Annotated in this window: 56 protein-coding genes and 1 pseudogene (2 of these 57 only partly in view); 29 read left to right on the forward strand and 28 right to left on the reverse strand. The window is 64.8% G+C overall.

The features are described from left to right. Window positions 1-1,297 carry the start of a DNA-directed RNA polymerase subunit beta gene (gene rpoB / locus C7I55_RS25785; RefSeq protein WP_106515931.1) on the reverse strand. Its footprint begins 2,858 nt before the window's first position, so 1,297 of the gene's 4,155 nt are visible here — the first part of the coding sequence; it begins with the start codon at window positions 1,295-1,297; its stop codon lies beyond the left edge, outside the window. Window positions 1,298-1,605: 308 nt separating this feature from the next. Further along, complete coding sequence (locus tag C7I55_RS25790) at window positions 1,606-2,745, reverse strand: DUF5681 domain-containing protein (protein ID WP_106515932.1); 1,140 nt, start codon at window positions 2,743-2,745, stop codon at window positions 1,606-1,608. Window positions 2,746-3,260: 515 nt separating this feature from the next. Between C7I55_RS25790 and C7I55_RS28370 the strand changes: the two genes are divergently transcribed. Continuing rightward, window positions 3,261-3,593 (forward strand): hypothetical protein, encoded by a 333-nt coding sequence (locus C7I55_RS28370; RefSeq protein WP_158266597.1) that lies wholly within the window; start codon window positions 3,261-3,263, stop codon window positions 3,591-3,593. 883 nt (window positions 3,594-4,476) lie between these two features. Here the strand turns inward: C7I55_RS28370 and C7I55_RS25805 are convergent. Continuing rightward, window positions 4,477-5,913: pseudogene (locus C7I55_RS25805) on the reverse strand (IS1182 family transposase). A 59-nt stretch (window positions 5,914-5,972) separates the two neighbouring features. Here C7I55_RS25805 and C7I55_RS25810 point away from each other — a divergent pair. After that, a complete protein-coding gene (locus tag C7I55_RS25810; RefSeq protein WP_233222418.1) occupies window positions 5,973-6,515 on the forward strand; it encodes a lyase in 543 nt (180 codons plus the stop codon). 135 nt (window positions 6,516-6,650) lie between these two features. Here C7I55_RS25810 and C7I55_RS25815 read toward each other — a convergent pair whose 3' ends face one another. Both C7I55_RS25815 and C7I55_RS25820 read right to left on the reverse strand, forming a co-directional pair. Next, window positions 6,651-6,962, reverse strand: coding sequence for a hypothetical protein (locus tag C7I55_RS25815; RefSeq protein ID WP_106515936.1), 312 nt, complete (start codon window positions 6,960-6,962; stop codon window positions 6,651-6,653). 248 nt (window positions 6,963-7,210) lie between these two features. Next, window positions 7,211-8,623 (reverse strand): serine hydrolase domain-containing protein, encoded by a 1,413-nt coding sequence (locus tag C7I55_RS25820; protein ID WP_158266598.1) that lies wholly within the window; start codon window positions 8,621-8,623, stop codon window positions 7,211-7,213. A 1,043-nt stretch (window positions 8,624-9,666) separates the two neighbouring features. Between C7I55_RS25820 and C7I55_RS25830 the strand changes: the two genes are divergently transcribed. From C7I55_RS25830 to C7I55_RS27885, 4 genes are all read left to right on the forward strand, one after another. Then, window positions 9,667-10,401, forward strand: coding sequence for a hypothetical protein (locus C7I55_RS25830; RefSeq protein WP_146151142.1), 735 nt, complete (start codon window positions 9,667-9,669; stop codon window positions 10,399-10,401). 1,255 nt (window positions 10,402-11,656) lie between these two features. After that, window positions 11,657-13,033 carry a transposase gene (locus C7I55_RS25840; protein ID WP_106515940.1) on the forward strand — a complete coding sequence of 459 codons (1,377 nt, stop codon included), beginning with the start codon at window positions 11,657-11,659 and terminating at the stop codon, window positions 13,031-13,033. Between the two features lie 749 nt (window positions 13,034-13,782). Beyond that, window positions 13,783-14,223, forward strand: a complete 441-nt coding sequence (locus C7I55_RS27880) for a hypothetical protein (RefSeq protein WP_146151143.1) — start codon at window positions 13,783-13,785, stop codon at window positions 14,221-14,223. 177 nt (window positions 14,224-14,400) lie between these two features. Continuing rightward, window positions 14,401-14,904: a hypothetical protein gene (locus C7I55_RS27885; RefSeq protein WP_146151144.1), complete on the forward strand. Its 504-nt coding sequence runs from the start codon at window positions 14,401-14,403 to the stop codon at window positions 14,902-14,904. A gap of 209 nt (window positions 14,905-15,113) precedes the next feature. Here C7I55_RS27885 and C7I55_RS29520 read toward each other — a convergent pair whose 3' ends face one another. The 4 genes from C7I55_RS29520 to C7I55_RS25875 form a co-directional block, all read right to left on the reverse strand. Continuing rightward, complete coding sequence (locus C7I55_RS29520; protein WP_106515942.1) at window positions 15,114-15,434, reverse strand: energy transducer TonB; 321 nt, start codon at window positions 15,432-15,434, stop codon at window positions 15,114-15,116. A 948-nt stretch (window positions 15,435-16,382) separates the two neighbouring features. Next, entirely contained in the window at window positions 16,383-16,892 is a 510-nt protein-coding gene (locus C7I55_RS25865) for a nuclear transport factor 2 family protein (protein WP_106515945.1), read from the reverse strand. Between the two features lie 53 nt (window positions 16,893-16,945). Beyond that, complete coding sequence (locus tag C7I55_RS25870) at window positions 16,946-17,749, reverse strand: SDR family oxidoreductase (RefSeq protein WP_106515946.1); 804 nt, start codon at window positions 17,747-17,749, stop codon at window positions 16,946-16,948. 45 nt (window positions 17,750-17,794) lie between these two features. After that, entirely contained in the window at window positions 17,795-18,211 is a 417-nt protein-coding gene (locus C7I55_RS25875; protein WP_106515947.1) for a GlcG/HbpS family heme-binding protein, read from the reverse strand. Window positions 18,212-18,319: 108 nt separating this feature from the next. Between C7I55_RS25875 and C7I55_RS25880 the strand changes: the two genes are divergently transcribed. Both C7I55_RS25880 and C7I55_RS25885 read left to right on the forward strand, forming a co-directional pair. Beyond that, entirely contained in the window at window positions 18,320-19,207 is an 888-nt protein-coding gene (locus C7I55_RS25880) for a LysR family transcriptional regulator (RefSeq protein WP_106515948.1), read from the forward strand. Between the two features lie 423 nt (window positions 19,208-19,630). Then, window positions 19,631-19,915 carry a hypothetical protein gene (locus tag C7I55_RS25885; protein WP_146151146.1) on the forward strand — a complete coding sequence of 95 codons (285 nt, stop codon included), beginning with the start codon at window positions 19,631-19,633 and terminating at the stop codon, window positions 19,913-19,915. A 742-nt stretch (window positions 19,916-20,657) separates the two neighbouring features. On the opposite strand, the gene C7I55_RS25895 is transcribed toward C7I55_RS25885, so the two are convergent. The 5 genes from C7I55_RS25895 to C7I55_RS25915 all read right to left on the reverse strand — a co-directional run bounded on the left by C7I55_RS25895 (window position 20,658) and on the right by C7I55_RS25915 (window position 25,062). After that, window positions 20,658-21,596, reverse strand: coding sequence for a hypothetical protein (locus C7I55_RS25895; RefSeq protein ID WP_158266599.1), 939 nt, complete (start codon window positions 21,594-21,596; stop codon window positions 20,658-20,660). Between the two features lie 324 nt (window positions 21,597-21,920). After that, window positions 21,921-22,439, reverse strand: coding sequence for a signal peptidase II (gene lspA / locus C7I55_RS25900; RefSeq protein WP_158266600.1), 519 nt, complete (start codon window positions 22,437-22,439; stop codon window positions 21,921-21,923). Window positions 22,440-23,226: 787 nt separating this feature from the next. Continuing rightward, window positions 23,227-23,790, reverse strand: a complete 564-nt coding sequence (locus C7I55_RS29525) for a DUF6968 family protein (protein ID WP_408640638.1) — start codon at window positions 23,788-23,790, stop codon at window positions 23,227-23,229. A 640-nt stretch (window positions 23,791-24,430) separates the two neighbouring features. After that, window positions 24,431-24,817: a type II toxin-antitoxin system VapC family toxin gene (locus tag C7I55_RS25910; protein ID WP_106515954.1), complete on the reverse strand. Its 387-nt coding sequence runs from the start codon at window positions 24,815-24,817 to the stop codon at window positions 24,431-24,433. Next, window positions 24,814-25,062, reverse strand: a complete 249-nt coding sequence (locus tag C7I55_RS25915) for an AbrB/MazE/SpoVT family DNA-binding domain-containing protein (RefSeq protein WP_233222419.1) — start codon at window positions 25,060-25,062, stop codon at window positions 24,814-24,816. Before C7I55_RS25915 ends, C7I55_RS25910 begins: the two co-directional genes overlap by 4 nt. Before the next feature lie 271 nt (window positions 25,063-25,333). Between C7I55_RS25915 and C7I55_RS25920 the strand changes: the two genes are divergently transcribed. Beyond that, window positions 25,334-25,933 carry a hypothetical protein gene (locus tag C7I55_RS25920; RefSeq protein WP_106515956.1) on the forward strand — a complete coding sequence of 200 codons (600 nt, stop codon included), beginning with the start codon at window positions 25,334-25,336 and terminating at the stop codon, window positions 25,931-25,933. A 596-nt stretch (window positions 25,934-26,529) separates the two neighbouring features. Here the strand turns inward: C7I55_RS25920 and C7I55_RS25925 are convergent. The 3 genes from C7I55_RS25925 to C7I55_RS28375 form a co-directional block, all read right to left on the reverse strand. Then, window positions 26,530-26,841, reverse strand: a complete 312-nt coding sequence (locus tag C7I55_RS25925; protein WP_106515957.1) for a hypothetical protein — start codon at window positions 26,839-26,841, stop codon at window positions 26,530-26,532. 368 nt (window positions 26,842-27,209) lie between these two features. Continuing rightward, window positions 27,210-27,437: a hypothetical protein gene (locus tag C7I55_RS25935; protein ID WP_106515959.1), complete on the reverse strand. Its 228-nt coding sequence runs from the start codon at window positions 27,435-27,437 to the stop codon at window positions 27,210-27,212. Between the two features lie 22 nt (window positions 27,438-27,459). Further along, the gene (locus C7I55_RS28375; protein WP_158266601.1) at window positions 27,460-27,633 is read right to left on the reverse strand and encodes a hypothetical protein; all 174 of its coding nucleotides are present in this window, start codon (window positions 27,631-27,633) and stop codon (window positions 27,460-27,462) included. Between the two features lie 319 nt (window positions 27,634-27,952). On the opposite strand from C7I55_RS28375, the gene C7I55_RS25940 reads away from it, so the two are divergent. Beyond that, window positions 27,953-28,429: a hypothetical protein gene (locus C7I55_RS25940; protein ID WP_146151149.1), complete on the forward strand. Its 477-nt coding sequence runs from the start codon at window positions 27,953-27,955 to the stop codon at window positions 28,427-28,429. 172 nt (window positions 28,430-28,601) lie between these two features. On the opposite strand, the gene C7I55_RS25945 is transcribed toward C7I55_RS25940, so the two are convergent. Both C7I55_RS25945 and C7I55_RS25950 read right to left on the reverse strand, forming a co-directional pair. After that, the gene (locus C7I55_RS25945; RefSeq protein ID WP_233222420.1) at window positions 28,602-29,003 is read right to left on the reverse strand and encodes a hypothetical protein; all 402 of its coding nucleotides are present in this window, start codon (window positions 29,001-29,003) and stop codon (window positions 28,602-28,604) included. 166 nt (window positions 29,004-29,169) lie between these two features. Further along, entirely contained in the window at window positions 29,170-30,120 is a 951-nt protein-coding gene (locus C7I55_RS25950) for a bifunctional helix-turn-helix transcriptional regulator/GNAT family N-acetyltransferase (RefSeq protein ID WP_106515962.1), read from the reverse strand. A 65-nt stretch (window positions 30,121-30,185) separates the two neighbouring features. On the opposite strand from C7I55_RS25950, the gene C7I55_RS25955 reads away from it, so the two are divergent. Together C7I55_RS25955 and C7I55_RS25960 are read left to right on the forward strand one after the other, a co-directional pair. Further along, a complete protein-coding gene (locus tag C7I55_RS25955) occupies window positions 30,186-30,497 on the forward strand; it encodes an antibiotic biosynthesis monooxygenase family protein (protein ID WP_106515963.1) in 312 nt (103 codons plus the stop codon). A gap of 177 nt (window positions 30,498-30,674) precedes the next feature. Continuing rightward, on the forward strand, window positions 30,675-30,905 hold the full coding sequence (locus C7I55_RS25960; RefSeq protein ID WP_199193083.1) for a hypothetical protein: 231 nt from the start codon (window positions 30,675-30,677) through the stop codon (window positions 30,903-30,905). A gap of 268 nt (window positions 30,906-31,173) precedes the next feature. On the opposite strand, the gene C7I55_RS25965 is transcribed toward C7I55_RS25960, so the two are convergent. From C7I55_RS25965 to C7I55_RS25980, 4 genes are all read right to left on the reverse strand, one after another. Continuing rightward, entirely contained in the window at window positions 31,174-31,635 is a 462-nt protein-coding gene (locus tag C7I55_RS25965; RefSeq protein ID WP_106515964.1) for a hypothetical protein, read from the reverse strand. 139 nt (window positions 31,636-31,774) lie between these two features. After that, window positions 31,775-32,062: a hypothetical protein gene (locus C7I55_RS25970; RefSeq protein WP_106515965.1), complete on the reverse strand. Its 288-nt coding sequence runs from the start codon at window positions 32,060-32,062 to the stop codon at window positions 31,775-31,777. A gap of 213 nt (window positions 32,063-32,275) precedes the next feature. Beyond that, window positions 32,276-32,989, reverse strand: a complete 714-nt coding sequence (locus tag C7I55_RS25975; RefSeq protein WP_106515966.1) for an SIMPL domain-containing protein — start codon at window positions 32,987-32,989, stop codon at window positions 32,276-32,278. Between the two features lie 14 nt (window positions 32,990-33,003). Further along, window positions 33,004-33,762 carry a TonB-dependent receptor gene (locus tag C7I55_RS25980; RefSeq protein WP_106515967.1) on the reverse strand — a complete coding sequence of 253 codons (759 nt, stop codon included), beginning with the start codon at window positions 33,760-33,762 and terminating at the stop codon, window positions 33,004-33,006. Window positions 33,763-34,096: 334 nt separating this feature from the next. Between C7I55_RS25980 and C7I55_RS25985 the strand changes: the two genes are divergently transcribed. Further along, entirely contained in the window at window positions 34,097-34,525 is a 429-nt protein-coding gene (locus C7I55_RS25985; RefSeq protein ID WP_106516019.1) for a hypothetical protein, read from the forward strand. A gap of 234 nt (window positions 34,526-34,759) precedes the next feature. Beyond that, the gene (locus C7I55_RS25990; protein WP_158266602.1) at window positions 34,760-35,707 is read left to right on the forward strand and encodes a DMT family transporter; all 948 of its coding nucleotides are present in this window, start codon (window positions 34,760-34,762) and stop codon (window positions 35,705-35,707) included. A 60-nt stretch (window positions 35,708-35,767) separates the two neighbouring features. Here C7I55_RS25990 and C7I55_RS25995 read toward each other — a convergent pair whose 3' ends face one another. Beyond that, window positions 35,768-36,106, reverse strand: a complete 339-nt coding sequence (locus C7I55_RS25995) for a hypothetical protein (protein ID WP_106515969.1) — start codon at window positions 36,104-36,106, stop codon at window positions 35,768-35,770. 221 nt (window positions 36,107-36,327) lie between these two features. Here C7I55_RS25995 and C7I55_RS29085 point away from each other — a divergent pair, with 221 nt between their 5' ends. The 3 genes from C7I55_RS29085 to C7I55_RS26005 all read left to right on the forward strand — a co-directional run bounded on the left by C7I55_RS29085 (window position 36,328) and on the right by C7I55_RS26005 (window position 37,889). Continuing rightward, on the forward strand, window positions 36,328-36,471 hold the full coding sequence (locus C7I55_RS29085) for a hypothetical protein (RefSeq protein ID WP_233222421.1): 144 nt from the start codon (window positions 36,328-36,330) through the stop codon (window positions 36,469-36,471). A 72-nt stretch (window positions 36,472-36,543) separates the two neighbouring features. Next, the gene (locus tag C7I55_RS29090) at window positions 36,544-36,918 is read left to right on the forward strand and encodes an isochorismatase family protein (protein WP_233222422.1); all 375 of its coding nucleotides are present in this window, start codon (window positions 36,544-36,546) and stop codon (window positions 36,916-36,918) included. After that, window positions 36,915-37,889, forward strand: coding sequence for a radical SAM protein (locus C7I55_RS26005; protein WP_106515970.1), 975 nt, complete (start codon window positions 36,915-36,917; stop codon window positions 37,887-37,889). Before C7I55_RS29090 ends, C7I55_RS26005 begins: the two co-directional genes overlap by 4 nt. A 21-nt stretch (window positions 37,890-37,910) precedes the next feature. Here the strand turns inward: C7I55_RS26005 and C7I55_RS28600 are convergent, their stop codons facing one another. Both C7I55_RS28600 and C7I55_RS26020 read right to left on the reverse strand, forming a co-directional pair. Next, window positions 37,911-39,254 carry a hypothetical protein gene (locus tag C7I55_RS28600; protein WP_199193085.1) on the reverse strand — a complete coding sequence of 448 codons (1,344 nt, stop codon included), beginning with the start codon at window positions 39,252-39,254 and terminating at the stop codon, window positions 37,911-37,913. A 575-nt stretch (window positions 39,255-39,829) separates the two neighbouring features. Continuing rightward, window positions 39,830-41,155 (reverse strand): Gfo/Idh/MocA family protein, encoded by a 1,326-nt coding sequence (locus C7I55_RS26020; protein WP_106515972.1) that lies wholly within the window; start codon window positions 41,153-41,155, stop codon window positions 39,830-39,832. Between the two features lie 227 nt (window positions 41,156-41,382). Between C7I55_RS26020 and C7I55_RS28380 the strand changes: the two genes are divergently transcribed. The 5 genes from C7I55_RS28380 to C7I55_RS26040 all read left to right on the forward strand — a co-directional run bounded on the left by C7I55_RS28380 (window position 41,383) and on the right by C7I55_RS26040 (window position 43,719). Then, a complete protein-coding gene (locus C7I55_RS28380) occupies window positions 41,383-41,529 on the forward strand; it encodes a hypothetical protein (protein ID WP_158266603.1) in 147 nt (48 codons plus the stop codon). Between the two features lie 303 nt (window positions 41,530-41,832). Then, window positions 41,833-42,180, forward strand: a complete 348-nt coding sequence (locus C7I55_RS26025) for an ArsR/SmtB family transcription factor (protein ID WP_106516020.1) — start codon at window positions 41,833-41,835, stop codon at window positions 42,178-42,180. 2 nt (window positions 42,181-42,182) lie between these two features. Next, complete coding sequence (locus C7I55_RS26030) at window positions 42,183-42,689, forward strand: SRPBCC family protein (protein ID WP_106515973.1); 507 nt, start codon at window positions 42,183-42,185, stop codon at window positions 42,687-42,689. Beyond that, window positions 42,689-43,354, forward strand: a complete 666-nt coding sequence (locus tag C7I55_RS26035) for a dihydrofolate reductase family protein (protein WP_106515974.1) — start codon at window positions 42,689-42,691, stop codon at window positions 43,352-43,354. Before C7I55_RS26030 ends, C7I55_RS26035 begins: the two co-directional genes overlap by 1 nt. A 185-nt stretch (window positions 43,355-43,539) precedes the next feature. After that, window positions 43,540-43,719, forward strand: coding sequence for a hypothetical protein (locus C7I55_RS26040; RefSeq protein WP_106515975.1), 180 nt, complete (start codon window positions 43,540-43,542; stop codon window positions 43,717-43,719). 93 nt (window positions 43,720-43,812) lie between these two features. On the opposite strand, the gene C7I55_RS26045 is transcribed toward C7I55_RS26040, so the two are convergent. Then, a complete protein-coding gene (locus C7I55_RS26045; RefSeq protein ID WP_106515976.1) occupies window positions 43,813-44,925 on the reverse strand; it encodes a Gfo/Idh/MocA family protein in 1,113 nt (370 codons plus the stop codon). Between the two features lie 144 nt (window positions 44,926-45,069). Here C7I55_RS26045 and C7I55_RS26050 point away from each other — a divergent pair, with 144 nt between their 5' ends. The 5 genes from C7I55_RS26050 (at window position 45,070) to C7I55_RS26065 (ending at window position 47,623) form a co-directional block, all read left to right on the forward strand. Next, on the forward strand, window positions 45,070-45,333 hold the full coding sequence (locus tag C7I55_RS26050; RefSeq protein WP_146151150.1) for a hypothetical protein: 264 nt from the start codon (window positions 45,070-45,072) through the stop codon (window positions 45,331-45,333). A gap of 224 nt (window positions 45,334-45,557) precedes the next feature. Beyond that, on the forward strand, window positions 45,558-45,734 hold the full coding sequence (locus C7I55_RS28385; protein WP_158266604.1) for a hypothetical protein: 177 nt from the start codon (window positions 45,558-45,560) through the stop codon (window positions 45,732-45,734). Window positions 45,735-45,890: 156 nt separating this feature from the next. Then, the gene (locus C7I55_RS26055) at window positions 45,891-46,115 is read left to right on the forward strand and encodes a type II toxin-antitoxin system ParD family antitoxin (protein WP_106515978.1); all 225 of its coding nucleotides are present in this window, start codon (window positions 45,891-45,893) and stop codon (window positions 46,113-46,115) included. A gap of 382 nt (window positions 46,116-46,497) precedes the next feature. Continuing rightward, window positions 46,498-47,286 (forward strand): TSUP family transporter, encoded by a 789-nt coding sequence (locus C7I55_RS26060; RefSeq protein ID WP_106515979.1) that lies wholly within the window; start codon window positions 46,498-46,500, stop codon window positions 47,284-47,286. A gap of 154 nt (window positions 47,287-47,440) precedes the next feature. Then, window positions 47,441-47,623 carry a hypothetical protein gene (locus C7I55_RS26065; RefSeq protein ID WP_146151151.1) on the forward strand — a complete coding sequence of 61 codons (183 nt, stop codon included), beginning with the start codon at window positions 47,441-47,443 and terminating at the stop codon, window positions 47,621-47,623. On the opposite strand, the gene C7I55_RS26070 is transcribed toward C7I55_RS26065, so the two are convergent. After that, the gene (locus C7I55_RS26070; RefSeq protein ID WP_106515981.1) at window positions 47,620-48,345 is read right to left on the reverse strand and encodes a DUF72 domain-containing protein; all 726 of its coding nucleotides are present in this window, start codon (window positions 48,343-48,345) and stop codon (window positions 47,620-47,622) included. The genes C7I55_RS26065 and C7I55_RS26070 overlap by 4 nt on opposite strands. Window positions 48,346-48,718: 373 nt before the next feature. Here C7I55_RS26070 and C7I55_RS26075 point away from each other — a divergent pair, with 373 nt between their 5' ends. Both C7I55_RS26075 and C7I55_RS26080 read left to right on the forward strand, forming a co-directional pair. Then, window positions 48,719-53,251: a Calx-beta domain-containing protein gene (locus C7I55_RS26075; protein WP_106515982.1), complete on the forward strand. Its 4,533-nt coding sequence runs from the start codon at window positions 48,719-48,721 to the stop codon at window positions 53,249-53,251. Window positions 53,252-53,510: 259 nt separating this feature from the next. Continuing rightward, window positions 53,511-54,385, forward strand: partial view of a M20/M25/M40 family metallo-hydrolase gene (locus C7I55_RS26080; RefSeq protein ID WP_199193087.1) — the 5' portion only. 538 nt of this gene lie beyond the right edge of the window; only the first 875 of its 1,413 coding nucleotides appear in the window; its start codon is at window positions 53,511-53,513; its stop codon lies off the right edge, out of view.

Genomic DNA, 54,385 nt, shown 5'->3' on the forward strand with positions numbered 1-54,385 from the left:
TCGTAACCGTGTCCTCGACCTGGAGGTCGAGACGCATGTTGAGCTTGACGCGGCCGACGGCGGAGAGATCATAGCGCTCCGGATCGAAGAACAGGCCGGCGAACAGGGCGTCGGCAGTCTCGCGCGTCGGCGGCTCGCCGGGGCGCATGACGCGGTAGATGTCGGCGAGGGCCTGATCGCGGTCCTCGGCCTTGTCGGCCTTCAGCGTGTTGCGCATCCACGCGCCGGTGTTGACGTGATCGATGTCGAGCAATTCGATGCGATCGATGCCGGCGGCGTCGAGGCGCTCGAGATTTTCTGGCGACACTTCGTCACCGGCCTCGATGTAGATCTCGCCCGTATTCTCGTTGATCAGATCGAACGCCGAATAGCGCCCGAAAATCTCTTCGGTCGGGATGACGAGCTGGGTCAGGCCTTCCTTGGCCGCCTTGTTGGCGGCGCGCGGCGTGATCTTGGTGCCGGCGGCGAAGGCGATCTCGCCGGTCTCGCCGTTGACGATGTCGAAGGTCGGCTTCTGACCGCGCCAGGTTTCGGCGACGTAGGGGATCTGCCAGCCATTCTTGCCGCGGACGAAGGTCACGCGCTCGTAGAAGGTGTTGAGGATCTCCTCGCTCGACATGTCGAGCGCGTGCAGCAAAGCCGTCACCGGCAGCTTGCGCTTGCGGTCGATGCGGACGTTGACGATGTCCTTGGCGTCGAATTCGAAATCGAGCCACGAGCCGCGATACGGAATGACGCGGGCGGCGAAGAGATACTTGCCCGACGCGTGGGTCTTGCCGCGGTCGTGATCGAACAGCACGCCCGGCGAGCGGTGCATCTGGCTGACGATGACTCGCTCGGTGCCGTTGACGATGAACGTGCCGTTGTGCGTCATCAGCGGCATGTCGCCCATGTAGACGTCCTGCTCCTTGATATCGAGCACGGAGCGGGTCTCGGTATCGGGATCGACCTCGAACACGATCAGGCGAAGGGTGACTCGCATCGGGGCGGCGTAGGTCATGCCGCGCTGGCGGCATTCCTCGATGTCGTACTTCGGATCCTCGAGCTCGTAATTGACGAAATCGAGCTCGGCGGTGCCGGCGAAGTCGCGGATCGGGAACACCGAGCGCAGGGTCTTCTCCAGGCCCGAGACATAGGCATCCTGCGGCCGCGAGCGCAGGAACTGCTCGTAGCTGTCGCGCTGAACCTCGATGAGGTTCGGCATTTCGGAGACTTCGTGGATGTTTCCGAAGATCTTGCGGATTCGCTTGGAGGCCGTCGAGCGGGTGTCGGGGGCCTTGGGAGCGGTGGTCGCCATGGAGGTTTTTCTCGCCTTCGCCGTCAGAATTGGGCGCGCCTGAAGACGCAAAAAGCCGCGAGTCCCTCTGACCGGAGACCGCAGCTTCAGCGTCCTGAATTCCCCATCGGCTCAATGCGTTGAACACACTGCGCGACGGCGTGTCCTGTTCCGATGCCTATGGGGTGTGACGGCTATTTAGGGACGGGGACCGGGGATGTAAAGGCCTGGTTACGGGGTTTTACGGAAGAGGCGCGGCGGCGCGGCGCAGAGGGGGCGGGGCCAGGCGGGTGGCTAAATTGGGGGCGGAACGGGCGAGGGGCGACGCGTCAGGCTGCGCCTTGAGGAGCGGGCGGCCGGTGCAGCGTGGCGAGTCGCGCCCGGTCGGCGAGGCTCTTCGGACCCGAGGTGCCGGAGTCCGCGGCGAATGTGGTCGCGCCGGCGCCGGCCGGTGCGGGCGGACGCAAGGCGGCGCGGCGCAAAGGCCGGGCGCTTGCGCAGGTTCGCGGCGGGAGCAGAAACAGGGACCGCACATCCTGGGCGGTGAGATCGCGGGCGGGCGTTGCGGTCGGGAGGGTCTCCATCGGGGTTTCCGCGGTTCCGCCCCCGGGCTCCGGGGCCTCGGCCGACTGCGCGAACGCCAGGCTTTGGCGGAGTCCTTCGCACATCTCGCGGTACAGGCTCTCCGTGCCGACGCCGGGCTGCCTCAGGTGCGCGGCCGCAAGGGGATTGGCGCGGCAGCCCGTCGCCGGAGCGGCGCTCTCCGTCGAGGGAGGGGAACCGGGGGCTGTGAGGGGAGGGGAAGCAGGCTCTGCACCGGCGGGAGCAGGTGGACGACCCGCGGTGCTCTCGTCGAGCGCAGGCTGCTCTGCTTCGGTCAAAAGAACAGGTGAAATACAGGCGGGTCGCGGCGCGGCGGCGTGCGCGTCGAGGGACGGGTGCGGGATAGGGGCGGCAGGCGCGTCCTCGGCCTGTGTCGGCGGCGTGCCGGCGCCGACCGTAGCTTCGGGGATCGCAGCTTCGGCCTTTGCCCGGCGCGCTTCGGCGTCGGTCCGGAGGGCCTCGGCCCTGGCCTCGGCCTGGATCAGTTTGGTTTGGGTCGCGAGCAGCGCCATCAGCTTGCGTGCCTCGCCCGGCGGGATGTCGCCGCCCCCGGCGCCGGAGACCAAGGCGGCGCCGGCCGCAACGGCGTCGGCAATCGTGGTGATCTCGGGCAGTTCGAAGTTCATCGTGCCTTCGCGTGCCGGCGGGAACAGACGGGTGAAGCAGATGCGCATCGCGGCCCAATCACCATCGATCGCGCGGCTGACCACCATCCGCGCGATCGACGCGGCCTCACCGGCATCGACGAGATCACGCAGCACCGAAGCGCGGTTGCGCGAGCCGCGCGGGCGGCCGGCCATGTTGCCGCTGTAGCCGGGCAGGAACTGGCCGGCCTCGGAGCGGATGGGGGTGTCCGGATCGTGCATCTCGATCTCCTTTCGGGAACGCCGCGGCGGGGGGGCGTAGCGGCTTACATGTGCTGACGTAACGGCGTGTTCCTGATTTGTTCGCTATCATCTTGGACCGTGAGCCGCAAGGAAAAGTTGCGAAATCCGCAAATTACGGGCGATTGCGGGCAGCGGATGCCGGCCGGCGCGCGTGCAGCGCGCACCCTGAAGCGAGTGCAAGGTCATGGGCGTGCCCACAAGACGGCCGCGCCCGAGGCGGGCGGCAACTCCTCACGGTGTACGATCGCGTGCTCGAGCGGCTCGATCGATCCGGAGGCGGGGCGGCGCATTGCCCGGCCTGCTGAATGTCGCCTCATGCACTTCAACGCGGACGTTGGGAGATCCGCCTGGCTTGGTCTGGTTCGGGGATGCAAAGCGGACATAGCCGTGCGGCACGGCGAATGTCTGCTAACGAGTGCGGAATATCGTTCCGCAATGCGTCAGCTTGCCGTATGTGAATGAGCAAGCGGGGCTGGTCAGCGAACCTACCGCAGGTGACCACCCGTGACCCCAAATTCTTTGTTCAAGTCGAGCAGGAGATGCCCGAATACGGCTTTGGCGCCCAGATCGACGACCAGCCCGAGAAGCGCGTTGAAGCGACTCGTCCCGATAAGCACCTGGTCGTATCGACCCAAAGCGTCACGATAGACATGGTGTACGTCGTTCAGGTGTGGGACGCCAAGTTCATCGAGGTCAATGCTGTCGACGTAGGGCCAGATGTCCACAGCGGCATCGGCAATGCCGGTCACGTTCGCCATGGGTTCGGCGAAACACTGTTTGAACTCGCGATCGGTAAGCCGGCGGGGCGTGGTCATGATCCAGCCTAGCCAGTCCGAAGCGACATCTGCAATGGCTCGGACCTTCAGTAGCCGCCTGCGCCTGGGTGCCGGAGAGCATCATCGGGACCAGTGCCGAACCGGACGTTCGTCAGTGTAGCGTCCGATCGTGGCTGGGAACAGCCGGGTGGGGTGGACAGCGGTCGTAGCGGTGAGCGCGTCAGTTGCCGACAGCCGACATTGCCTGCCGCAGTTGTCTGGCCCATACTTCCCGAGTGAACCCGCGCCCAAATCATAGCGTCGGCCTTGGCGGAGACGGCGACGAGATTGCTGCCATAGGGGAGGTGGAGGCCGAGTTCGGGGTTACACTCGACTACGCCGACGCGCATAATTGGACCACGGCAGGGGATGTGTATGCAGCGCTGCGCCGGGCACTCCCTCCTAAGGAGGCAGACAAGTTGGATCTCTGGGATCGCTTCGCCGATGCGCTCTGCAGGGAAACGGGAGTGCAGCCCTCTTCGCTGACCCCTGAGAGCGAACTGCTTTGCGAAGACGGCGTCTGGATGCATGTCGCGAACGGCTCAGCTATCCTCTGGTCGACCGTTGCGGCCGCTGCGCTCGTCGCTGTTGGATGGCTGTTGCTAGGGTAAGATGAGTATCTGCTTGCTGGTCCCTCCTGCCGTTCCCCTCCGCTCTCAATGTCGCCTATGGGTCGGAACCGGTCCAACATCTAGATCGCCCGCGGGCCGGCGCCGAACGTCAGGCTGCCGCGCGAAACCCGACATTCGCGAAAGCGCCGGGCAATCGCCGCGGGAATGCCAGGGCAGGGTGGAACACGGTCATAGCCGGTATGGCGTGAGTTGGTGGAGGCTGTGTGAAAACGCCGGGGGGCTGATTTCGGCGGAGATGATGTGAGCGCGGGCGGTGACGCTTGTCAGCGTCCGACTGCGGCCAGCGCTGCCGGCATGCCCAGGATCGCGATCACGCGCTTGATGTTGTAGGCGAGGACGCACAGGCTCATCTCGGTTCCTACGTTTTTGAGCCCCCTGGTTCGGAAGTGGGTGGCCCCCATCCACTGTTTCAGGGTGCCGAACGTGTGTTCAACGGTTTGCCGCCTGATCCGCATGGCATCGGGCATCTTGTCGATGCGCTGCTGCATCGCATCGAGCACGTACTCGTGCTCCCATCTCCTGATCCGGCGCTCTTTGCCGGTGGTACACCTGGCTTTCAGCGGACAGGCGGCGCACGAGCTTGCCTAATAGACGTGCAGCGTCTTGCCGGCTTCGACGCTGTCGAAGCGGTAGGTCAGCGTCTCGCCGGCCGGGCAGCGATAGATATTGGCATCGGCGTCGTAGATGAAGTCCTGCTTCCCGTAGCGACCTTGCGCCTTTGCGCCTGAGGTGAGCGGTTTGGGTATGATCGGCGTTGCACCCAGGGCCTCGCAGGCGCGCACCTCCTCGCCGCCATAATAGCCACGGTCTGCGAGCACGGTCAGCTGTTCGCCGTCCATCTCCGCTTTGGCCTTACGGCCCATGTTGGCGAGCTGCGAACGATCGTGACCCAGGTTGGTCACCTCGTGAGCGACGATCAGGTGATGCTGCGTGTCGACCGCGGCTTGCACATTGTAGCCGACCATGCCGGTGCCCTTGCCGTTGGTGGCCATTGCACGTGCGTCCGGATCGGTCAGCGAGATCTGCCCGTCAGGCGCATCGGCGAGCGCCTCCTCCATGTCGTGCAGCGCCTGCATCTGCTCGCGTAGCCGGCCGAGGCGCTCGTTCAGCCGTACCGAACGCAGCGCCGCGGTCTCGTCGTCCTGGCGATCGGCGGTGTCGAGCTGCGCGAGGTAGCGCGCGACGCTCGCTTCGACCTGTTCGATCCGGCGCCGGACCGCGTTGGACGTGAAGTTCTTGTCGCGCGTGTTCACCGCCTTGAACCGCGATCCATCCACGGCAACGACGCCGCCGGCGAGAAGGCCCATCTGTCGGCACAGCAGCACGAACCGGCGGCATGTCGCCTTGATCGCATCACCATTGTCGCGCCGGAAATCCGCAATCGTCTTGAAGTCTGGAGCCAGCTTGCCGATCAGCCACATCGCCTCGACATTGCGTCCGGCTTCACGCTCGAGCCGTCGGCTCGACAGAACCTGGTTGAGATAGCCGTACAGATACAGCTTCAGCATGGTCGCCGGATGATAAGCGGGTCTGCCCGTCGCCGCAGGGCGCGCACCGGTGAAGCCTAAAGCAAGTAGATCGAGTTCGTCGATGAAGGCATCGACCAGCCTGACCGGATTATCCGCACCGACATAATCGTCCAAACACTCCGGCAGAAATGCCCTCTGCCGCCGGTCCTGCCCCTCGACGAAACGCCCCATCCGGCCCTCCCTCGCATCGACCGAATCCTATCACATCAGCACGTTTTCACACAGCCTCGGTGGTTTTCAGGCACTCTATGCCATGGCACTGTTGGCGCATGGGCGAGCGATATGAACCTACTTCCGACTTTCTCAAGGCGATCATTGCCGAGGAGGTTCCGCTTTTCGGCGACGAATACGGTGAAAGGAACTTGCGGCGGCTGATCGCAATGACACGGGACGCCGACCTTTCGAATCGTGACTGGGCGACGATGCTCCTCTCGCACGAAGAGATCGATACGCCAGACGTGCGAGCGGCTCTCCTGGCCGCGGCGCGCGATCAGGACGATGCTGTCAGGGCAGAGGCGATGCTGGGCCTCGCGCGACGAGACAAGGTGCTTGCGCTTCCACTGATCCGCGAGGCGCTCGCCGGAGATTTCGCTTGCATGGCAGTGTTCGAAGCCGCTGAGCTCGTCGCCGATCCGTCATTAATCGAGGCGCTGGCTCAATGGACGGAGCCGTCGGAGAACGCGTTTCTCGACCAGCTTGCCCGTGAAGCCTTGGCTGCCTGCGGAGTTGGCAGCCCGGTAACGTCCAAACCCGATCAGCGGGATGTCCGATAAGGGTCGGATCCCGCCTGCCGTCCCGGTTTTGCCGGGTGCCGGCGCCAACGTCAGGCTGCGGCGGGGGGGCTGAAATTGGCTGCTGCCGCATCCAACGCCGGAGAGGAATGCTGACTCGGAGTGGGCTCGTGCCCCTCAGGTGTTTCGGCTTTGCCAAAACCAAGCGAGCGCCCCGCGCCCTGTCTCATCGAGGAACGGGAATTCTGCTCGAATGAAGCTCATTACCCAATCGTCATTGGCCTCTGCGGTCTGCGCGTCCAACTTCGGCCTAATGTGATCCACCTCGGATATCAGCGCTTCGAGTGAAGGGCGCAGTCGCCACGCTTCTTCCCCGCCAAAATGATCGGCAACCCGGGTCAAGTCGGGTTCGGGTTCCGCGAGAAAACCGTAGCCAAGATAAAGCGGAATCGCTTCGTTCAAGATCTCTGGGGCGTCAGCGCGGGTCATAGTCAGCCTCTCTCGGCGCGATCTTGGTCACCAATGGAAATGTCGTCTATGAGTCGGATCCCGCCTACCGTACCGATCTCGCCGCGTCCCGGCGCCAACGTCAGGCTGGCGCGCGGAAGCGGACATCGGCGGTCGCCAGCTCCATCGACGCCTGGAACAGCCGGGTGGGGTGGAAAGGCGACATTCGAGAGATACGGTCGCTTGGCCGGCGGCGGCTTGGCGGGCGTGTGCGTTCGCGCCTGACAAGCTCAATTCGGCGGAAGCCGGTGCGTGGCGAACAGCGTGATGCTTTCAGCGGCGCCGGGATCGCGATTGGCGAGCACGATCATCGTCACTCCGCTGTTCAGGAAGTGCTGCAGTGAACCGCTCATCCCCGGCGCACCGCCTCCATGCCCGATGAACCGCCCCGCATCAGGCAGGGTTCCGCCGAAGTCGAACGGGGCGAGCTGCCCGTCGGCCGTTTTCACGCCGCCGTCGATCAGCTTCTGAAGCGTCGCGCCGCGCAGCAGCCGGTGGGACGTGAGGCCCCCGACGAACCGGTGGAAGTCGCCCACCGTGGCATAGCCGCCGCCGGCCGCGGTGCCGTTGAGGGGAAGCGTATCCTCGGCGCTTTTCAGCCGCGCGCCCGAACCCGTGTAGGTGACGGCGCGGCGCGGGAGGCGCTCGCTCTCCGGGCGGTTTCCGGTGGACGTCATGCCGACGGGCTTGAAGATGTACCGCTGGATGTAATCATCATATTCGAGGCCCGATACCTGCTCGACGATGCGGCCGAGGAGGATGAAGCCGTAATTGCTATAGGATTGGCGGCTTCCAGGCGCGAATTCCGGAGGGCGGCTGCCATAGAGGTCGACATAGTCACTGGTGCTGCGCAGCGATGCCTTGCGGCGGTCGAAATCCGGTCCGAATATGTCGCCCGTCCCTCCCGTATGGGTGAGAAGGTGGGCGACCGTCACCTTGGTCGCGATATCCTGGTTCGGGTAGTTGAGGATGTAGCGTCCGATCGGCGCCTCAAGGTCGATCTTTCCCTTTTCGACCAGTTGCATGATCGCGACTGCGGTGAACATCTTCCCCATCGAACCGAAGCGAAATTGTGTCTCGAGCGTGTTCGGCTTGCGACGGTCCCGATCCGCCAGGCCGTAGGCCTTCCGGAACAGCACGCGCCCCCTTTGCGCCACCAGAACTGCGCCCGAGAACTGGTCGCTCGCGGCCCGGGTTGCGGCTCGAGCCTCGACCGCCCGGATCAAAGCAGGCAATTGCAGCTTCGCCGGCCGAGCCACGCCGGGCGGCACCTCGTCGGTTGGCCAGTGGGAAAGCAATTCCGGCCTGGCGCCCTCGATCGCTCCGGGCTTGAACCGGATAACCGCGTAGGTGTCGAAGCGGGGATCGAACATCCACAACTCCACTGCGTCAGCGGCGGCGGATTTGATCCCGCACAGCGTGAAACCGCGAAAGAAGTCCCGCAAGTCCAGCCGTCGGTCGGGCGGATCGGCAAGTACGGGCCCGCGCTCCTCGATGAAGCGGAGATAGGCTGCATCATCCGCCGAATTGATCTGATCGAACCAATTCTTCGCCGAACGCACCACCGCCGCCGTAGCCGGCGACTGCCGGGGATCCGCCAGCGTCACCCGGCCGCAAAGATCGGCCGCCGGTGGCGACGCCATCGCGGCAGTCCCCATCGACACCCAGATGAGAGCCGACGCTAAACGCACCCCCTTTTTCATCCTGCATCCTCCGTGCCCAAAGCTGAACGAATAGCGGCTTCCGAGCAAGACGTGATCACGCTGGGAAGCTCAAGCCGGATGGGATCCACCCGAACGGCTAGGGCTCGGAACGTCCGAACCGGGTCGAAGCACGTCCTAGGTCCCCACATGGCGCACGCCGGCGGCGAATGGCAGGGTGCCGCGCGGAAGCGGACCTTCACCGCGGCGCTGCCCGATCGTTCGGGGAACAGCCGGGAGGGTGGAAGTCGGACATCGCTGAATGTAAGCCCACCCAATGTCGATCTCTGCTCAATTCACGGCCTTACGCGCCGTCACAGCCGGGTTCGGGCTTGGCGTAGTCCTCGAGCTCGCTGGGTTGATAATCGCAATTGCATCATCCGGCGCGGGCCACGGCAACTATGTCGCCGCACGGGCACTGTTCCCCGCGCCAATGCTTCTGACGCTCGTCGAAGGAGGTCAGATTGGGCCGTTCTCTCTAGCTCTCGGATTGCTCCAGTTCCCACTCTACGGAGCGCTCCTGGTTTGGAGCGCATCTGAGCGGAAGACACTGTTCCCGATCGCAGTTGCGCTCGCACACCTCGCCGCGGCGCTGGTTTGCTTCTCGGGGGTCCTGTCTAACTTCTCTTGAGTTCGATATCATTTCGGACAGGTCACGCGAGGAACGTCCCCTATGGGGCGGAGCACGTCCTAGGTCCCCAAATGGCGCGCGCTGGCGGCGAAGGTCAGGGTTCCGCGCGGAAGCGGACCTCTCCACGGTCGCCTGGCGGTCGCGCTGGGAACAGCCGGGCAGGGTGGAGAGCGGACTTTCGCTGGCTCGTCGCATGTCGGCCGTTTAGTATCGAGATATGACTTCGAATGGCACCACCCTTGGAACTTTGGCGTGTATGCTGGCTGTAGTCGGCGTCCCGGCGACGGAGGCAACGGCAAGCCCGCGTCAGGAAGCGCCTTTGCCGGGCGGAGTCCGCCCAAGCACGCGCGAGAAGATGTCCGGCCTCTACGCCGAGTCCCGCTACGGCCTCACCGATGTGATTGCTGCGGTCGAGCAGCTTGAGGCAGAATGTACCGCGCGCGGTGTTTCTGCCCACGTGGACGGCCGCGATCTCCTGTGGAAGGGCGTGCAGCGGCTTTACCGCAGCCCCACGAGCGTTGCGAATTATTATGAGCGACCTACTTTTAGGTCGGACCGGACACGCTGCACAGGGCACGTCAGCCTTGTCCGACAGGCGACAATCTTGCCGGCGACAGCCGAAAATCTCGAGAAGATGGGGTGGTCTTACGAGCGTCCGACATGCCCGACCGGCCGCCGCTCGCTCACGAGGTGCAATGAAAGCAGCTTCGCCGATGTGCAGGCGATATGCGTCGATTTTGGCGACGGATTCGTCGGCTGGATCTCGTGCTACTCGGTTCAGGACGATCTGAGCCGCAACCTGAGGCTCGGCGGCAGCAACTACACCGACGATGGCAGCGGACCCAACAACAGCTGGGGCTTCGACGTCGTGCTGCCCGACGTGCTGATAGATCCTGCGGTTTTCGACGTGGCCAACAGCGTTACTGCGGTCGCACCGGGACCGAAGCAGGCGGGCGAACCGAGTGCTAAGGGGTGGCCGAGCCGGATCGAGAGGCCCTACCGTATCGATCCGGCGCACGCCCACGTCGAACGTCAGACTGCTTCGCGAGACCGGACGTTGGCTGTCGCGCCGGTCAATCGCGCCAGCTAGGGCAGGGGAGGGTGGAAAACGGTCATAGCCGGTATGACGTGAGTTTGGTGGAACGCAGACTCACCGCCAAATGAGTGCCCGCCAGCGGAGAAAGGGAGGAGTAGCATCGCCTTCTACGAAGGTCCGCATCGCCACCTCGGCTTCGGTGTCGGCGAAGTGATCGCCCGGCCAACGTCTGAAGAAGGTATGAAGCACCGATCCCATAATGACGGGGTCCGACGGAGCCGACTTCGCTCGCACCGCAACGCAATCTCGGCGACGGTCCTCTCGAGCGAGGCTAATTGTCCAACCACGCTTACAGCGCTCTGCTACCAGCTTTCGCTGATCCACCCGGACGAGGAGTACCTCACCATCGTTGCTGCCACGGCAAGTCATTATCGCGGCACGAATGGTGTGTGGATTGGCCGGTAGCAACCCCGCCCACAACCCAGTTGAGATGGTAGGTGGCTCGACATCCTCGCTGGACAAGTCCGGTAGCTGTCGCAATTTCAAGGCATCTCCCATAGCAAGCTCGAAGCCAACCTCACCTGCCCATCGGAAGTCCGCAAGTGGGCGCTTGCTGCCATTAGCAGACAGGGCCCGAGGGGCAGCCACGGGTCGCAGGCGGCTGTAGGAGCCTGCGCAATCGCGCCGACGCGCGATGGTCGGCCTATCGCGCGCAATCGGACATTCGCCGCCGCGGCCTGCGATCGCGGCGGGAACAGCCGGGGAGGGTGGAAATGCGACATTCAGGTTGATAGCCTCGTTTCCATGAAGCTCGCTCGGAAGCTGATCCTGCATTCTCCCGGGTCCGACGAGGCGTTGCTCGACGTCTTCGTGGAGCAGTGCCTACGAGATGGGGTGTCCTTGCTTGCGATCGTAGGTCCCGGCTCGGCTCGGCTTGAGGACATAGTGGACGAAATCGTCGTCGGTGACGGATCTGAGCCCGATCGATTTCTATGCACGACGTCGCACCCGGATGAGCCGTTCGAAGACGTGCTGAACATGGCGCAGGTCTGGGACGCGAGCTCGGCGAGCCGGTACAGGAAATCCGGCTGTAGCTTACGGCAGCTTAGGGGGCGCAGCCGGATGTAGGAGCCGGCGCAACTTCGGCGGCGCGCGATCGTCGGCCTATCGCACGCAATCGGACGTTGGCCGCGGCGGCCGCCGATCGCACCGGCAACAGCTGAATCGGGTCGATAGTGTTGAAAAACTCTCGTTGCACTGGTGACTGGGCTCTGATTCACTCCGCCTGAGCAAGGCGGGAGGCGAGCCGATGATGGGTGAGCGGACGGTGATGCAGGAGGCGCTGTTTTACGGGTTCAGCCTGGAGCGGCACGTTCCCGACGACCACCTGCTGAGGCGCATCGACCGGTTCGTCGACCTGTCGAGCATTCGCGAGCATCTGCGAGCCTATTACAGTGAGACGGGTCGGCCCTCGGTGGATCCGGAGTTGATGATCCGCATGCTGATCATCGGCTATACGCACGGGATCCGCTCCGAACGCCGGCTGTGCGAGGAGGTGCACCTCAACCTTGCTTATCGCTGGTTTTGCCGTCTCGACCTCGCTGCCGCGGTGCCGGATCATTCGACATTCTCGAAGAACCGGCATGGTCGCTTTCGTGACAGCGATCTGCTGCGGCGCTTGTTTGAGGCGACGGTCGAGCGCTGCATAGCCGAGGGTCTGGTCGGCGGCGAGGGCTTCGCGGTCGACGCCAGCCTGATCAAGGCCGATGCCAACCGGCAGCGGGGCGTCCCTGGCAGTGAGGGGCTTCCCGCGGACGCGACGAGCCATGCGGTGCAGGAATATCTGGCGGTGCTCGACGATGCCGCGTTCGGCGCGGCGACGCCGGTCGCGCCGAAGTTCATCTCGATTGCCGATCCCGCCTCGCGCTGGACTGCAGCCGAGGGCGGCTTTGCCTATTTCGCCTACTCGACCAACTATCTGATCGACCTCAAGCATGCGGTGATCATGGATGTCGAGGCGACCACGTCGATCCGCCAGGCCGAGGTGACGGCGCAGCGGCGGATGATCGAACGAACCCAGGATCGCTTCGCGATATGGCCGCAGAAACTGGTGGCGGACACCGGCTATGGTTCGGCCGAGAACCTGGCATGGCTGGTTCACGAGCGCGGCATCGAGCCGCACATTCCGGTCTTCGACCATTCGGCACGTGTCGACGACACCTTTGAACGCGCCGACTTCCGCTATGATCACAGGCATGACCGCTACGTCTGCCCTGGCGGCAAGGAGCTCCGACAATATTGGCAAGAGGGCCGCGCCGCCAAAGCCAAGCCGCCGTTGGACGGGCTCTACAAATATCGTGCCCGCAAAGCCGACTGCGACGGATGTGCGCTCAAAACGCGCTGCTGCCCAAAGGAGCCGATGCGCAAAGTGCTGCGATCGGTACACGAAGGCGCACGGGACATGGCGCGCGACATCGCCAAGACCGATGCCTACCTGGTCTCCCGCTGCGAGCGGAAGAAGGTCGAAATGCTGTTCGCCCACCTCAAGCGCATCCTGAAGCTCGATCGCCTGCGCCTCAGGGGACCAAACGGCGCCAAAGACGAGTTCCACCTCGCCGCCACCGCCCAGAACCTCCGCAAACTTGCCAAGCTGATCCCCGCCGGGGCTCCTGCGATGGCAGGATGAGGGCGGCTGCCCCTCATTATCTGAACGTCCGCTCTTATTAGAAGCAGACGTTTTTCAACACTATCGGTGGAAAGGCGACGTTCCCTCTGCCAACATGGCGCCATGAGTTTGCTACGGTTCCTTTTGGATATGCCCTGGGCGCACCCGAATACCTCGGTGGCAGCAATGGGGCACCCGCTCCGCCGTCGCGATCTGGCGCCACCGGACATTCGTGGGCGGGGCATTCGATCGCGCCGGCAACAGCTGACTCGGGTGGTTCCCGGACGTTAAGCGCGCGCGCTGACGCGGCGCCACCAAGGCCTGACGACGCGATTGAACGCGGCAAGTGAGACCCACGACGAGCAGGCCAAAGCGATTGTGATGCCCACTCCCAAGAGGGACTCGAAAAACATCGCGTAGTAAGCCGACATTGCGGTTAACGCCCAGAACGCTACCACCAGGAGCGCGCTCACCGATAGAACGCTGGCGCCGATCACCATCACAAACACCTTTCGCATTCAGTGCCTGTAGCGCTTGGAGGGATGTCGTGAAAGGGTCGGACGCGGGCGACCGTCTCGATCTAGCGCGCGCTGGCGCCGAACGTCAGGTCGCAGCGCGAAATCGGACATTGGCCGCCGTGGCGGGCGGTCGCGCCGGCAACCGCCGGGTGGGGTGGAAAGCGGAACTTGCCGCGGCCCGGAACGCAGATGAGGTTAGAGGCGCTACCGTAGGCTGCTTGCCGAAACGTCGCTGTCTCCTATGCTGAGGTAATGACTGATGTAGCGCATTGGGTGGGGAGGATCGGCACGATACTCGGGTGTTTGTCGCTCGTGATCATCGTGTCGGCAGCCGGCGCCTTGTGGTGGTTTGCCGCAGACATGTGCGAAAATACGATCGTTCAAACCATCGAGTCTCCAGACCGAAAGCACGTCGTAACAATGTTCGAACGAAGTTGTGGTGCAACGACGGGCTTCAGCACCCAAGTTTCAGTTCTGGAATATGGCAATGTTCCGACTGGGGGCGGCAACGCCTTTAGGGCCGACACGGATCACGGAAACGCGCGTACCGGAGGGTGGGGCGGGCCTTGGGCTGAGATACGGTGGCTCAGCAATAATCGTTTGCTGATCCGGTATGCGCAAGGTTCCCGCCTCTTCGAGCAAGATGAACAGGTCTCCGGTGTGAAGATCACTTATCAGATGGCGAATCGTTAACGTCAGCTAAGGGTCGGACCACGTCGTAGCGCTCCACTGGCGCACGCCGGCGGCGAATGTCAGGCTGCCGCGCGGAAGCGGACCTCCGCAGGGGAGGCTTGCGATCGCGCCGGCAACAGCTGACTCGGGTGGAAAGGCGACATTGAGCCGCGACCGAAGTTCCGGCATAAGCGGGTTATGCGTGCTGCTCTCAAGGCGTTCACGATTACTTTAATCACCTGCGAAGGCGCGACCTTGGCGTGTCCGCCCTCACCGCCGCCGAGCGCTGAGGGTGCAGCCGAGTGGGATAGGCGACTTCAGAGATTTGAAAAATATGCCGTACAGGCACCTGCGATCGTCTACGGCGTCATGGAAGACAGCCTTGGCTATGACGAGAAGCGGCGGGATTCTAACAGAGTTGGCACTCTACGTATCATTCACGTCTACAAAGGTCCCTACCGGAGCGACCAACGTATCAAAGTGCGTCCGGGTTCGCACTTATTGGCAACTTGCTCCATGCCACCGATGTCGATTGGGCGCGGGTCGTACGGGGTGGTGATCCTCGACAAGACCGCCGGTGGTAAGTCGATGCGACATAATGGCTTTCTCTCGCCGGATCTCATCCGACTGTTAATGGATAATGGAATCATCAGGAGCGCAAGGGATGCCGAAGGCATGGTCCTCGACAAGGCTAGGCCATGAGGGGCAGTTCGGCGCCTTCGCTTAGCTGACTACTCTACCGGCGGGGAGCGAACGTCCGCAATGGAGCGCAGCCGACTGTAGAAACCCGGCCCATCTCGACCAAAACGCGATCGTCGGCCTATCGCGCGGAACCGGAGCTCGCGCCGCGGCCCTCCCCCGTCGGAGCGAACAGCCGGGTGGGGTGGAAGGTGGACGTTGGTGGGTGCGGGTTATTGGTCTTGGAAAGACCAGCTTAGGCTGCTGGCGTATGTGCCCGGCTCTGCAGCGCCGCCAGCGCCGGTGGCGGGATGAAATTTGCCCCGCCGCAAGATCTGCCGGCATGTCTCAGCATCTAAGGAGGAGAAGCCGCTCGACGCGATAACGCGGCAGTTGGTTGGTTTCCCGGCCTCATTTACGTTTACCTCGAAACCCACGACGCCCTGCTCACCATTTCGCAGGGCTGAAGGGGGGTAACTGACCCAGGTAGATGGAGGCGTGACCGGAACCGGGACGTTTGAACCGGCGAAAGCCAATGCGAGAAGGATGGTCATTAGCGATCAATACTTTGCGAACTGAATGTCCGCAACGGGTCGTTCTGCGCTGTAGGATGGCGGACGCTCCGGACCAGGCGCGAATGTCAGCCTGTCACGCGCAACCGGACATCCGCCGCCGCGGCCTTCGATTGCGCCGGTGACAGCCGAATCGGGTGGGAATGCGACATTGCGCTCGAGCCGGCACGCGGGCTGCCGCCGCTTGCGAGAAACCTAGTTCGGTGTCCATAGACCGGCAGGAGTTCAGACGACGATCCTCAGCGGTCTAGGAAGACGACTTCGCCTTTCATGACATCGGAGTTTTGAATATGTGGAAAATGAGCGAGATACGCGACTATGTCGAATACAAGATTGAGTTGTGTCAAGACAGCCATGGGAGAAGGTCACTACGCCTTACAGATACCAAGACGGCTGGCAATCGTCCAGACGCAATCTTCGAAACTGGAGTCGTGTCCAATGATATCCTAAGGACAAGGGATCTGTACCTGCTCTCGGAAGAGGTGCGTCTGGTTGACGGAGGGCAGTTCGAGTTTGACGCTCACGGGATCTGGTTTACGAAAGAAGAAATGGATGCGCTCGATGAAGAGCGGGAAGTAACGTGGTCTACCAAATCGCCGCCACGCCTCGCTCCTCGCTAAGCTTCATGTGACTGTTCTGGTGATCAGGTGGGCATATAACCTTCTTGGTCGCGAGTGAAGAGGTGTGGCGTCCCTCCGCAGATGCGACCGGCGTGTCTACATCAGGGGATCTATGTCACCTATGGGTCGAAGCACGTCGTAGGTCCTTGGATGGCGCATGCCGGCGGCGAACGGCAGGGTGCCGCGCGGAAGCGGAACTTCGTCGGGTCGCCTGGCGATCCGCGCGGGAATGACAGGGCAGGGTGGATTCCAGACCTTCCGCTCGTCCTCCGCGAAGCTCGGCAGCATCGCAGTCCCGAGCTTTCGGAGGTCAATCGTCGGGCGCGACGCGTGCCCAGAGGTCGTTGAATGCGATTGCGTCGAAAAAGGCGGAGGCGCGGGTCACGCTCCCACTCTTCATCTGGAAAAACCAGGCGTAGGTGTTAACGTAAGGCTTGCCGTCGCGTGCTGTGCCGGCGGCTTCGAAGTGGATGACGACGCGATCACCATCGGCTGTTATGCTCTTGATGGTCGGCTTGATCCCGACCGACATGCGCGCGTTGAACGGGCGGATGACCTCGCGCAGGAAAGCTTCTTTGGTCGGATAGGTCTTCGACACGACCGAGTTGCCCTCGATGGTCCAGCTCGCCTCGTCGGCGAGCAATTGGAACGGGCTGCCGGTGCCGGCAGTCCAGGCATCGAAGCTGCGCTGCACGATCGTCTTGTTTCCGGATGGCGTCTGCGCGTACGCGCCGGACGACAAGGCCAAAAAGCCAAGACTGGTCGCCGCGAATGCCACACTCGCGCGCACGGCGAAGGATCTGCAGAAGGTGCTCGTCATCGTCTTTCTCCTGATTGAGTGAGGGGCGGTAATCCGCGCCGCCGATCGCCGGGTTAGATCTGGGCAGTCCAGGCCGCAGCCTGTGCATCCTTCAGCATGTCCTCGACGAACTGCGGGCAGACATTGCGGACCTTGCCGGTGTCGGCCGGGACGATTTCGATCATGCGGTCGATCATCTCCTGCGGGTCGAGATGTCCCTGCGGGCTAGCGAGCAGCGCATCGAAGGTGGCGCGCAGCTCGTTACGCTTGGTGAAATTCCTGGCATCATCCAGCCAGCGGAAGGCTGTATCCGCCATGGTCTCGTTGTATCCGGTGAGATAAGCGCCGGGGTTGATCGTCTGGACCTTGATCCCGAACGGCGCGACTTCCTGTGCAATTGCCTCCGCCATGGATTCCAGTGCGTGCTTGGTGGAGACGTAGGTGCCCCAGCCCGCAGGCGTGAACAGGCCGCCCATGGACGAGGTGAAGACGACCTTGGCGTGGCGTCCCTCCGCTACCCAGCGGCGAATGAAGCCCTGCGTCAGCTCGAGTGGCTTGAACACGTTGATCTCGTAATTCCTGCGGAAGAGATCGAGCGGAATCTCGCTCACCGGTCCGCTCTCGCCGTAGCCGGCATTGTTCCAGAGCACGTCGACATCCAATGTCTGGATGAACGCCATGTCGTAGGAGTCGGTGAGATCGAGCTTCTCGACCCGGACATTGTCGAGCCCGAATTCGGCTACCTTGTTACGTAATGCCGCCACCTGGGGGCTGATCTGAGCGGTGGCGATAATGGTGTGGCCCGCCTTCGCCATGCCGATCGCAGCGGCCTCGCCGAAGCCGGAGCCTGCGCCGGTGATGAGGATGGTCTTCGTCATGATCGTTCTCCTGGTGCTAGCGGTCGTGGTTGCGAGAGAAGAAACTCAGCCGTTGAGCGTAGCGAGCGCGGCTTCGGCGATGGCCAAGTCTTGCGACGGCGCGCCGCCCGAGACGCCGATGGCGCCGATGAGCACGCCGTCTGCGTCGATCAGCGGCACTCCGCCGGGAAAGGGCATCAACCCGCCGTTGCTGGCCTGGAGGTTCGGGGCCGGCGCACCCGGCTGGCAGTAATCCCACACGGCGGCGCTGCTCGTGCCGAACAACGCGGCCGTACGTGCCTTCCCGATGGCGACATCAATCGAGCCGAGCACCGCGCCGTCCATGCGGGCAAAGGCCTTGAGGTGTGCGCCGGCGTCCAGCACGGCGACAATGACATGAACGCCCATCGCGGCGGCGTGGGCCTGGCCGGCGACGAGCAGGACCTGCGCTTGGTCTGCGGTAATGGTCTCCGAGATGGTCATCGTGGGGCTCCTCGATCCGGCAGCGCCGGTGACAGGAGTGATGTGCGCCGTCTGGACTGTTGCGATAAGCTGGCTAGTTATCCGAACTATGCTGAGCCAGAATCAGTAATGCGCAACACCGACTTGTCCGAGCTCGCTGCCTTTGATGCGGTCGCCCGCCATCGCAGCTTTCGCAAAGCGGCCGAAGAGCGGGGTGTCACAGCCTCGGCGATCAGCCACGCAGTGTCGAACCTGGAGGCGCGCGTCGGCATCCGCCTGCTCAACCGCACGACCCGCAGCGTGTCGCTGACCGACGCAGGCGCAATGCTGCTGAGGCAGCTTTCGCCCGCCTTCCGTGACATCTCTTCGGCGCTGGATGCACTCAACCAGTATCGGGACACGCCATTCGGCAAGGTGAGAATCAACGCGCCGAACTCGATTGCGCCATTCGTGCTCGGGCCGGTGATCGGCAAGCTGATCGAGTGCAATCCGAACCTGGAGCTGGAGATCGTCGCCACCGACCGTCTGATCGATATCGTCGAGGAAGGCTTCGACGCGGGCATCCGGCTGGGCGAGAGTCTGCGTGAGGGCATGACCGCCGTGCGCATCAAGCCGCGTATGAGCCTCGTGGTGGTGGGCTCGCCTGCCTATTTCGCACGGCACCCTGTCCCACGGACACCCGCGGACCTGAAGAGCCACATTTGCATCCAGAATATGTACCCGAGCACCGCGCGCTATCCATGGTTCTTCAGTCGCGAGGGTCAGGAAGTCGAGTTTCAGCCGACCGGCCCATTGGCGCTTCACGACCACGAGCTGATGATCGAAGCGGCGCTTGCAGACGTTGCGCTCGCCTACGTCTGGGAAGATCGCGCACAGCCCTACGTGGAGGCAGGTCGGCTGATCCGATGCTTGGATGAATGGATTGTGCCGGAAGACTGGCTTTATCTCTATTACCCCGCTCGAAGGCATATGTCGGCCGGGCTGCGCGCCGTGATTGAAGCGCTCCGCGTCAGCTAGGACGATGCCAACGCCAGATCGCTGTCCCATCCACTGACGCCTATTAGCGATAACGGTAGCATGGCCGACCGGTTATGGCACAACGTACCCTCGCCTTGCTCCGACTCCGAACCTGCCCGGTTTACGATCCCTGATATCGGCCACCCGGTGAAGCTATTTATGAACGTGTGATGGGCAGCCCGCTTGGCCCTAGGAGGCTCTATCCACCACTTTGGTGACTGGTGCCTAGGTCTGAAAAGGGTCGATCCGCGCTGTAGCGCGGGGCTCACGCTTGAGGCGGCGCGATCGTCAGCCTGGCCGGCGAAAGCGGACGTACGCTGCCTCGGCCGCCGACGACGCCGGGAACAGCCTGGTAGGGTGGAAAGGCGACCTTCGGTAGTGCAGTGTCGGGAGGTGGTTATGATCAAGCGAAGTGGGAGGCAGATGACCGCGACCCGGATTGTCGAGTTAGATGATGGAAGCTCAGTGCTTGAGACATTAGACTTCCGTTCAGAGTTCTCATTCGAGGATTTCGCAGAATGGATCACCGCCGCGTTGCGGGTGCAGCCCAAGAGTGGCGTGATCGTTGCAGACATGCAACCTTTCACCTTCGACTGGGAGGGCTCGACATTCGATGCAGCATGGAGCGACGATCATGGCTGCTTCGTCAAAGCGCCATTCGGCCAAACAGCTCAGCTTCGCGCCTTGCAGTCTGCTCTTGCAGCCTGATCTCCCTTCGACGGCGCGGCCAGAAATCTGAAATCGCAGAGCCCGTATTGGGTCGCACCCGGTCGACCGTCTCAATCTGACCGGGTGACCGTGCCAACGTTAGACCGCCGCGCGAAAGCCGACGTTCGCCGGCATCGCAGCCGAGCATGGCTGGAGCAGCTGAATCGGGTGGAAAGCAGACCTAGGCTCTTCGGTTGCGGACGGTATTTGAGGCCGGTAGTCTCAATGTCGGCGGCGGTGATCTTGAAGTGGTCATGCGTGCCGTTCGCTGAACTGACGATCATGCCTCCGAATACGTATTCGCCAACCTGCAGAGGGCGCAACCATTCGCGCCAGCTGGAGTCCAGCTGCCTAGCGCCCCAGGCACGCTCGGCCCGGGAGCTGCTCGGGGCGGCAACCTCCATCATCTGCTCGATGAAGGCGCGTCGTTCCCTCACGGGCATGTAGGGCTCAGCGGCGGGTCCGTTCAGTATGAACTCCTTCAGCTTCCCGTCAGTGGCGATGAAGTAAGTTGCGAGGCGATCACCCGTAGGTAGCTCGTAGCGGACCTCAGTAGCGCGGAGATGCGGTGACGCGCGCGCCATTGTCGAGGATCGCTCAGCGTCACGTACTCCGAGGTGCCGTTTCGCGGCCTGCACCAGAGCTTCGGCCCGCTGCTCGCCGCTTGGCTCGGCAGCGTGACACGCAGCTGCGATGCAGACGAGGGCGTAAGCCGAAAGCCGCGAGAAGGTTGCGGGACCCCTCACGGCTTTAGGAAACCGGGGAGGTATCGGATCTGCATTTCGACACAAGTCTCGGCTGGGCGAGATCCGTCCTGCCCAAATGGTTGTCGACCGTCGTAGCTCCAGGCAATCCGTCCGTCGGGTCGAAGCCGAACACGATCGCGCGGTAACCCGCACGTGTCAGCAACAGCGTCGAGCAGATTCTGTGACACGGTCCGAGGCAGGAACGATCCGGTCGAGGTGGTCCGGTAGTCGTCCAGACGAGCGAACTCATGCGACAACGCCGCCATACGGGTAAGGGCGCGTGTGAAGCTCTCGCGCTGCCCTGCAAAGAGGCGCTCCGCCTCGCCTTGGGCCGCAGTTCTCAGCGGCGGACAGTTCGCGACCCACGACCGGAACCGTCGGTTCAACGCGCTCCAGAGTTGCCGTCCCGACGAGCCGGACGAGACGAGGTGCTCGGTCCAGCAGGCCTGTCGGTAGTGCCGGTCCTCCAGCATCGATGCAAGAAAGATCACATAACCGCGCCGGTTGCGGACCATCTGGACGAGAACGGGCACATCGCGCGGCTGCCACTCCGCGTGCGCGTTGAGCAGGACGGCGCGTCGCGGCAGGCTTTCGGCGCAGTCCTCCCCCTTGCGCGGGCGATATTCAGTGCTGAACTCGACATCGCCGATCGGCCCGCCCGTCTCGCAAGTGTCGGGAGGCAGGTTGATCACATCTGCGAACAACGGCTCCGGACCTGCGGCACAGGTCAGCACCACGAGCAAGACCGCGACGCGTAGGGCGCGTGCAATGGCGTGGTTTGGCCGCGCCGATCCGTCGAGTGGATCACGGACGGTCCGGGCACCAAGCATCGTCAGGACATTCGCGATGAATCCTGCTCCCTTGCACAATCGCGGTTCGACGGCGGTAAGAGCGCGATCATAGCAGCAGAGTACCGGGTCTGTGAATTTCCGCAATTGATGTCGTGGACGGCGCTCCACTCAACCGGCATTTTTGTCGGTGTTTGAGCCGCTTCGGACAACCATGCCTCCCTGCGGGTGCTTCAGAAAATCGGATTTGCCGTCCTCGGCGAAGGCACATTCTTCTTCGAGCTGCACAACTCAGAGGTCAAAGAGGTCATTCTCGCGCTGGATTGAAATGTCCGGTCCGGGTCGGAGCACGCCATAGGCTCGTTGGAACGCGCGGTCTCGGCGGATGGCAGGTTGCCGCGAGAAAGCCGATGTTCGCCGACAGGCCCGCTCGTGCGGGAAAGATCGGAAGGGCGAATGCCGGCCTTGACTTTAGGCCCGTGGCTGGTGGCCAGTGGAAGCCGTTCTTGCGGGATTGTGCTCGGCATTCCCCAAAAACGAGTCCAAGAGCCAAAGACCTATACCGATGTCGATGAAGATATCTGCGACGTTGAAAACCCAGATAAAGCCGATTTTTGACGCATCAAACATGTCGATCACGGCGCCCAACCAGATGCGGTCTATTGCGTTGCCGATACCTCCCGCAATGATGAACGCACAGGCGAAGAATGCCGCCCGTGTTTGATCGCGGCTGCAGACAAGGTACGCCAGAGCGGACGCGACCGCTAGATTCACCCCAGCTAGCATCCAACGGGTAACGTCGCCAAAATTTGGCACCATTCCAAATGCATTGCTCCGATTGAGCACGAGGGTGAGATCAACCGGCCCGGGCAAGGGGAAGCTCCTGCCCGGCACAAGAGCGGAGTAGGCCCAAAGCTTCGCTAGCTGATCTATCGTTAGCAGCAGGAACACTGCTACGAGCAGCAGACGTGGCCGGAACCGCTTCGACACCTTGACCTCTCCGCTGCGAAGCGAGGTCCTTAGCCTCAAATCCTCGTGTCCGGCCAGCGCAACTCGCGTGCCGGACGAATGTCCGCATCGGGTCGAAGCACGTCCTAGGTCACCAGATGGCGCACACCGGCGGCGAACGGCAGGGTGCCGCGCGGAAGCGGACCTTCGCAGGCTGCCTGGCGATCGCCGCGGGAATGACAGGGCGGGGTGGAAACGCGACATTCGGCGCCAACCGGGTTGGGCTACGTCATCAAAAAGCTGTTCGGTGTTACGCTGTCCAAACCGCAACCGGTGAGGTACAAGGCGCCAGCATGACCATGAGGTAGCTCCTCAGCATGCCGCCCCTTTGGCCACTCGATCTTTGCGACCGTAAGAGCAACCCTGGCTTCGTTTGTCGGTGCCGGAGCAGGACGCTCGTTGAGGATGTCCTCCACAGATTGCGGGGCCTCGTATCTGGATAAGAAAACATCGCCGACGCAGATTGGTGCACCGGAATTCGGGATGCCGATCACGACACGTTGACCTGCGTCCCCGATCCTGACGTCACGAATGAACAGCTCCCTTCGGCCACCCTGCATCTTACCTATCCGCTCTGCCGTTCATCATCAGGATCATTTACCGGTCCTGCGGAATGGCCGCAATCGTTTGCAGCGGGCTGTAGAAGCCGGCGCAACCTCGGTGACGCGCGATGGTCGGACTACCGCGGAAAATCGGACGTTCGCCGCGGTGGCGGGCGATCGCGGCGGCAACAGCCGGGGAGGGTGGAAAGGCGACATTGCGGCGCACGTTAGAATGTGTTGTCGGGGTCCCAGTCGCGAAGGGCGTTCGCCACAGGCAAACCGAGGCTCTGCCGATTATCAAACAGCACTTGCCTGCCGTCGTGCTCGCGAGCGACCAAAAGGTCGGTGTGGGCAGTTTGCATTGCCAGTAGCAGCGCTTGGACTTCGTCCACGCCCCCGACTCGACAGGAGCTCGTACCCTCAGGCCATTCGATTTCGTAGCGACAGAAGTAGCTTTGGCCCTCCGCCTCCGGTCGGAAAAACTTACAGCCGACCTTTTGACCATCGACGTTGAAGGTCCTGCGTATGACGAAGCGATTATTCATAACAGGAGGATCGCAGCTCCGCAGGATGACTTCAATGTCGAACGGCGGTTCTGGTGTCCCAATTCGACTAGCGGCGGCGCGACCGTCTGCCCGCTTTGCGAGACCGGACGTAGGTCTCGCCCACGCCAGCTCGCGATCGGAACAGCTGGGGAGGGGGAAAAGGCGACCGTTGGCTGAGGAGCCTCCTTCAACGATGCGGCATAAGCGGTGTATCGGTTGGGCCTGGTTTAGCAACTGAAACAACATAGATGCGGGAGAAACCCGCTCTCCGCAGCACCTCGTATGCGGGAGCAAAGCAGGCTTCCGGCACCGGATCGAACCGGAAGAGAATCACGACGTCGAGCGGGCGGTCCCACTCCTTCGTTAACCTCGGCACAGCGTCGAGATCTGCAGCCGCCCCGTTCCAGTCGTAACCACACCCCCAGCTATACGTGCCTGCTGTCATGTATGGCAGCGCTGGCGGGCTGGCACCCATGAAGTCACATCCGGCTAAGCCAATCAGAAGCGCCAATGTCCCACCGATCCGCATCGTCATCCTCCCAGAGGAAACGGGATGCACCCAGTCTCGAAGGTCCGCAACGGGTCGGACCCGGCTGTAGGAGCCTGGCTGACCTGGGTGCGCCTCGATCGTCGGCTTTTGGCGAGCAAGCGGACCTTCGCGCTCCCGCCAAGCTCGACGAGTTTGATAGGCCGAGCCGGGCCGGACCCTTCATTGCCGGCTGCGGGAATCTCCAGATTGATGTCGGCTTCGTGGTTCAATAGCGGACATAAGTCGACGTGCCGCGGTATGTCCGCTGTGGGGGTGCATCCGCGACGTAGCAGCCTGCGATCGCGAATGTCTCGAATGGAGATGGAACGTCAGGAGCGGGGAGGAGCGACTTGGCGCCTAGCGGATGTGCTCGACCCTGAGGTTCTTCACCTTGACCTTCTTCCACTCACGATCAGCTGTCAGAGCGGGAACGCCGAGCTGCAACGCCAACGCAAGGCAGGAGCGATCGCCGAGGCCGCGCCCAAACTGCTTTGTCTGGGCGTGCAGTGCTGCGGCGGCGTAGGCGGCTTCCACATCATGCGCGCGTGCGTCGAGGCGGAGCTCGTTCAGCAACTCGCGTACGGTGGGCTCATCCAGGCCGCTCAGGAGCAGCTCTTTGACGACCTCTTGGAGGTTGACCGCCGAGATCGCGGCACGTCCGATATGGGGCACGACCTTGTCCGCGCCCGGCTCATCCCGGACAAGCGCCAACACCGCCGATGCATCGAAGACGACCGAGGTCACCTGGACACCTTCTTCGGACCTGGAGCATCAGCGTCGCCTGTGTCCGCGAGCGCTTCCGCTTTCCGGTCGCTCAGGAAGTCGTCGGTCGTACGCACCGTCTTGGCATGTTCCCGGTAAAGGGCTTGCGCGCGCGATACCCCGCGGGCGATTGGCGACAGTCGCACCTCGTCGTCCTCGATGGTGAGGATGACCTTCGCCTCGCCGTGAAGGCCCATGGCCTTCCGTACCGAAAGGGGCAGGACCATGCGGCCATTGCTAGCCACCTTGATGTCGATGGTTCTTATCGTCACTCGCTGCGTACCTAAGTGATGTCACGAAGGCCTAGATATCCACATGCGCTGAATGGCACAAGATTGAGGCATGCCACATGCCGTCACGTGGTCAGTCGCTCGTGTCTTTTCGGTACGACGTCGCTTTGGCGCGCGTAACCGGACCCTCGCCGGAGCGTTACTCGATCGAGCTGATGACAGCGAGGGAGGGTGGAAAGCCGACCATCAGCGATCTACATCAAGCGCCATGGCCAATCCGTGGCGAAACCGGCTCTTCGCGTTGACTATCATCGTCCCAGCTTCCTTTCTGTTCGAAAGGCAGGTGAGCAGCATGCGGTATCAAGGGATCGTGTCAGCCGCCTGGATCGTCGCCGTCGTGGCTTCCTCCATCATCTACCGACGGATGGTGAAGAAACCGATCATACCCAAGATGCCCGCTGATCCGATCTACGGAGAAGGCAGAGCCTCGGGCGGCATGGCAAGTCGATGCTTGATCGTGGCGGTCACCGACGATGCATTGTTGGTGGGGCCGCGTTTTCCCTTCAACCTCATGTTCCTGCCTGAAGTCTGGGGCATGGAGTACAACATACCTGTTTCAGACGTCGCTGAGGTCCGAACGAAAAGAAGTGTGTTCGGCGCCAACGTGCGGGTCTTTCACGGGGAAAGCCGCCATGCATTCGGGTTGAGGGTGCTGGATCCAGAGGCGAAGCGGAGCCTGATGATCCCCTGGTCAGCCTTCGCCGTGACAGCTCTTAGGCGCGGCCCGACCTCCTGCCAGAGCGCGCGATCGACAGAGCAAATGAGAGAGATTTGGTTCCAGGTCAGCCTCCATCGCGATCCGCGCTGAACCTGGATAACGCAGCGAGCGGCTGGCAGCTATGGTCGATCCGCGGCGTGGCGCGGTGCTCCCGCCCAAGGCCGCGGGTGCTCCCGCCCCGGGTGGCGCGATCGTCAGCCTGCCTGGCGGAAGCCGACGTAGGCCCCGCCGGCGCGGGCTCCCCGAGCGAACAGCCGACGAGGATGGGAAAGCGACAGCCGTGGCTGAGCCACTAGGGTGCAGTCGGATGTAGATGGTCCCGCGACGGTAATCGTCAGCGATCGGGCATGCGGGCGCGACGGCGTCGAGTGCTTGACGGGTGAGTTGCCGGCACCCAGCGGGTAGTATGTCCAAGCACCAGTCGTGGCTTCGCCTGGCTTGCTATGCCGGTGCCAGAGCCGAGTACGAAAGTGCAGATCTGGATGTCGAACCCGCAGCAGCCGGAGTGGGGCCGGGTCAAGTCGCAGATCGCAGTGTAACGTCTGCTATGATCCAGGCGGCTGTAGGAGCTCCGGGAAGCCCGATGCGGTTCGATCTCGGCCTATTGCGCGCAAGCGGACGTTCGCTGCGCGGCGGCTCGCGATCACGCCGGCAGCAGCGAAAGCGGCTTGGAACCGGACTTTCGATTAGATTGAGCGGCGTCGGAAGAGAGCGGCTCCGCTCGCCAGATCTTCAATCAGGCCGATCTCGGTCGAGTAGAAATAATAGCGGTCGTCCGCTGAGAGCGGGATTCCCCCGATTTCCGCGAAGTGCGCCCACTCGGCTACCGCTGAATCCAGCCATGGTGCCTCTTCCACCTCTTCGATGCGCATCCTTTCCCCTTCCCATGTGGTCAAGAGAGTTGGATATCCGTTCCGGGATTGCAGAAGCTCGACGAGTTCACGCTCCGTCAGGAGCGCCTCGGGATTCTCGTCAACACCCTCGATGCCGTCGCTCATAGGTCGGATGTGCCGCGTTACGTCAGTGGCTGCAATGGGCTGGAGCAGGTCGTGATGTCCGATGGTACACGCATAAACGGTGTCTTCAGTGCTCCGCGAGCGGCTTCGCCTCTGCCTCCGCCTTCACGAGTGTCGGCATGTCCCGCTTCACGTCGAAGTTCGCGCAGAACCACTCGAGGCGATCCTCGCCTTCACGGCGCTTGCCGATCGAAAGAAGCGCCAGGCCCCATGCGAGATCGGTTTGGATGCAGTTTTCGAGTGAGAACCGGGCGATCGCGCCATATCCGGCGTGGAGCTGGCAAAACGACGATTTCAGCTGGGTTGATGAGGAGCGTGAGCAAGGCCCTATGCGATCGCGGAAGGCGAAATCAGCCCGAGCCGGCGGTTTCCTCCGGATCCGCATCGTTGTCCGGTTGCAGCCTTCCCGTGGCTTCGGCAGCGGCGGTCCCGGAAGTCTCCTGAACGACTACCCGTCCGCCCAGAGCGTCGTGGCGCATCTCTTCCTCCGGCGGTGGCGCGACGTTGCTGGGACGATATTTGTTCGTAGGGGGGCCTTGCAGATTCTCGCCCTTTGCGGGCTGATCGTCGGTCGACATCTCATGTTCTCCCATCGCTGCCTCAGCTCCAGCGTGCTGCTGCGGCCGCCACGTCATCCAGATCGGTGTCCGGATCTGTTGCCCTGGCGAGTTGCGCAACCTGCTCCTTCGATGCGCCACTGTTGCGGGCGACCCGCTCCACCTCGGCCTCGGTCGCAGGGGTCGGGGGATCTTGTTTCGTTCGGCCTTCGGACATCGGGCATCTCCTCATTGAAGGGAACGCCGCACGACCTGGATGGTGCCCAAGCGGCCCGGCCATTTATGGCCCGTACTTGGTCGCTCGACGAGCGGGGCTGCGGGACCAAAGCTCACCTCCGTCACCTACGTGCGTGAAACGACCGGGCGCAAGCGGAGCAAACCTTGGGCGGCAAGCAGTGCAGCCCTGATCTCGATCCGGCGAAAGCGCCCGATCGTCGGCCCATCGTGCGCGAGCAGACCTTCGCCGTCACAGCGCCTGCCCGTCGGGAACAGCCGAGGCGGCTGGAAACCGGCGGCGCACCCGATAAGGTGCGCGCATGAACGAAAACCTTGCGAATTGGCGTCAGGGAGGCCGGATCTGCCTGTGGCGCTACGCGCGAGCACCAAGCATGTACGCGGGCTGGCACTGCACCGCGGATCAGAGGGGATGCAACGACATGGCCGGGCTCGCTGACCTGCTGGCCGACGATCAATGGCCCGCACACAGGACGATATCGCTGATCGATCCAGTCACTGTGGGAGCGGATCGCATTTTCGGCGCTCACGATCTGCGCGTGGAGCAATTTGAAAAGTTGCGGCTCCAGAACTGTCCGGACGACGAGAGTGCCTCAACACTCTCCTGGGCGGACGGGGGCATTACATTGACGCTCGGTCGGCCGTGGCTTGCGGAGTTGGCGCGAGCGTTGCGAGACGTGGCTTCGGGCGATGCGGACTTCGCTGTCCGTTTCGGGGAGAAGGGTTCAGCTGCAGCGCCGCGAATATCGTTCTGGTGGTGGCCAAAGACGGCTCTCTGATGTTCGCCGCCGTTTCTGTATTGGGTCCGACCCGATCGATCGTCCCGGTCTGCCCTTACGTCGTTCCGACGTCAGGTTCCCGGCGGCGCCGATGTCAGACTGCCGCGCGGAACCTCGCTGGAGCGCCCGGGGATCGGCGCAGGAATGACAGGGGAAGGCGGCTTGCAGACATCTAGCAGGGCGTGTCTGCGAAGGGATACGCCACCACCTGATGCTCGTCTTCGTAGACAATGTATCCGGGTCGTTTGGTTCGCAGCATCGCAACGACTACGCCATGGGCTTGGAGCAACTGGTGATAGCCGCGCATGCGGCGAATATGCTCGGTCGCGCTATCGCGAAACCAGCTGAGCGCCTGAGCTTTGGCGTGGGGTCGGGCGGAGAGCGCAAAACGATCGGGAACCGAGAGGTTCGCCTTGAACCAAGCGTAGAGCGTTCGGAGGCGTTCGGCGTCCTCGGTGCTCAACCGTCCGCTCTCCAGCAAGGCATCGCCAGCTTGGAACAGCCCCTGCCGTCGCCCGGAGTCCGGATCAAGGTCATCGATGACGAAGCGGATGAACATGGCGGCCTGTACCATCCTCGACCGGCGTGCCCAAATGTCTGCTTCGGCTCGGAGCAGGTCGACCGTCCCAATCCGGCGGCATGCCGGTGCCGACGTCAGGTTGCCCAGCGAAAGCCGGCAATCCAGGCAGCGGCCTCCGTCATGGGCGCGAACGGCAGGATCGGGTGGATCGTGTTAATGCTCAGACCTGCTCTCCGCGTCCAGCGCCGGTTCGCAGATCGCAAGACCAGATCTGGCCGACCAGGTCCTGCCCGAAGGAGTGATGGGGTTCCTCGCCGACCAGGCGAAAGCCGGCACGCTCGTAGATTCCGCGGGCAGCCACGAGCACGCTGTTCGTCCACAGATCCAGCCGCGCATAGCCCAGCGCCCGGGCGTGCGCGATGCAGGTCGCCACCAGCAACTTGCCGATCCCCAGGCCGCGCGCATGCGGCTCTACATAGAGGAGCCGCAGCTTGCCGACGTCGGCCGTGCCGCCGTGCACGAGGAAGATCGAACCGACCATCTCGCCATCGAGCTCGGCGATCCACGCCGCATCCCGTTCGGCGCAGAACGATTCCTGAAAGTCGGCCAAGATGCGCGCGACGAGCGCTTCGTATTCGGCGTTCCAGCCATAGTCCCGCGCGTAGAGGATCGCTTGTCTCGCCGTCACCAGGCCGAGATCGCCGGGTCGCAAAGACCGCAGATGCGGCACCGGCGGTAACGATGCTTCGAAAGCCGATGCGATCGCCTCGGCCGCGGCGACGAGCCGCCTCGCACGGAAAGCGGGCAGGGAATCGACCAGGCCGCCGATCGTCGCGCGCGTATTGCGTTCGAGCGCCGCGAAGGCCGCCTGGCCTTGCTGCGTCAGCGACAGCACCCGGCGCTTGCCATGCCCCGGATGCGGCGTCGTCTCGATCAGGCCCTGCCCGGCGAAACGCTTGAGCGTACGGCTGATCTGGGCCGGATCGAGGCCGAGGGTCCGGGAAAGCTCGGCCGCAGTGACCGTGTCACCCTGTGCCAGTTCGTAGAGGAGCCGCGCTTCGCTGAGCGAGAACGGGCTGCGATCCAGCTTCGGCCTGAGCAACCCCAGCCGTTCCGTGTAGATCCGGTTGAATGCACGAATGGCCTCGATATCCCGCTCACGATCGCCCACGGCACGCTCCTTTGTTGACTCTATCAACAATATAGTCTTGATTGAGTCAACACTGGGAGAGGGCAATGGTGGTTCGAGAATGGCGCGGCCGGGCGCAGAGGATACGGAAGGCGGCCTATCCGGCGCACTTTCACCAGCATGTCGTGCCCGCGTTGCGGCACCAGCCCGGGTGTCTCGGCGCCGAATTGCTGGTGCGGGAAGACGGCGATGTCGTCGGATTCGTGGTGCTGACGCGGTGGGAGTCGATGATGGCGATCGGCGCGTTCGCAGGCAGCGATCCGCGGATCGCCGTCGTCGCCCCGGACGCCGCCCGCAGCCTGATCTCCTTCGATTGTTATGCGAGACATTACGAGGTCGCCGGGCACTTCGCGGCGTGACGGGATGACGACCCCTTTCCTGAATGCCCGACGCCGGGATCGGTGTGCGGAAGGGCGCGTGCCGGCGCCGAACATCCTGCTGCCGCATGATTGGCGACCTGCCGTCTCGTCAACCGGCCGGCGACGCAAACAGCCGGGAGGGTGGAAAGTCGGCATCCAATTCCATACGGTCTCCTCATGAACGACGAGACAATCACCCTTTGGAGACCGGTCGGCCCTGCCGAACTGCGTCTGATCGACGAAAGCGGAATGCAGGCATTTCCGCCACGCCTACCCGAGCAACCCATCTTCTATCCGGTGACCACCGAGGCCTATGCGGTGAAGATCGCGCGTGACTGGAACGTTCCAGCGAGCGGCTCAGGTTTCGTCACGAGGTTCCGTGTCCGCCGGGACTATCTGAGCCGCTAGGTTCAAGATGGGGGCGGCAAGGCGCACCAGGAATATTGGATTCCGGCTGAAGAGATGGATGCCTTCAACCGTGCGATCGTGGGCAAGATCGAGGTCGTGAAGGCGTTTCGCTGAGGTCCGGAAAGAGTCGGAGCACGTCACCCACGAGACATGTCACGCCGGTGCAGACGTCACGTGCCCGCGTGAGAGCGGGCATTCGCCCTTGCTCCAGGCAATCGCCGCGGGAACGGGAGGGCGGCGTGGAACTCCGACGTGGTGGCCCCTCGCGTCAGCGGGCATCCTCATATTGCTTGAGGACCACGAGCGGTGCGGCAGGTGCAGGCCAAAGCGTGATCAGGTACCGATCATCGCCGTCGAGTCCGTCCTCACTCAGGGTGTCGAGCCCCTTGAAGCAAGCCCGAACACGATAGGTGCCGGGCGCGACATCGAGGATGTCGATCGATCCGCCGGTACATTCGTGGATTTCGAGCCGGCCGGACGGCAGGTCCAGGCTGGTTTCGGCAACATGATCGAACTCGGCAAGGTCGATCGGAGGAGCCGTCTCGGCAAGCTCCAGCGAGACCGGCACGTCCATGTTCCTGAGCGGTTGGATCACGACCACATGCAGCGACGACTTGATGCGATGCACGAGATCGTCCTGTGTATAGTCGGTCGGCGGCGAGGGCTTGGCACCCGCGTCCCAGAGGTAGAATTGGAAATAATCGGCGAAAATCTCGTAGCGCCTCATCATGCGTGCGGTCCCACTTTCGGATCGCCGCCGGTGAAAGCACATCCACCGCTTCGTGTCATGCCTGTCCGAGATCGGGCGAGATCGCCGGTCTCGGAGCCATATCAGCGACTCCGGAACGATCGAGCCCGGGCGGCGACGGCTATGGGATCAAACCAAGCTCGCGGCAAAGCCGGGTCATTTTCTGGATACGGGGATCCCGGGCGCCGAAGCGGGCACGGAAGTTCGGCAGGTTCCGACACCCCGCGCGTGATTCCGCAGAGATGGCCGAGCGCGGGCTCTTGCCACCCTTGGCCTGTGCGTTGATCGCCGAGTGCATCACGCTCGGCAGGCTGTAGGCGGACGGATCAACGTTGCCGGTAACATCCTGTGCGTCCGCGGCGGACGCCATCAGGAAAGCCGCCGATGAAAGGATCACAGCCTTGATCATCCGTTTCGCTCCGCGATCGCCGAATGGATATTTCCTCGATGCGGTCCATCGGCTGAATCGCCGGTGAACGCTCGAACCGCCTCAGGGATGCGAGTTACGCGCATCGTTTCAAGACTCCCTGGAGTGTCATGATGTTTCGCCAGAGGCGCCGCCGAACCGGGGAGGAGAGCATGATCGACGGGGCAGGCAGGTTCGGCCTGGTCCAAGCGCAGTTCAGCGTTTGCGCACCACATAGCTGGCCGGCAGGAACAGGAAGACTTCGGTGCCGGATCCGCGTGCCCATTCGACGGGACGGTCGAGCCCGGTGACGTCGACGCCCGAGCCGGTGCCGAACTTGCCCGCCGAGATCGCCGCATCGGCTGCGATCAGATCGATGATCTGGCCGCGATACTGATCCGGATCGACCACCGACACGGTCATGCCGCTGACGCTGACCTGGGTTCGTCCAGCCTTGGGCACCGAATTGACGAAGCGCGCGATCCGATCCTCGGCGGCCTTGAGGTCCATCCCCTCGGCAAGCCGCACCTTGATGAGGAAATTGGCCTGATCGGTATCGGGCCTGCCGTCGCCCTGCAGAGGCAGGTTCTTGTAATTGGCCGCCGTCAGCGGCTCGATCACATAATTGCCGGTCGCCAGCTCGACGCCGCCTCTGGCCGCCGCGTCGAGCATATTGCGGATGGTTGCGTGGAGGTCGTTGCGGCGCGTCGCCGCATCACGCGCGTCGCCGGCGACGCGAACATTCTGCACCGCATAATCCGCGGCGCGCCGGAGATTGATGATCGGGCGGGAGGTCGCGACGACGCCGTCGCTGTAGACCGCATCATTGTTGTAGCCCCGCCGCTGCGAGGTCAGGATCACTTCCTGCGCCCAGGCGGGCGCGGCGGCGGCGGGCAGGGTGGCGGCGATCAGAGCCAAGGCGATCCGCATGTCCATCCTCCCCGTCAGCTGCGCGGCCGCACGGTCGTGGCCGACGGCAGATAGAGCTGCACCTCCGTCAGCCCGGCGCGCTGCCACTGCACGGAGCGATCGAGCCCGGTGACTTCGACGCCGTAGCCGGCGCCGAACCGCGCGGTCGTCGCCGCCGTGTCCTTGGCGACGAGATCGATGATCGCGCCGCGATATTGCTCGGGATTGACCACGCTCAGGGTCAGCTCGCTATAGGCCTTCATCTCGGCGCGACCGACCGGCGGCACCGCCTTGAGGAACGTGTCGATCCTGGCGAGCGCCGTCTTTGCGTCGATCCCCGGGGCAAGCGGCACCTTGACGAGGAACTTGACGAGCTCGCCGTCGAACTCATCGTCGTCGTCCTCGACCTTCAATTCCTTGTAATTGGCCGGCGTCAGCGGTTCGACGACCAGCTCGCCGGTCGCGAGCAACGTCCCCGCGCGCGCCGAGAGATCGATCGCCTTGCGTGCCATCGCGAAGATCTCCGCCCTGGCCTCGTTCTCGTCGGTCGCATCGCTCACCACGATCACCTGCTGCACGGCAAAGTCGGCGGTGCGGCGGAGCGTCTGCACCGGGGCCGGCGGCCCCGATCCGAGCAGTTTGAGCTTCTCGTCCTCATCCTCGTCGGGATTGAGCCTTCGAAATCCGGTTACCACGATCTCGCTGGTGCCGTCGTCCTGCGCCAGCGCGGGGGTCGGCCCGGCGATCGCCAGCATCAGCGCACCCACGATCCCGCTTCGCCAGATGCTCGGCATGGCAGCCTCCCCCTCGTCCGCAATGCTGGGCCGCGCAGGTGCGCGAGTCAATCGCAAGGCAGTGTCGGAGCCCAGCCGCATTGCCTTGTGGCTCGACGAGAGACCGCGAGTCGACCCGCGCGTTGCAGGCGCTCGGGCCAGGCCAGCCCGGAGGACGATGAAGAAAGGCACGGTCAGCGGCACTCCAATGTCGGTTCTGTCGTGGCGGGTCGCAGCGGCGCGCCGAGCGGTGTTCGCGGACTCGGCTTCCTTGGTCTCGACCCGGAAGGGAGGGAGCCGGACATTCCGCTCGACGAAGGTAGATCGGTAACCTCGGGGCCCCCATATGGGCGGCATGTCCTTCGCCAAAATCGATTCCTGGGTCGGGAAGACCCTGTTCATCCCGCCGATCATCAAGCTGTGCCAGGTGACCCGCCAGAGCCAGTTCGCCGTGTCGCGGTTGTTCTGGTTCATTGCGGCCCTCGACGGCTTTTACCGTGCCGACACGCTGTTCTCGTCCATCCTGTGGGGCGGCGTGAGCGTGATCATGATGATCACTGCGACCCGCCGGGCCGACAGCCCGACGGAGAGCTTCCGGTTCTTCCGCATGCTCGGCCTGCTGTTTCTGGTGTTGGACGTGGTCACCGCGGCAGCCACGGGGAAGTGGGCGGGCGTGGAATTCTGGGTGCTCGTGCTGATCGCCGAATATGCGTCCACGATCCGTACCGTGCCGCCCATCGAAACGTCGAAGAGGACGGCAGTACCCGCGCGATCGGGCCGTTGAGAGCACTGTCCCCGTCGATCTGAACAGGCGGGCATCAGAGCGCGCTGCACTGCCACTGCTGTTGCTGCGCTCTTCGCGCGTGGCCGCGAGTTTCCGTCCTCGTAGCGAGGCTGATCCAGCGATCAGGCTGATCCAGCCTGATCCGATCATGCCCTAGGAATGGCGACGGGCGACGGTATGTGTGCGTCGCGCCGCGCCTCCCGTGCGGCCCGTGCAAGGCCAATGATACCGATGATGACCGAAACGCACCCGCGCTCCTGGCGCATCGCCGGCTTCGCCTTGTCGGCGGCAGGGGCCATGCTGTTCGCGATCAAGGGCGTGTTGATCAAGCTGATCTACCGCTACGGCATCGATACGACGAGCTTGCTCGCGATGCGCATGGTTCTGGCGGTGCCGGTGTTCGCGCTGGTCGGCGCCTATCAATGGCGGAGACTGGACCGGGAGGGCCGCCCCGACGCGCGGACGATCTGCCTCGCCATGCTGGTCGGCATCCTTGGCTATTATGTCTCGTCCTGGCTCGACTTCCAGGGCCTGCAGACACTCGATGCCCAGACCGAGCGCCTGATCCTGTTTACCTATCCGTTCCTGGTGATCCTGTTCGGGCGCATGCTGTTCGGGCATCCGCTTCGCGCGCATGCCCTGATCGGGGCGGGGCTGAGCTATGTCGGCCTGTTCGTGATGTTCGCGGGCGCCCCGACGCGGGCGGGCGCGGCGATGCTGATCGGCGGCGGTTTCGTGGCCGCGGCGGCCATTACATTCGCCCTTTACCAGCTGTTCGCGCGCGAGCTGATCCTGCGCTGCGGCGCATCCCTGTTCACCGCCATCGCGATGAGCGCGGCCGGACTGATGGCCTTGCTTGGTTTCTTCCTGACCCATCCGGCGGCGGCGCTGGTCCCGCCACGCGGCGCCTGGGCCCTGATCCTTGCCCTGGCGGTGTTCGCGACCATCGTTCCGGCCTTCCTGATGTCGGCCGGCACGGCAAGGATCGGGGCACAGGGCACCGCCATCGTGTCGACGATCAGCCCGATCGTGACGATCGTCGTGGCGATCGTGGTGCTGGGCGAGCCGTTCGGCTGGCCGGAAGCGGTCGGCACCCTGTGCGTGCTCGGCGGCGTCGGACTGTTCAGCCTGATCGAGACCCGCCCGCGTTCCTATCAGGCGGGCGAGGAAGGGCCGGCCTGAACCAGGAACGAGCATGTTCGACGGAGCGGACTGATCCGGCCGGAGCGGATCAGGCCAGGGTCAGCGTTGCCTTTTGGCCGTGGTCGCGGTGAAATCCGGATCCTTGTTCGCGACCCAGTCGACGAATTTGCGCACGTTGGGGTTGGCGAGCAGGGCCTCCACATCCATCCCGTGACGTTGAAGTTCGGAATTGCTGAAATTCGCGATCAGCGTCTGCTGGCAAATGGCGTGCATCGGCACGACATCCGTCCCGCCCCGGCTTTTGGGCACGGGATGATGCCAGACGATCGTCTTGCCGGTCGGCCGTCCGCACAACCAGCAGGGCAAAGGTGCTGCCGGAGCTTCGGCCTCCGGCCGCGGATCCTCGTAGGGACCATGTTTCGAATGCTTGCGGGCCATGCGTGGATCTGAATGCCTTGAATGTTGCAGCCCCCCTATAGCGGTGCGGTCGACATTGCCACGCTTCTCATCTCGACCTGGGAGAGCGCCATCCGGTGCCCCTGTCGCGGGGCTCGCATGTCGGCAGACCCTCGCCGCGTGACGCGTGCCCCTTATACGCAGAATGCGCTTTACTTATGTGCATCCTACATCTATGGCCAGGTGAAGAAGGGAGGCTGATCATGCGTTTTGTTGTCGTGGTGGATACCCAGGCCGATTTCATCCGGGAGAAGGGCGCATTGCCAGTCCCCGGCGCGGAGGCGCTGATCGCGCCAATGAAGGCATGGCTGGCGTCGCTCGGGCCGGCGCAGACGGCGGGCGTGTAGTTCACCTTCGACACCCATTTCGCCGACACCTACCCGGCTTCCGCCGAGGCGCGGCAGTTTCCGATCCACTGTGTGCATCATACGGGAGGCTGGGAGAATGTGCTCGATCCCGGGGCGGTCGATCCTGCCATCCCCGTCTATCGTCTCGAGAAGAGCGTGTTCGACATGTGGGCCGAGCCCGGGTCTGCGGTGGAGGCGGGCGCCACGGGTGAGACGATGGCGCGCGACGCCTTCTTCGCTTCGCTGAAGGCGGGCGGCGTGACAGAGGTGGCGGTGATCGGTGTCGCGGCCGACTATTGCGTGCGCCTGGCGATCGGCGGCCTTGTCGACCGCGGCTTCGCAGTTGTGGTGCCGCCGGCACTGACTCGCGGCATTGCGCGGTCGATCGAACAGGTCGTCGCCGAAGATTTCGCGAATGCCCCGGTGCGGATGGAGGCGGCGGCTTGATCGTCCTGTGGCGCGTATCGAACCATTGCAATCTGGCTTGCCCGTTCTGCGCCTATGACAAGCGCCTGGCGCTGCCCCGCGACGAGGCGGATCCCGCGCAGGTCGGACGGGTGATCGATCTGCTCGGGGCGTGGCGGCTCAAGACCGGACGTCCGGTGCTGTTGAGCTGGCTCGGCGGCGAACCCTTGCTGTGGTCTCCCCGGGCCGCGCTGGATGCGCACGCCGCGAAGCAGGGCGTGGACCTCAGCCTGACCACCAACGGGACCCGTCTGGGTGCGCCGCGGGTCCGCGCGGAGCTGCTGCAACGGTATCGCGAGGTCACGATCAGCATCGACGGCATGGCCGATTTCCACGACTCCATGCGGGGCTGGCAGGGCGCGTTCGGCAAGCTCGCGCGGTCGGTGCCGGCGCTGGCGGCCGAACGCGACGCTGCCGCCGCGCCGCTCAAGATCCGCGCCAACGTCGTGCTGATGCGCGACAACGTTGCGGGCTTCACCGCCTTGTGCCGGACGCTATCCGGGTGGGGAGTCGACGAGATCAGCTTCAATCAGCTCGGCGGGCGCGATCGGCCCGAATTCTATCCCGGCCATCGGCTGCGTGCGGACGATGTCGCGTACCTCGCGGCCGAGGTGCCGCGGCTGCGCGCCGAACTCGCGCCGGCGGGAACGATCCTGGTCGGCGGGGCTGCCTATCTCCAGCGGTTTGCAGATACGGTGGCGGGCCGGCCGTTGAAGATCGCGGATTGCCGCCTGGCCGAGACCTTCCTGTTCATCGACGAGGCCGGGCGGATCGCGCCGTGCAGCTTCGCGCCCGAGCATTTCGCAGTCACGGTCGAGGACCTGCGCAGCCCTGCCGACCTCGACACCTTGCCACGCCGCTTACGCTCGCACCAGCAGGCGCACCCGGCGCGCGACTGCGCCGATTGCCCGAGCACCCAGCAATCCGACAAATTCGAACCGCTGGTCGCGTGACCGGACATCGAGTCCGGGCGCTCAGGTACCGGCACCGGACGTGAAGGCGACGCGCTTGTCGCCCTCGATCACCGTGACGCTCGACGGGTTTGCCCCCTCCCGCCGCGAGAAGACGAATTTGGCCGGAAGCTCGGTGCCGGGATCGACCGCGGGTGGCGCCGGGAATTGCCGGAGCGGACCTTCGACCGCGCGCAGCGACTGACCATTTTGCTCGGTGACGCCGTCGTCGCCGCCCAAGCGGACCTGGATGCCCTGGGTCTGCCAAAGCACGCCGCGGGTCGCGTTGCGGAATGTCAGATAGACGTGGACCAGCTCGTCGTCGCGCGGGAGATCGATCCGATCGAGGCGGACGTCCCATTTGCCAAGGGACTTGAATCCACCGCCGGTGGGGATCGACGGTGGGGCAGGCTGCGGCGCGGGATCGTCCGAGGGGGCGGCTGGGCCGGGAACCGAAGGGCCGTTCGGCTGCGGACCGGGCACCGGCCCGCGGGGATCGGGCGTGCCGCCACCGCCCGCGGGGGGATTGGGCACGGGCACGGGCGGAGCGGCGGGGTCGGTGTCCTGGAACTCGCCCGAGGCCCGCCCCGGGCGAACGGTCCAGGCCACGCGGGTCAAGCCGCGGAAGGTCAGGATCGCCTTGCCCTCATGGAATCCGGGACGTTCGAAGGTGAACCCAAGCACGATATCCTGACAGGGGGAGACCCGAGTGGAGTCGGGCAAGGGATCGATCGCGTATAATCGTCCTTTGGCCTCGACACTGCCGCTCGCGTCCTGAAGCTGCAAGGTCACGGGGGAGGTCTCCGGCGTCCAGGTCAGCCCCGCAGTCTGCGCATTGAGGAAGATGGTGACGTTGCTTCCCGAAACGGCGACGCTGCGCGGCGAAAGCCACAGGTCCACGCCGGCGAAGCGCGCCGCAATCCGCGGATCGCTGACCCGGCACGCCGACCAATGAAAGGACGCGCCGGAATCCCGGGGATCGGCAATCGATCCGTGCAACGTGCGCGGGGCCTGATCGAGCAGCACCTGCGCCGTTCCGACTTTCTCCCTGCGGTCGAACGGGTCGGAGAGCGTGAAGCTTCCCCGAAGCGCCTGATCCGCATGCCATTGCAGGCTCATATGCTCGCCGGAGCCATCGATCCGCACAAGCCCGTCCGGGTTCGACGCGACGGAGATTTCGTGGCCGTAGCTCGATCGGTAGGGACCGGAAAGCTGCTGCAGCCGTTCGACGTCCGACGCGGACGGGGTAATGACCTGCGCGGAAAGGCCGGGCGATACCAGGGCGGAAACAGCGAGAAGCAGAGGGGCGACGCGGATGGCCCTGTGCCGCCGGCCGGCCGAGCATGTTGCGGATAGTGAAGGATACATTGATCGGGACTCCGGAAACGCGAAGCCCCTTGTTGCAACCCGGCGGTCGCATGGACGACCGCGAGGCGTGAAAGCGGCGTGAATGCCGTCAGATCTGTGCTGAGCGGTGCGCTTCCCCTCTCGGCCGGGTGACCGCGCGAGGCCAGGATCGGGTGGTCGCCGGTCCCGCGCCGACCCGTGGGGACGAGATCTGGCCGGGCGGCTCCCCGTCCCGTGCCTCGGTGCCTCGGCAACTTCTCCTGAGTGCCTCGGAATTCGTCCCGATGCGCGCCGGGCTATCCTCCTCCAATCGGGTGGGATGCGACAGTGGTCTTTCGTGGACGAGAGCAGCGGCAGGAGCGGGTTGGTCGGAACGCGATCGCTTTCGCGCATTTGGAGCAGGTGCGGCGACCGGACTGATCGCGGGCCAGGCGATCCTGCTGATGCGCCGCTGCGGCGCCGGCTCCGCTGCCACGCACGCCCAACTCACCGCGCTTCAGGCGGAAGGCGCGCTTTGAACGGCGCGGTCGGCGCCACCGCGCTCCGGCTTTCGTCCTTGGGTTGAACCGAGCGCTCCAACCCAAGAAGATCAGGCTTCAGGCCGGCAGGCGGTAGGGCGTGCGGTAGCGGGGGGTAATCAGGGCGTTGGCTTCGGCATCGTCCTTGAACCGGCCCGCGGCTGCGTCCCAGTGGACCTTGCGGCCGGTGCGCAGGGCGACGTTGCCCATCTGGCAGACGATCGCGGTGTTCGCCGCCGATTCGATCGGGCATGCGGGCGTGCGCGAGCGATCCTTCACGCAAGCGATGAAGTCCGCCGTATGACGATCGAGGCCGCTGTCGCTGGCCTTGGTGACCGGGATCTCCCGGGTCAGCGGCTTGCCGTCGCTCGTCTCCGGCGTGACCCACCATTTGCTGCGATCGACGACCAGGGTGCCGGTCTCTCCGACAAAGGCGACGCCATGGTCATGGCCGCCATAGGGGCCGTTGCTGATTCCGACGGCATGCTCCCATTCGATGGAATAGTCGCCGAAATCGAACAGCGCGGTCTGGGTGTCCGGCGTTTCCATTGCCGAGCCCGGATAGGCATAATCGCCGCCGAGCGACGAGATCGCATTGGGCGCCTGCGCCTTCATGCCGAGCAGGGCGATATCGATCAGGTGGACGCCCCAATCCGTCATCAGCCCGCCCGCATAATCCCAGTACCAGCGCCACGTGAAGTGGAAGCGGTTGGGGTTGAATTCGCGCTGCGGCGCCGGGCCGAGCCAGCGATCGTAATCGACGCCCTCGGGCGCGGCCTGGTCCGGCTGCGGCGCGATCCGCTTCATCCAGCCCATATAGGCCCAGGCCTTGACCTTGCGGACCCGGCCGATGCCGCCGGCATGGACATGGGCGACGGCGTCGGCCCAATGGCGATTGCTGCGCTGCCACTGGCCGACCTGGACGACGCGGTTGTGGCGCTGCCGGGCGGCGACCATCGCCCGGCATTCGGCGATCGAATTGCCGAGCGGCTTTTCGCAATAGACGTCCTTGCCCGCCGACATCGCGTCGGTGAGCTGCAGCGCATGCCAATGGTCGGGCGTGGCGATGATCACCGCGTCCACATTCTTGTCGTCGAGCATCCGGCGATAGTCGCCGTACAGCCGCGGCGCCCGGCCGGTGACCTTCTGCAGCTCCGCGCCGCGCGCGGCGAGGACGCCGACATCGACGTCGCAGAGCGCGACCGGGGTGACGTCGGCCCCCTTGAGCATCGCTGTGAGATCCGCCCAGCCCATACCCTTGCAGCCGATCACGCCCACCTGGACCTTGTCGTTGGCGGAGACGCGGCGCGGCTGGGCAAAGGCCTGCCCGAGCGGCGCCAGCGTGGCGGCCGAGGCGGCGAGACCGCCCGCAAGAAGGGTGCGGCGGTCGAAGCTGACGGTCATCTTGGTCTTCCCCTGGGTGTCGCTGCCAACTTGGTAGCGCGAAAACCGGCCGTCGCAAGGGCACAATGCGCGCAGTGCGCGTCCGCCGAAGCGCGAACGTCCCCGCACCCGGCCTTACGCAAAGGGGAACGCGATCTCGGCAGGGGAGCGGGATCACCACGCGGGGCCCGCCACTGGACAAAGGCCTGTATTGCTATCATAATACACCTCTTGAAGAGGAGAGTGGCATGTTCGACAATCCTGTGGCCAAGCGGACGGCGATTGCGGCCGGTGTCGGCGCGCTGATCGCGATCCCTGTGCCGTTCGTCGGGCCGATCGTCGGCGCGGTGGTGGGGGCCGGGATCGGCTTCTTCACGGCGGGCCGGCGCGGCTGACGAAGACGCGGCGGCCAAGGCGAGCGTAGGTCTCGTGCTGCCTTCCGTTGCGCGGGCTCCGCGCCACCGCGGTCCAAGCGCGGCCGGATCCACGTTCGTTCGCCTTGTTGCGCGATCGTTGCCGAAAGACTGTCGTCACCGCCTAAGCGTCACCGGACGCCGCACCGTCCCGGGAACGGCGGGCCGGGGCGCGCCGCGGGCGTGATTGCCAGCGCTTTCGGAAAAGCTGACGCATTCGAGCGCAGCAGAAGGCGTCCGCACGACTGGCTTGACACATTCCGATATCGGCATATGTATGCGCCCATGGCACGGGTAGCGACCACCTCCGACGTCTTCAATGCGATCGCCGAGCCGCAGCGGCGCGATATCCTGGCGCTGCTGCGCGCCGGGGAGCGGCCGGTGACGGAATTGGCCGAGGCCCTGGGCATGACCCAGCCGGGCGCGTCCAAGCATTTGCGGGTGCTCCGCGAGGTCGGGCTCGTGCGCGACCGCAAGGCCGGCAAGCAGCGGCTCTACGGCCTCGACGCGCGCAAGCTGCGCGCGGTGCACGAATGGACCGGCGGCTTCGAGGCCTTCTGGAACGACAGCTTCGATCGGCTGGACGCGTACGTCCAGGATCTCAAGGCGGCGAACGGCAAAAAGGAGGAGTGACCATGGCGACACCGGCATCCGACAGGCATGCGCAATCCCCGGCGGCGGACCGCGAAATCATGATCTCCCGGATCATCGATGCCCCGCGCGCGCTGGTGTTCGAGGCGTTCACGCAGGTTCGCCATCTGTCGCGATGGTGGGGGCCGGAAGGCTTCTCCACAACCACCAGGGCATTCGAGTTCCGCGCCGGCGGGGAGTGGGTGTTCGTGATGCACGGACCGGACGGAACCGACTATCCGGAGTGGATCCTGTGGACCGAGATCGTCACGCCGGAGCGCATCGCATTGCTCCACGGGGAATCGCGCGACGATTCGAACGCCTTCGTCTCGGTTCTGACTTTCGCGGCTATGGGGGACGCGACCCGGATCGAGATGCTGACGACCTTCCCGACCCGGAAAGCGCGCGACGAGGCGGTGGAAAAATATCACGCGATCGAGGGCGGCGAGCAGACCCTCGCCAATCTGGCGGCCTATGTCGGCGCACTGGTCGGCAGCGGAGGGCAAGGCTGATGGCCGGCAGAGTGTTCTTCAGCGTGACGATGTCGCTCGACGGGTTCATGGCGCCGGACGACGTGCCGCTCGCCGATGTTTTCTCGCCCGCGGGACGGACCGATCCACGGGTGCAGCGCTGGATGGCGAAGTGGATGGAGCTGCAGGCGTGGATCTTCCCGCAGCGTTTCTTCCGCGAAAATCTCAAACTCGGCGATGGCGGCGAGGAAGGGCCCGACAACGACATCGCCCGGGCGACCTACGCGCGGACGGGCGCGAGCATCATGGGCAAGCGCATGTTCGACGGCGGCGCGCTGGCCTGGCCGGAAGAGGCACCGTTCCACACCCCGGTATTCGTCCTCACCCATGAAAAGCGCGCGGCGTGGGAACGTCCGGGCAACACCGTCTTCCACTTCGTCAACGACGGCATCGAAGCGGCGCTCGACCAGGCGCGGGCGGCCGCTGGCGAGCGTGACGTGCGGATCGCCGGCGGCGCCGAGACGATCGTCCAATTTGTGAATGCCGGCCTGGTCGATGAATGTTCGATCGCGCTCGCGCCGGTGCTGTTCGGCTCCGGTATCCGATTGTTCGAGGGCGTCAATGCGGATCGCGTGGCGATCGTGCCGGTCGGCGCCGTGCCGACGCCGCGGGCGACCCATCTCACCTACGCGTTTCGGGCGCGGTAAGGCTCGGCTCGCGATGATGTGGGCGCAGCGATGATGTGGCCTTCTCGTCGTGTCGCTGAGGCCCGAAACCGGTACCCACTTTGAGCGGCGACGCCCGTCAGCGCCGCGCGCGCGGCCCCCTCGAGCAAAAGCGGGAGCCTCTGTCGAAACCGTGCGTTAGCGCAAAAACTCGAACAGGGGGCCCGATGTCGGAACAACTGGAATTCTATCGTACCCGCGCGGCCGCCGCGAAGGCTGAGGCCGAGGCGGCCACCTTGATCAACGTCCGGGATCGCGCCCTGCTCGCCGAAGCCAGCTGGAACGAGATGGCGAGGCGCGTCCTCGACACCCAGCGCCGGCGCGCCGCCCGCATCGCCGCCGAATAGAGCATCAGCGGATCGGGCTGACTTAGCCCGATCGCTGGCTCTTGCTCTCATCCGTGATTTCGGCGCGCCGCGGGCTTTCGCGACGGCGGGCTCTCAGAGGCGGATCGTGCCGCCGCCGGCCGCGGAGCGGTAGATGGCGTCGACGATGCGCATGTCCTGAAGGCCCATCTCGCCGGAGATCAGCGGCGGACGATCGTTGAGGATACATTCGGCCATGTGATCGAGCTGGCCGACGAACTGGTTGACCGCGGGCCCGGGCGGTGGATCGAGCCGCTCTTCCTTGCCGCCGCGCGCGATGCGCAGGGCCTGGCCCTCATAGGGGGTCGCCGGCTCGAGATCGATGCGGCCCTTGTCGCCGGTTAGCCGGACATGATTGTGGTTGGAGCTGTAGGAGGACATTCCGTGGCCGATCACGCCGGACGGGAATTCGAACGTCCAGCTGATCATGTCCTCGACCTCGGCGAAGCGCGGATCCTTGCGGTCGGTGCTGCTGCGGGCGGTGATCGCCGCCGGCTCCTCGCCGGTGAGGTAGCGCATCGCCTGGACCGAGTAGACGCCCATGTCCATCAGCGAGCCGCCGCCGGCGAGCGCCTTCTTCAGCCGCCACTTGGTCGGATCGCCCTGGACGAAACCGTGTTCGGCATGGACGTAGCGGCGCGTGCCGATCGAGCCGTCCCTGGAGAGCTTCATCGCGAGAATGTTGTGGGGCTGAAAATGGCTGCGATAGCCCACCGCGAGCTTCCGGCCGGCCTTGCGGCAGGCGGCGACCATCGCCTCCGCCTCGGAGACCGAGACCGACATCGGCTTCTCGGTGACGACATGCTTGCCGGCCTGAGCTGATCGGATCGTGTATTCGGCGTGCATCGAATTCGGCAGGATCACATAGACGACGTCGACGTCCGGATTGTCGCGGATCCTGTCGAACGTGTCGTAGGTGTAGAGCGAGCGTTCGGGGACATCGTACTGGGCGGCGAAGGTCCGTGCCTTCGCCATGTCGCCGCTGACCAGAGCCGTAAGCCGGCTCGAGCGGCAATTGGCGAATTGCGGCATGATGATCCGGGTCGCGTAATAACCGAGACCGACGATCGCATAGCCGATCTTGCGGCCTGGCCTGGCCGGCTCGGCGGCGCTGCACGCGCCAGCGGCAACGGCGAGGCCGAGCCCGCCGAGGCCGGTCAGAAGGTCGCGCCTGTCCAGTTCCGCCATCGCTTTCTCCCTGATTTCGGGTGAGGCTTAATCGAGCCGGCGGAGCGGCGCCAGTGGGCCGATGGTCGGGGTTCCCCTGCGCCGGATGGCGGGCACTGGGCTTGCGGTCGGACGTTGGCGATGCTGTCGATCGGGAGGTTTGCGATGAGCAAGAAGAGCAGGAACGAAGTCGCGCAGAAGGACGAGGCGGGGGCGCGGTCGCACGAAGAGAGCGCGCTTGCCGCGGCGCCGCGAGAGATGGCGCCGGGATTGGCACCCACCGAAATCGCCGAGGTCGAGGCGAACCTGGGGGGCTTCCGCTTTCGGGCGCGGGCGCAGATGAGCCCGGCCGGTCTGCTCGCGATCGGCGGCCTGGTCGGCGCGATCCTGCTGTCGACCGCGGTGGTGGTGCGCGCGGCGCGAAGGTGAGCGGTCTTGCGCCAGTCCTATTCCTCCGGTCGCAACGCGGGTCTCCGGACCCCCTCCACCATGCTGCGCATGGTCCCCCTTCCCGAGCGAGCTCGGGGAGGATGCAAAATTGTGCGCATCCGCCATCGAATCCGCCGACACAATTGAAACATTTCTCCGCCGGCCGCGACATAGAGCGGTGACACGCGGCCTCCAGATTGCTTCTCATAGCAAGGAGCAACGCCATGAGGTCCGCTTTCGCAGGTTTCGCACTGACCGCAGCTTTGCTGATGGTGCATGCCAGCTTCCTCCCGACGCCCTGGCCGACGGCCGCCGGGCAATATGACGGCGGCATCGCCGATCGTCACAGCCACGAGGACAAAGCGGCGGTGGAAGAGGAGCTCGGTCTTGTCGGCGCCTGAGCGGCAGACGCTCTGGATCCCTGCGCTGTGGGCGCACGGAGCCGATTGGCCTCAGACGCCCTTGCCCTGGTCGCAGCCAGGGGTGGGCACCGGATCCGAAGGCGGCGATGCGCCGCTCGGCGACAGCGACGACGACAATCACATGGGAGAAGGGTAATGGCGAGTAGCGTTAACCTCGGCGAACAGCTCGAGAATTTCATCACCGACGCGGTCAAGAACGGCCGTTACGGATCCCGCAGCGAAGTGCTGCGCGAAGGCGTCCGCCTGGTCCAGGAACGCGAAGCGCGCTGGGCCCGCTACGAAGCCGGTATCGAAAGCGCCCCGGAACCGGCCAATGGCGGCCGCATCCCGGCGACCAACGGCCGGCTCTGGATCTCCTGAAGCCCGGCACATTTTCCGACTTCCCGGGGGGCCGGGGACATCGGTCCGTCGCGCAGCGTGCGAGCGCTACGATGATCCAGTGACCGCCGCTGGGCGACGGGCCGGTGTCAAGAAACCCCAGAGCTGCCCGCGGCCACCTCCCACAAGAGGTGCCGCACCGTTCGAGCCCGGCCCTTCGTCCCCGAGGGACCGGGCTCGTTCTTTGTTTGAGAGTGCGCCTTGGGACGCGCGGGCCCGGCCCTTCGTCCCCGAGGGACCGGGCTCGTTCTTTGTTTCGAGCGTGCGCATTGGGACGCGCGGGCCCCGCCAATTGTCTCCGAGGAATGGGGCCGCCGGTGTCGATGCTGTTTGCCTCGGTGGGCGTCATCGCTAGAGCCCGGCCATGGATCTCGCCCCCGACATCATCGCCTTTCTGATCGCCGCCGCGTTCGTTGCCGGCTTCATCGATGCGCTTGCCGGCGGTGGCGGACTGATCACTCTGCCGGCCCTGCTTGCCGCGGGCGTGCCGCCGCTGGCGGCGCTCGGCACCAACAAGCTGCAGAGCAGCTTCGGGACCGCAACCGCATTCTTCACCTTCGCGCGCGCCGGCCATGTCGATGTTCGCCGCTTCGCGCTGCCGGCACTGGCCTCGTTCCTCGGTTCGGCGACCGGGGCGTTCACCGTCCAGCGGATCGATCCGTCCTTCCTCGCCGGTTTCATTCCGCTGCTGCTGATCGCGATGGCGATTTACTTTCTCGCCGGGCCGAAGATGCGCGACGAGGACCGGCACACGCGGATCGGCGCGGCCGGCCTGTTCCTGTTCTCGGCCGGGATCGGTTTCTATGACGGCTTCTTCGGCCCGGGCACCGGATCCTTCTTCACGACGATGCTGGTGGCGCTCGCCGGCCTCGGAGTCGTCCGCGGGGTGGCGCACACCAAGATGCTCAACCTCGCCAGCAATCTCGCCGGGCTGTCGGCGATGATCGTCGGCGGCCACGTGCTGTGGCTGCTCGGCCTGGCGATGGCGGGGGCGAGCATCGCCGGCGGCAAGGCCGGCGCCCATGCGGCAATGCGCTTCGGCGCGCGCGCGGTGCGGCCGTTGCTGGTCTGCATGTGCCTTGCGTTGACCGTGAAGTTGCTCGCCGATCCCGCCAACCCGCTGCGGATGGAGATCGCCGCCTTGCTCGGGTGAGGCTGGGGCGACGGAGCAGGGGCGCGCGGGCTGAAACATTTGAAACCATTTTCGCAGGGGCGCGACACGCGACTGCGGCAGCGGCGGTTATTCCGGGATCAACAGGGGACCGGGGCATCGACGCCCCGAATGTCCGGAGCCCAGGGAAATGCAGATGATCCGCTTCCTCACCGCCTTCACGCTTGCCGCGCTGGCGACCGCAATCGCACTCGACGCCGGCGCCACGCCGCCGCCGCGGGACATCGTCACCGCGGAGGAGATCGAGACCGCGGTTACCGAAGCGCAATCGCAGGCGAACCTCACCGCCGACGGTCGGGCGCTGGCCCGCAAGGATTAAGCGTTCCTTCCGAACCTGGAGACCAGATCGGTCGCGTCGCCGGTGGCCGCGGAAGACGCCGTATTGTCGAACATGCACCAGCGCTCCGCGGCTGAGGCCTGCCGGACCTGGTCCGCATAGACGGTGAGCCGCTCCGGTCCGTAGGCCGATCGATACATGACCGGCGATCCATGGAGACGCCAATAAGCGAGCCCGGTCCAGCCGCCGGGCTGCGCCGCCTGCGGAACGATCGCCGGGTCGGCCGCCACCCGCGCCACTCTCGCGCCGGCGAGCAGGGCATCCGCTTCTTCGCAGAACCAGCTGGGATGGCGCGGCTCGCAGACGATCCGCGCCGCGGTTCGCCCGGCGAGCAGGCCCAGAAAATCCTCGATCAAAGCGGGCGCGAAGGCGAGCTTGGGCGGCAATTGTAGCAAAAGGATCGACAGTGCGTCGCCGAGCCCGCCGGCTTCATCCAGGAAGCGGTCGACGAGATCTTCGCAATCGACGAGCTTGTGCTCGTGGCTGATCGTCTTCGGCAGCTTGACCGCGAAGCGAAATCCCACCGGCACGCTCGCCGCCCAGCGCTGCCAGGTCGAGGCGCGGTGCGGGCGGTGGAAGGACGAGTTGATCTCGACTCCCCGAAACCGCGACGCATAGCGTTCGAGCGCGGAGCCTTCGGCAGGGAATTGGTCTGCGACGGCGCGGGCGATGCTCCAGCCAGCGGTGCCGATGATCGGGTCCATAAGGTGCGAACGCGGGGAGGTGCGAGAAGATGCGAGCGTGGGGCACGAGCGATCAGAAACGGAACGCGTTGCCGTCCCGCCGCTCGGGCTGAGCGTGTCGATGCAGATCCTTTTCGAACTTCGCAAGTGAAGGGGAGGGCTTCGACAGGCTCAGCCCGAACGGGTGGGCGATGTAATGGAAATTTGTTTGGCCGGCCCGGGCGTTTCCAATGCAACCCCGGGCTTCCCTGCCCCGCGCGGATTCGTGACATGCGCGTGTCACAAGTCCGTGATACTACGTAATCCGCTGATTCTCATCGGCTTCTTGCCCGACGGATCGAGAATTTCACCGGAGTGCGCTGGGTGCTCCGGAGCGTGGATATGAGGGGATCTCATGGCTGGCGTCTGGATCAACGAGTTTCATTACGACAATGCGGGCGGAGATACGGGCGAGTTTATCGAGATCGCGGCAGCGGCGGGCACCAGCCTGACCGGCTGGTCCCTGGTCCTCTACAACGGCGCCAATGGCCAATCGTACAACACGCGCGCGCTCACCGGCACGATCTCCGGCCAGCAGAACGGCTTCGGCACGCTCAGCTTCCCCTATCCGGCGGACGGCATCCAGAACGGCGCGCCCGACGCGATCGCGCTGGTCGATCCGACCGGCCAGGTCATCGAGTTCCTGAGCTACGAAGGCAGCTTCACCGCGGCGAACGGGCCGGCGGCGGGCATGACCAGCGTCTCGGTCGGGGCAAGCGTCATCGAGCCGGGCAATGCCACCGGAACCTCGATCGGCCGGGTCGGTACCGGCGATGAATCGGGCGACTTCACCTGGGCGGTGATCGCCGACGACACGCCCGGCGGCGTCAATGCCGGCCAAACTTTCTCGGGCATCGTCGTCGATACGCCGGGCGCTTTCTCGATCGCCGATGCGGCCGTGGTCGAAGGCCAAAGCGGCACGACTCCGATCACCTTCACCGTCAGCCGCGGCAGCGACAGCAATGTCGCCGCGTCGGTCGATTATGCCGTCACCCTGGCGGGCGGCGCAACCGGCGCCGATGCGTCCGACTTCGCCGCGCCGGTGCTGAGCGGCAGCCTCGCCTTCGCGGCCGGCGAGTTTTCGAAGACGATCACCCTGCAGATCGCCGGCGATGCGGTGAACGAGGCCGACGAGGGCTTCGTCGTCACGCTCTCAAACCCGGGCAACGGCGCCACCATCGCCGACGGCAGCGCCACCGGCACGATCATCAACGACGATGCGGTCGTCTCTCCCGGCGCGCCGTTCGTCAACGAAATCCATTACGACAATGCCGGCACCGACACGGGCGAGGCGATCGAGATCGCGGCGCCGTCCGGCACCAATCTCGCCGGCTGGTCGCTGATCCTGTACAGCGTCAGCTCGGGCGCGACGACCGGCACCGTCTACGGCACGGTGGCCTTGAGCGGCATCGTCGGCGATCAGGATGACGGCTATGGCACGCTCCAATTCGCGGTCAGCGGATTGCAGAACGGCGCCCAGGACGGCTTCGCCCTGGTCAATCCGGCGGGGCAGGTGGTTCAATTCCTCAGCTACGAGGGCGCGTTCGTCGCCGCCAACGGCGCCGCCGCCGGGCTGACCTCGACCGACATCGGGGTGGCCGAGGATTCGGGCACGGGTGTCGGCCTGTCGCTGCAGCTGACCGGCGCCGGCGCGAGCGCGGCCGATTTCAGCTGGACCTCCGCCGGCCCGTCGAGCTTCGGCAGCGTCAATGAAGGCCAGGATTTCGTCGGCCCCGATGCGACCGGCCTGGTCAGCGTCGGCGACGCGCGGGTGATCGAAGGTGACGGCGGCGTCCAGCAGCTGGTGTTCACCGTCCAGCGCGCCGGCGGTCTCGGCCAGCAGGCGAGCGTCGACTGGGTGCTCAACCTCGGCGGCAGCGCCGACACGGCCGATCTCGGCGCAGGCCAGCCACTGTCCGGTTCGGTCTCGTTCGCGCCGGGCGTGTCCTCGGTCCAGATCGCGGTGGCGGTCGCCGGCGACACGATCGGCGAAGGCAATGAGACCTTCAACCTGCTGCTCGCCAACCCGGCCGGCAATATCGCGATCAGCGACGCTTCGGCGACCGGGACGATCGTCAACGACGATCCGATCCCGTTGCGCATCTTCGAGATCCAGGGCGAGGGCCACCGTTCCGACTATGTCGGCCAGCCGGTGACCACCGGGGGCATCGTCACCGGGGTGCTCGCCAACGGCTTCTTCGTTCAGGATGCGGCCGGTGATGGCAATGGCCGCACCTCCGACGCCTTGTTCGTGTTCACCGGCGGCGCGCCAGGCGTGGTTGCCGGCGATGCGATCGAGGTGCGGGGCACCGTTGCGGAGAATCTTCCCGGCGGCGATGCCACCAATCTCAGCGCGACCCAGGTAACGGCAACCTCGGTGACCGTGCAGTCGAGCGGCAATGCGCTCCCCGCCAGCCTGCTGATCGGCGAGAACGGCCTTCGTCCGCCGACCGAGATCATCGATGACGACGGCCTCACCAGCTACGATCCGGCGACCGACGGCATCGACTTCTACGAGTCGCTGGAGGGCATGCGGGTGACGATCGAAGCGCCGCTCGTCGTCGCCCCCAGCAGCGAATTCGGCGAGACCTGGGTGGTCGCGTCGGGCGGCGCCGGTGCGACCGGCGTCAATGATCGCGGCGGCATCACCATTTCGGACGGCGACTATAATCCCGAGAAGATCCAGATCGACGCGACTTCGGCGCTGTTTGCCGGCTATGAAGCCAATCACAGCCAGGGCGATCGGCTCGGCGACGTCACCGGCATCATGTCCTACGGCTTTGCCAGCTACGAAGTGCTGGTCACCGAGGCCGTGACCGTCACGCAGGACGTGACGCTTGCGCCGGAAGCCCCGACCGAGTTGGTCGGCGACCGCGACCACCTCACCGTCGCCAGCTACAATGTCGAGAATCTCGATGTCGGTGACGGTGCGGCCAAGTTCGATCTGCTTGCCGACAACATCGTCTACAGCCTCAAGGCCCCAGACATCGTCGCGCTCCAGGAGATCCAGGACGCCGACGGCCCGGGCAGCGGCAGCGACCTTTCCGGCCAGGTGACGGCGCAGGCGCTGATCGATGCGATCAAGGCGGCGGGCGGGCCCGATTACGTCTATGTCGAGGTCGCGCCGACGACGGCCGGCGCCTCGGGCGGCGAGCCCGGCGGCAATATCCGCAACGGCTACCTCTACAATGCCGACCGAGTCTCCTACGTCGAGGGCAGCGCCCTGCTGCTCGGCGATTCCGCGTTCAACGGCACCCGTAAGCCGCTGGTCGGCGATTTCGTGTTCAACGGCGAGACGGTGCGGCTGATCAACGTCCACTTCACCTCGCGCGGCGGCAGCGATCCTTTGTGGGGCAGCAGCCAGCCGCCGGCCGATGCCGGCGACGGCGCCCGCGCAGCCCAGGGCGCCGCGGTGGCGAGTTACGTCAATTCGGTCCTCGCGACCGATCCGTCGCTGAAGCTCGGCGTCATGGGCGATTTCAACGGCTTCTGGTTCGAGGACAATGTCAGCCAGCTGGAAGCGGGGGGCGTGCTCACGAACCTCCATCGCCTGCTGCCGGAGGAGGAGCGCTACTCCTACTTCTTCGAGGGCAATCTCCAGGCGCTCGACAATTTCCTAGTCAGTGGCGGGCTCAGCAGCGGTGCGCAGTTCGACGCGGTCCACATCAATGCCGAGCAGCCGGACAGCGCCCGCGCGACCGACCACGACCCGACCGTGGGACGCTTCTTCATCGCGCATCCGAACGAGGCGCCGGTCGATCTCGTCCTCGACGATGCCTCGGTCGACGAGAATGCGCCGGCGGGAACCCTGGTCGGCACGCTTTCGGCCGAGGATCCGGATGCGGACGTGCTCGCCTTCACGCTGGTCGACGACGCCGGCGGCCGCTTCGCCGTCGACGCCGCCACCGGGCGGATCACCACCACCGCCCCGCTCGATCACGAGGCGGCGGCGACGTACACGGTGGTCGCGCGAGCGACCGACGGCGACGGCCTGTTCGTCGAGCGGACGCTGACCCTGACGGTCGCCGACGTGAACGATGCGCCGGTCGCAGCGGCGGATAAGGTCGCGGTGCAGGAGGATGGCACCAGCGCCAATCTGTGGAGCCTGCTGCTCGGCAACGACAGCGATCAGGATGCCGGATCGGCCCTGTCGATCTCGGCGGTGAACAGCAGCGGCACGCTCGGCTCGCTGGTCTTCGATGCCGCAAGCAAGACGCTGCGATACGTCGCCGACGATGACTCGTTCGATGCGCTCGCGCCCGGTGCCACGGTCGTCGACCGGTTCACCTACACGGTCACCGACGCGGGCGGCCTGACCTCGACGGCGACGGTGGAAGTCACCGTCACCGGCGTCGCCGACGGCATCATCCGCAACGGCGGCAACGGCACCGACCTGCTGTTCGGCACCGGCGACGAGGATCGCCTGTCCGGCGGCAACGGCGCCGACCTGTTCTACGGCTATGCCGGCCACGATCATCTCGCCGGCGACAATGGCAACGACGCCCTGTTCGGCGGCGACGGTGACGACTGGCTCGACGGCGGCGCCAGCGAGGATGCTCTGGTCGGCGGCGACGGCAACGACGTGCTGATCGGCGGCAAGAGCGAGGATCTGCTCACCGGCGGCAAGGGCGACGACCTGTTCGTGTTCGGCAAGAGCGGCAGCAGCGACCTGGTGCTCGATTTCGACAGCGCCCACGACCGGCTGGTGCTGCTTGACGGGATCGGCGTGCGGAGCGTGCGCAGCACCAACCTCGACTTCGACGGCAAGGCCGATCTCGTCCTCACGTTCAGCAATGGCGGCGGATCGGTGACCTTGATGGACGCCGGCAGCTATGCCGACGTCCGCTTCGCCCCGCCGGAGATTCTGGGCCTGCATCCGGCGGTGTGACCGCAGGAGCGGAGGGTCTGGCTCACTGCGGTCGTGAAATCCTTATCTTCCCTGTGCGCTTCGCGCACAGGGAAGAATTCCATCGTCGGAACCCGTCCCGCGTTATGACGGCAGATGCCGCGGTGTTCCATTCGTTCTTCCGCGCAAGGTAAGGAGGGCCTGCGGCATTTGAGCGTTCGCGCAGCGCGCTCAACTTGCCGGTGGACAGGCGCCGTGCCCGCAGGAAGGATGCGCGCATGCTTCACGGGAGATGATCCGAATGCGCCTTGCACTTCTTGCCGCGTCCTTGCTTGCGTCCACCACAGTCTCGGCCCAGCCGCCCGCCACCGAGCCTTCAGGGGGCGAAGCCGCGTTCCGGGCGATCTACAAGGAGCTGGTCGAGACCAATACGACGCTGTCGGCGGGCAGCTGCACGCTGGCCGCCGAGCGGATGGCGGCGCGGCTCAAGGCGGCGGGGTTCCCGGACCAGGATCTCCATCTGGTCGTCCATCCCGATCACCCGAAGGAGGGCAGCCTGGTCGCGGTGCTTCCGGGCACCGACGCCAAGCGCAAGGCGCTGCTGCTGCTCGCCCATATCGACGTCGTCGAGGCGAACCGGGCGGACTGGGAGCGCGATCCGTTCACCCTGGTCGAGGAGAATGGCTATTTCTACGCCCGCGGCGCGTCCGACGACAAGGCGCAGGCGGCGGTGTGGGTCGATACGCTCGCCCGCTTCAAGGCGGAAGGATACAAGCCCAAGCGCACGATCAAGATGGCGCTGACCTGCGGCGAGGAGACGGCCGGCGCTTTCAACGGCGCCCAATATCTCGCGGCGCAGGAGCGACAGTTGATCGATGCCGAATTCGCGCTCAACGAAGGCGCCGGCGGCATGCTCGACGATGCCGGAAAGCCGATCGCGCTCAACATCCAGGCCGGCGAGAAATTCCCGCAGAATTACCGGCTCGAAGTCACCAATCCCGGCGGCCACAGCTCGCGCCCGGTGAAGGAGAATGCGATCTACCGGCTCTCGGACGCGCTCATCAAGCTGCGCGCCTACGATTTCCCGGTCCAGTCGAACGATGCCACTCGCGGCTATTTCGAGGCGATGTCGAAATTGCTGTCCAATCCGGCGGCGCCGGCAATGGCCGTGTTCGC

Origin of the sequence: Allosphingosinicella deserti (assembly GCF_003012735.1) — a bacterium.
In the GTDB taxonomy this organism is placed as follows: domain Bacteria; phylum Pseudomonadota; class Alphaproteobacteria; order Sphingomonadales; family Sphingomonadaceae; genus Allosphingosinicella; species Allosphingosinicella deserti.

What these genes read in the sequence shown, in the direction of transcription:
- C7I55_RS25790 (WP_106515932.1), bottom strand. Translation starts at nt 2,745, where the DNA reads ATGCACGATCCGGACACCCCCATCCGCTCCGAGGCCGGCCAGTTCCTG.
- C7I55_RS25815 (WP_106515936.1), bottom strand. Translation starts at nt 6,962, where the DNA reads ATGACCCGCGCTGACGCCCCAGAGATCTTGAACGAAGCGATTCCGCTT.
- C7I55_RS25820 (WP_158266598.1), bottom strand. Translation starts at nt 8,623, where the DNA reads ATGGCGTCGCCACCGGCGGCCGATCTTTGCGGCCGGGTGACGCTGGCG.
- C7I55_RS25830 (WP_146151142.1), top strand. Translation starts at nt 9,667, where the DNA reads ATGTCCGGCCTCTACGCCGAGTCCCGCTACGGCCTCACCGATGTGATT.
- C7I55_RS25840 (WP_106515940.1), top strand. Translation starts at nt 11,657, where the DNA reads ATGATGGGTGAGCGGACGGTGATGCAGGAGGCGCTGTTTTACGGGTTC.
- C7I55_RS27880 (WP_146151143.1), top strand. Translation starts at nt 13,783, where the DNA reads ATGACTGATGTAGCGCATTGGGTGGGGAGGATCGGCACGATACTCGGG.
- C7I55_RS27885 (WP_146151144.1), top strand. Translation starts at nt 14,401, where the DNA reads ATGCGTGCTGCTCTCAAGGCGTTCACGATTACTTTAATCACCTGCGAA.
- C7I55_RS29520 (WP_106515942.1), bottom strand. Translation starts at nt 15,434, where the DNA reads ATGACCATCCTTCTCGCATTGGCTTTCGCCGGTTCAAACGTCCCGGTT.
- C7I55_RS25865 (WP_106515945.1), bottom strand. Translation starts at nt 16,892, where the DNA reads ATGACGAGCACCTTCTGCAGATCCTTCGCCGTGCGCGCGAGTGTGGCA.
- C7I55_RS25870 (WP_106515946.1), bottom strand. Translation starts at nt 17,749, where the DNA reads ATGACGAAGACCATCCTCATCACCGGCGCAGGCTCCGGCTTCGGCGAG.
- C7I55_RS25875 (WP_106515947.1), bottom strand. Translation starts at nt 18,211, where the DNA reads ATGACCATCTCGGAGACCATTACCGCAGACCAAGCGCAGGTCCTGCTC.
- C7I55_RS25880 (WP_106515948.1), top strand. Translation starts at nt 18,320, where the DNA reads ATGCGCAACACCGACTTGTCCGAGCTCGCTGCCTTTGATGCGGTCGCC.
- C7I55_RS25885 (WP_146151146.1), top strand. Translation starts at nt 19,631, where the DNA reads ATGACCGCGACCCGGATTGTCGAGTTAGATGATGGAAGCTCAGTGCTT.
- C7I55_RS29525 (WP_408640638.1), bottom strand. Translation starts at nt 23,790, where the DNA reads ATGTTGTTTCAGTTGCTAAACCAGGCCCAACCGATACACCGCTTATGC.
- C7I55_RS25915 (WP_233222419.1), bottom strand. Translation starts at nt 25,062, where the DNA reads ATGGTCCTGCCCCTTTCGGTACGGAAGGCCATGGGCCTTCACGGCGAG.
- C7I55_RS25920 (WP_106515956.1), top strand. Translation starts at nt 25,334, where the DNA reads ATGGCCAATCCGTGGCGAAACCGGCTCTTCGCGTTGACTATCATCGTC.
- C7I55_RS25925 (WP_106515957.1), bottom strand. Translation starts at nt 26,841, where the DNA reads ATGAGCGACGGCATCGAGGGTGTTGACGAGAATCCCGAGGCGCTCCTG.
- C7I55_RS25935 (WP_106515959.1), bottom strand. Translation starts at nt 27,437, where the DNA reads ATGTCGACCGACGATCAGCCCGCAAAGGGCGAGAATCTGCAAGGCCCC.
- C7I55_RS28375 (WP_158266601.1), bottom strand. Translation starts at nt 27,633, where the DNA reads ATGTCCGAAGGCCGAACGAAACAAGATCCCCCGACCCCTGCGACCGAG.
- C7I55_RS25940 (WP_146151149.1), top strand. Translation starts at nt 27,953, where the DNA reads ATGAACGAAAACCTTGCGAATTGGCGTCAGGGAGGCCGGATCTGCCTG.
- C7I55_RS25945 (WP_233222420.1), bottom strand. Translation starts at nt 29,003, where the DNA reads ATGGTACAGGCCGCCATGTTCATCCGCTTCGTCATCGATGACCTTGAT.
- C7I55_RS25955 (WP_106515963.1), top strand. Translation starts at nt 30,186, where the DNA reads ATGGTGGTTCGAGAATGGCGCGGCCGGGCGCAGAGGATACGGAAGGCG.
- C7I55_RS25960 (WP_199193083.1), top strand. Translation starts at nt 30,675, where the DNA reads ATGAACGACGAGACAATCACCCTTTGGAGACCGGTCGGCCCTGCCGAA.
- C7I55_RS25965 (WP_106515964.1), bottom strand. Translation starts at nt 31,635, where the DNA reads ATGATGAGGCGCTACGAGATTTTCGCCGATTATTTCCAATTCTACCTC.
- C7I55_RS25970 (WP_106515965.1), bottom strand. Translation starts at nt 32,062, where the DNA reads ATGATCAAGGCTGTGATCCTTTCATCGGCGGCTTTCCTGATGGCGTCC.
- C7I55_RS25975 (WP_106515966.1), bottom strand. Translation starts at nt 32,989, where the DNA reads ATGCGGATCGCCTTGGCTCTGATCGCCGCCACCCTGCCCGCCGCCGCC.
- C7I55_RS25980 (WP_106515967.1), bottom strand. Translation starts at nt 33,762, where the DNA reads ATGCCGAGCATCTGGCGAAGCGGGATCGTGGGTGCGCTGATGCTGGCG.
- C7I55_RS25985 (WP_106516019.1), top strand. Translation starts at nt 34,097, where the DNA reads ATGTCCTTCGCCAAAATCGATTCCTGGGTCGGGAAGACCCTGTTCATC.
- C7I55_RS25990 (WP_158266602.1), top strand. Translation starts at nt 34,760, where the DNA reads ATGACCGAAACGCACCCGCGCTCCTGGCGCATCGCCGGCTTCGCCTTG.
- C7I55_RS25995 (WP_106515969.1), bottom strand. Translation starts at nt 36,106, where the DNA reads ATGGCCCGCAAGCATTCGAAACATGGTCCCTACGAGGATCCGCGGCCG.
- C7I55_RS29085 (WP_233222421.1), top strand. Translation starts at nt 36,328, where the DNA reads ATGCGTTTTGTTGTCGTGGTGGATACCCAGGCCGATTTCATCCGGGAG.
- C7I55_RS28600 (WP_199193085.1), bottom strand. Translation starts at nt 39,254, where the DNA reads ATGTATCCTTCACTATCCGCAACATGCTCGGCCGGCCGGCGGCACAGG.
- C7I55_RS26020 (WP_106515972.1), bottom strand. Translation starts at nt 41,155, where the DNA reads ATGACCGTCAGCTTCGACCGCCGCACCCTTCTTGCGGGCGGTCTCGCC.
- C7I55_RS28380 (WP_158266603.1), top strand. Translation starts at nt 41,383, where the DNA reads ATGTTCGACAATCCTGTGGCCAAGCGGACGGCGATTGCGGCCGGTGTC.
- C7I55_RS26025 (WP_106516020.1), top strand. Translation starts at nt 41,833, where the DNA reads ATGGCACGGGTAGCGACCACCTCCGACGTCTTCAATGCGATCGCCGAG.
- C7I55_RS26030 (WP_106515973.1), top strand. Translation starts at nt 42,183, where the DNA reads ATGGCGACACCGGCATCCGACAGGCATGCGCAATCCCCGGCGGCGGAC.
- C7I55_RS26035 (WP_106515974.1), top strand. Translation starts at nt 42,689, where the DNA reads ATGGCCGGCAGAGTGTTCTTCAGCGTGACGATGTCGCTCGACGGGTTC.
- C7I55_RS26040 (WP_106515975.1), top strand. Translation starts at nt 43,540, where the DNA reads ATGTCGGAACAACTGGAATTCTATCGTACCCGCGCGGCCGCCGCGAAG.
- C7I55_RS26045 (WP_106515976.1), bottom strand. Translation starts at nt 44,925, where the DNA reads ATGGCGGAACTGGACAGGCGCGACCTTCTGACCGGCCTCGGCGGGCTC.
- C7I55_RS26050 (WP_146151150.1), top strand. Translation starts at nt 45,070, where the DNA reads ATGAGCAAGAAGAGCAGGAACGAAGTCGCGCAGAAGGACGAGGCGGGG.
- C7I55_RS28385 (WP_158266604.1), top strand. Translation starts at nt 45,558, where the DNA reads ATGAGGTCCGCTTTCGCAGGTTTCGCACTGACCGCAGCTTTGCTGATG.
- C7I55_RS26055 (WP_106515978.1), top strand. Translation starts at nt 45,891, where the DNA reads ATGGCGAGTAGCGTTAACCTCGGCGAACAGCTCGAGAATTTCATCACC.
- C7I55_RS26060 (WP_106515979.1), top strand. Translation starts at nt 46,498, where the DNA reads ATGGATCTCGCCCCCGACATCATCGCCTTTCTGATCGCCGCCGCGTTC.
- C7I55_RS26065 (WP_146151151.1), top strand. Translation starts at nt 47,441, where the DNA reads ATGATCCGCTTCCTCACCGCCTTCACGCTTGCCGCGCTGGCGACCGCA.
- C7I55_RS26070 (WP_106515981.1), bottom strand. Translation starts at nt 48,345, where the DNA reads ATGGACCCGATCATCGGCACCGCTGGCTGGAGCATCGCCCGCGCCGTC.
- C7I55_RS26075 (WP_106515982.1), top strand. Translation starts at nt 48,719, where the DNA reads ATGGCTGGCGTCTGGATCAACGAGTTTCATTACGACAATGCGGGCGGA.